45 protein-coding genes (2 of these 45 only partly in view) are annotated in these 57,671 nt (G+C 57.3%); 16 read left to right on the top strand and 29 right to left on the bottom strand.

Features of this window, described 5'->3' with window-relative positions; genetic code table 11:
- On the top strand, positions 1–672 hold the 3' portion of the coding sequence (locus QEH54_RS01075) for a CDP-alcohol phosphatidyltransferase family protein (RefSeq protein WP_309016760.1). Its footprint begins 3 nt before the window's first position; the window shows 672 of its 675 coding nt (coding positions 4–675); its start codon lies off the left edge, out of view; its stop codon occupies positions 670–672.
- Positions 673–756: 84 nt separating this feature from the next.
- Here the strand turns inward: QEH54_RS01075 and QEH54_RS01070 are convergent, their stop codons facing one another.
- Together QEH54_RS01070 and QEH54_RS01065 are read right to left on the bottom strand one after the other, a co-directional pair.
- Positions 757–1,164, bottom strand: a complete 408-nt coding sequence (locus tag QEH54_RS01070; protein ID WP_309016759.1) for an adenylyltransferase/cytidyltransferase family protein — start codon at positions 1,162–1,164, stop codon at positions 757–759.
- A 65-nt stretch (positions 1,165–1,229) separates the two neighbouring features.
- A complete protein-coding gene (locus tag QEH54_RS01065) occupies positions 1,230–2,705 on the bottom strand; it encodes a glycosyltransferase family 4 protein (protein WP_309016758.1) in 1,476 nt (491 codons plus the stop codon).
- Positions 2,706–3,079: 374 nt separating this feature from the next.
- Between QEH54_RS01065 and QEH54_RS01060 the strand changes: the two genes are divergently transcribed.
- Both QEH54_RS01060 and QEH54_RS01055 read left to right on the top strand, forming a co-directional pair.
- Positions 3,080–3,760, top strand: a complete 681-nt coding sequence (locus QEH54_RS01060; RefSeq protein ID WP_309016757.1) for an FkbM family methyltransferase — start codon at positions 3,080–3,082, stop codon at positions 3,758–3,760.
- Positions 3,732–5,198 (top strand): glycosyltransferase family A protein, encoded by a 1,467-nt coding sequence (locus tag QEH54_RS01055; RefSeq protein ID WP_309016756.1) that lies wholly within the window; start codon positions 3,732–3,734, stop codon positions 5,196–5,198. The genes QEH54_RS01060 and QEH54_RS01055 overlap by 29 nt, the downstream gene beginning before the upstream one ends.
- 50 nt (positions 5,199–5,248) lie before the next feature.
- On the opposite strand, the gene QEH54_RS01050 is transcribed toward QEH54_RS01055, so the two are convergent.
- The 11 genes from QEH54_RS01050 to QEH54_RS01000 form a co-directional block, all read right to left on the bottom strand.
- Positions 5,249–6,145 carry a class I SAM-dependent methyltransferase gene (locus QEH54_RS01050; RefSeq protein ID WP_309016755.1) on the bottom strand — a complete coding sequence of 299 codons (897 nt, stop codon included), beginning with the start codon at positions 6,143–6,145 and terminating at the stop codon, positions 5,249–5,251.
- Between the two features lie 114 nt (positions 6,146–6,259).
- Entirely contained in the window at positions 6,260–7,837 is a 1,578-nt protein-coding gene (locus QEH54_RS01045) for a hypothetical protein (RefSeq protein ID WP_309016754.1), read from the bottom strand.
- A gap of 203 nt (positions 7,838–8,040) precedes the next feature.
- Positions 8,041–10,002 carry a hypothetical protein gene (locus QEH54_RS01040; RefSeq protein WP_309016753.1) on the bottom strand — a complete coding sequence of 654 codons (1,962 nt, stop codon included), beginning with the start codon at positions 10,000–10,002 and terminating at the stop codon, positions 8,041–8,043.
- The gene (locus QEH54_RS01035) at positions 9,999–10,949 is read right to left on the bottom strand and encodes a hypothetical protein (protein WP_309016752.1); all 951 of its coding nucleotides are present in this window, start codon (positions 10,947–10,949) and stop codon (positions 9,999–10,001) included. Before QEH54_RS01035 ends, QEH54_RS01040 begins: the two co-directional genes overlap by 4 nt.
- The gene (locus tag QEH54_RS01030; protein WP_309016751.1) at positions 10,942–12,702 is read right to left on the bottom strand and encodes a glycosyltransferase family 4 protein; all 1,761 of its coding nucleotides are present in this window, start codon (positions 12,700–12,702) and stop codon (positions 10,942–10,944) included. The genes QEH54_RS01035 and QEH54_RS01030 overlap by 8 nt, the downstream gene beginning before the upstream one ends.
- Before the next feature lie 86 nt (positions 12,703–12,788).
- Entirely contained in the window at positions 12,789–14,756 is a 1,968-nt protein-coding gene (locus tag QEH54_RS01025) for a glycosyltransferase (RefSeq protein ID WP_309016750.1), read from the bottom strand.
- A gap of 107 nt (positions 14,757–14,863) precedes the next feature.
- On the bottom strand, positions 14,864–16,099 hold the full coding sequence (locus QEH54_RS01020; protein WP_309016749.1) for an asparagine synthase-related protein: 1,236 nt from the start codon (positions 16,097–16,099) through the stop codon (positions 14,864–14,866).
- Between the two features lie 86 nt (positions 16,100–16,185).
- Positions 16,186–16,782 (bottom strand): hypothetical protein, encoded by a 597-nt coding sequence (locus tag QEH54_RS01015; RefSeq protein WP_309016748.1) that lies wholly within the window; start codon positions 16,780–16,782, stop codon positions 16,186–16,188.
- Positions 16,783–18,675, bottom strand: a complete 1,893-nt coding sequence (locus tag QEH54_RS01010; protein WP_309016747.1) for a CapA family protein — start codon at positions 18,673–18,675, stop codon at positions 16,783–16,785.
- A gap of 364 nt (positions 18,676–19,039) precedes the next feature.
- Complete coding sequence (locus tag QEH54_RS01005) at positions 19,040–20,164, bottom strand: glycosyltransferase (protein ID WP_309016746.1); 1,125 nt, start codon at positions 20,162–20,164, stop codon at positions 19,040–19,042.
- Between the two features lie 107 nt (positions 20,165–20,271).
- Positions 20,272–21,324 carry an NAD-dependent epimerase/dehydratase family protein gene (locus QEH54_RS01000; RefSeq protein ID WP_309016745.1) on the bottom strand — a complete coding sequence of 351 codons (1,053 nt, stop codon included), beginning with the start codon at positions 21,322–21,324 and terminating at the stop codon, positions 20,272–20,274.
- 135 nt (positions 21,325–21,459) lie between these two features.
- On the opposite strand from QEH54_RS01000, the gene galE reads away from it, so the two are divergent.
- The 3 genes from galE to QEH54_RS00985 all read left to right on the top strand — a co-directional run bounded on the left by galE (position 21,460) and on the right by QEH54_RS00985 (position 27,813).
- Positions 21,460–22,455: a UDP-glucose 4-epimerase GalE gene (gene galE, locus QEH54_RS00995; protein WP_309016744.1), complete on the top strand. Its 996-nt coding sequence runs from the start codon at positions 21,460–21,462 to the stop codon at positions 22,453–22,455.
- Between the two features lie 213 nt (positions 22,456–22,668).
- A complete protein-coding gene (locus tag QEH54_RS00990) occupies positions 22,669–24,633 on the top strand; it encodes a PAS domain-containing protein (RefSeq protein ID WP_309016743.1) in 1,965 nt (654 codons plus the stop codon).
- Between the two features lie 273 nt (positions 24,634–24,906).
- Positions 24,907–27,813, top strand: a complete 2,907-nt coding sequence (locus QEH54_RS00985) for a chemotaxis protein CheA (RefSeq protein WP_309016742.1) — start codon at positions 24,907–24,909, stop codon at positions 27,811–27,813.
- 189 nt (positions 27,814–28,002) lie between these two features.
- On the opposite strand, the gene dusB is transcribed toward QEH54_RS00985, so the two are convergent.
- Positions 28,003–29,103, bottom strand: coding sequence for a tRNA dihydrouridine synthase DusB (gene dusB / locus QEH54_RS00980; protein WP_309016741.1), 1,101 nt, complete (start codon positions 29,101–29,103; stop codon positions 28,003–28,005).
- Between the two features lie 232 nt (positions 29,104–29,335).
- A complete protein-coding gene (locus QEH54_RS00975; protein ID WP_309016740.1) occupies positions 29,336–30,295 on the bottom strand; it encodes a TlpA disulfide reductase family protein in 960 nt (319 codons plus the stop codon).
- Positions 30,296–30,491: 196 nt separating this feature from the next.
- Between QEH54_RS00975 and recQ the strand changes: the two genes are divergently transcribed.
- Complete coding sequence (gene recQ, locus QEH54_RS00970; protein ID WP_309016739.1) at positions 30,492–32,390, top strand: DNA helicase RecQ; 1,899 nt, start codon at positions 30,492–30,494, stop codon at positions 32,388–32,390.
- A gap of 28 nt (positions 32,391–32,418) precedes the next feature.
- Complete coding sequence (locus tag QEH54_RS00965) at positions 32,419–32,706, top strand: SelT/SelW/SelH family protein (RefSeq protein WP_309016738.1); 288 nt, start codon at positions 32,419–32,421, stop codon at positions 32,704–32,706.
- Between the two features lie 106 nt (positions 32,707–32,812).
- On the opposite strand, the gene priA is transcribed toward QEH54_RS00965, so the two are convergent.
- Positions 32,813–35,062: a primosomal protein N' gene (priA, locus tag QEH54_RS00960; RefSeq protein ID WP_309016737.1), complete on the bottom strand. Its 2,250-nt coding sequence runs from the start codon at positions 35,060–35,062 to the stop codon at positions 32,813–32,815.
- A 176-nt stretch (positions 35,063–35,238) separates the two neighbouring features.
- On the opposite strand from priA, the gene QEH54_RS00955 reads away from it, so the two are divergent.
- Positions 35,239–35,652, top strand: coding sequence for a transcriptional repressor (locus QEH54_RS00955; RefSeq protein ID WP_309016736.1), 414 nt, complete (start codon positions 35,239–35,241; stop codon positions 35,650–35,652).
- A 160-nt stretch (positions 35,653–35,812) separates the two neighbouring features.
- The gene (locus QEH54_RS00950) at positions 35,813–36,727 is read left to right on the top strand and encodes a hypothetical protein (RefSeq protein ID WP_309016735.1); all 915 of its coding nucleotides are present in this window, start codon (positions 35,813–35,815) and stop codon (positions 36,725–36,727) included.
- A 195-nt stretch (positions 36,728–36,922) separates the two neighbouring features.
- On the opposite strand, the gene QEH54_RS00945 is transcribed toward QEH54_RS00950, so the two are convergent.
- A complete protein-coding gene (locus QEH54_RS00945) occupies positions 36,923–38,275 on the bottom strand; it encodes a tetratricopeptide repeat protein (RefSeq protein ID WP_309016734.1) in 1,353 nt (450 codons plus the stop codon).
- A 376-nt stretch (positions 38,276–38,651) separates the two neighbouring features.
- On the opposite strand from QEH54_RS00945, the gene QEH54_RS00940 reads away from it, so the two are divergent.
- The 4 genes from QEH54_RS00940 to QEH54_RS00925 all read left to right on the top strand — a co-directional run bounded on the left by QEH54_RS00940 (position 38,652) and on the right by QEH54_RS00925 (position 43,905).
- Complete coding sequence (locus QEH54_RS00940; RefSeq protein WP_309016733.1) at positions 38,652–40,196, top strand: hypothetical protein; 1,545 nt, start codon at positions 38,652–38,654, stop codon at positions 40,194–40,196.
- Positions 40,197–40,284: 88 nt separating this feature from the next.
- Positions 40,285–41,661 (top strand): glutamate--tRNA ligase family protein, encoded by a 1,377-nt coding sequence (locus tag QEH54_RS00935; RefSeq protein WP_309016732.1) that lies wholly within the window; start codon positions 40,285–40,287, stop codon positions 41,659–41,661.
- Between the two features lie 47 nt (positions 41,662–41,708).
- The gene (locus QEH54_RS00930) at positions 41,709–43,376 is read left to right on the top strand and encodes a glutamine--tRNA ligase/YqeY domain fusion protein (protein ID WP_309016731.1); all 1,668 of its coding nucleotides are present in this window, start codon (positions 41,709–41,711) and stop codon (positions 43,374–43,376) included.
- 109 nt (positions 43,377–43,485) lie between these two features.
- Positions 43,486–43,905, top strand: a complete 420-nt coding sequence (locus QEH54_RS00925; protein ID WP_309016730.1) for an SRPBCC family protein — start codon at positions 43,486–43,488, stop codon at positions 43,903–43,905.
- 101 nt (positions 43,906–44,006) lie between these two features.
- Here the strand turns inward: QEH54_RS00925 and QEH54_RS00920 are convergent, their stop codons facing one another.
- The 3 genes from QEH54_RS00920 to QEH54_RS00910 form a co-directional block, all read right to left on the bottom strand.
- A complete protein-coding gene (locus QEH54_RS00920; protein WP_309016729.1) occupies positions 44,007–45,128 on the bottom strand; it encodes a response regulator in 1,122 nt (373 codons plus the stop codon).
- A gap of 9 nt (positions 45,129–45,137) precedes the next feature.
- Positions 45,138–45,671 (bottom strand): chemotaxis protein CheX, encoded by a 534-nt coding sequence (locus tag QEH54_RS00915; protein ID WP_309016728.1) that lies wholly within the window; start codon positions 45,669–45,671, stop codon positions 45,138–45,140.
- 260 nt (positions 45,672–45,931) lie between these two features.
- On the bottom strand, positions 45,932–47,539 hold the full coding sequence (locus QEH54_RS00910; protein ID WP_309016727.1) for a sigma-54 dependent transcriptional regulator: 1,608 nt from the start codon (positions 47,537–47,539) through the stop codon (positions 45,932–45,934).
- Positions 47,540–47,754: 215 nt separating this feature from the next.
- On the opposite strand from QEH54_RS00910, the gene pseB reads away from it, so the two are divergent.
- Together pseB and pseI are read left to right on the top strand one after the other, a co-directional pair.
- Positions 47,755–48,753, top strand: coding sequence for a UDP-N-acetylglucosamine 4,6-dehydratase (inverting) (pseB, locus tag QEH54_RS00905; protein WP_309016726.1), 999 nt, complete (start codon positions 47,755–47,757; stop codon positions 48,751–48,753).
- A 14-nt stretch (positions 48,754–48,767) separates the two neighbouring features.
- Positions 48,768–49,811, top strand: coding sequence for a pseudaminic acid synthase (gene pseI / locus QEH54_RS00900; protein WP_309016725.1), 1,044 nt, complete (start codon positions 48,768–48,770; stop codon positions 49,809–49,811).
- On the opposite strand, the gene QEH54_RS00895 is transcribed toward pseI, so the two are convergent.
- The 9 genes from QEH54_RS00895 to QEH54_RS00855 form a co-directional block, all read right to left on the bottom strand.
- Positions 49,808–50,812, bottom strand: coding sequence for a hypothetical protein (locus QEH54_RS00895; protein WP_309016724.1), 1,005 nt, complete (start codon positions 50,810–50,812; stop codon positions 49,808–49,810). The genes pseI and QEH54_RS00895 overlap by 4 nt on opposite strands.
- Positions 50,809–51,984 carry a UDP-4-amino-4,6-dideoxy-N-acetyl-beta-L-altrosamine transaminase gene (gene pseC / locus QEH54_RS00890; protein WP_309016723.1) on the bottom strand — a complete coding sequence of 392 codons (1,176 nt, stop codon included), beginning with the start codon at positions 51,982–51,984 and terminating at the stop codon, positions 50,809–50,811. Before pseC ends, QEH54_RS00895 begins: the two co-directional genes overlap by 4 nt.
- Before the next feature lie 19 nt (positions 51,985–52,003).
- Positions 52,004–52,363 (bottom strand): hypothetical protein, encoded by a 360-nt coding sequence (locus QEH54_RS00885; RefSeq protein WP_309016722.1) that lies wholly within the window; start codon positions 52,361–52,363, stop codon positions 52,004–52,006.
- Positions 52,364–52,500: 137 nt separating this feature from the next.
- The gene (gene fliS / locus QEH54_RS00880; RefSeq protein ID WP_309016721.1) at positions 52,501–52,959 is read right to left on the bottom strand and encodes a flagellar export chaperone FliS; all 459 of its coding nucleotides are present in this window, start codon (positions 52,957–52,959) and stop codon (positions 52,501–52,503) included.
- A 67-nt stretch (positions 52,960–53,026) separates the two neighbouring features.
- Positions 53,027–53,305, bottom strand: coding sequence for a hypothetical protein (locus QEH54_RS00875; protein ID WP_309016720.1), 279 nt, complete (start codon positions 53,303–53,305; stop codon positions 53,027–53,029).
- A gap of 101 nt (positions 53,306–53,406) precedes the next feature.
- Positions 53,407–54,069 carry a hypothetical protein gene (locus tag QEH54_RS00870; RefSeq protein WP_309016719.1) on the bottom strand — a complete coding sequence of 221 codons (663 nt, stop codon included), beginning with the start codon at positions 54,067–54,069 and terminating at the stop codon, positions 53,407–53,409.
- A 71-nt stretch (positions 54,070–54,140) separates the two neighbouring features.
- On the bottom strand, positions 54,141–55,850 hold the full coding sequence (gene fliD, locus QEH54_RS00865; protein ID WP_309016718.1) for a flagellar filament capping protein FliD: 1,710 nt from the start codon (positions 55,848–55,850) through the stop codon (positions 54,141–54,143).
- Between the two features lie 233 nt (positions 55,851–56,083).
- Positions 56,084–56,686 carry an NTP transferase domain-containing protein gene (locus QEH54_RS00860; protein WP_309016717.1) on the bottom strand — a complete coding sequence of 201 codons (603 nt, stop codon included), beginning with the start codon at positions 56,684–56,686 and terminating at the stop codon, positions 56,084–56,086.
- Positions 56,683–57,671, bottom strand: partial view of a 6-hydroxymethylpterin diphosphokinase MptE-like protein gene (locus tag QEH54_RS00855; protein WP_309016716.1) — the 3' portion only. It continues 790 nt past the right edge of the window; 989 of the gene's 1,779 nt are visible here — the last part of the coding sequence; its start codon lies off the right edge, out of view; the stop codon is at positions 56,683–56,685. Before QEH54_RS00855 ends, QEH54_RS00860 begins: the two co-directional genes overlap by 4 nt.

The raw sequence follows: 57,671 nt of genomic DNA, 5'->3' as shown, positions 1-57,671 counted from the left end.
CCTTCCCAACAACTCCCCCCCACCTACACACCAAAACGAGATTCGTTCTACCTGTTCGAAGGCCTCTACACCCGTCTCGTCTGCAAGCTGCTCCCCACGATCGCTCGCACCCGCCTCACGCCCAACCAGGTCACCTTGCTCAATATCGGGAACTCCCTCCTGATCGCCTTTCTCCTCCTGAAATCCCTCTGGTTTCCAGCAAGCCTGCTAATCCAGCTCTACCTCATCCTCGATATTCTCGATGGAAATCTAGCTCGCTACACCAGGCTTTCCTCCAAGTTCGGCCAAATACTCGATCAAATAGCCGATCGCCTCTTCTACACCGGAGGCTTTCTCGTCCTTGGCTACAGCACGGGAAACAGCACCTCTTGGCTAATAGCCTACGCCTTCGTCATCAACGCCTACGCCATTCTCACCACCTTCTACATTGTGCCCCGACTTCGCAGTCTTCCAAGCGTCCAACGCTGGGGCCTAAAAAAAGCGTTCATGCAGAAAAAGATTCTCTTCGGCATGGATCTCTCGACTCAGGACGTCATCGCCAGCCTGCTGCTGCTCACCCCCTGGAAAGCTGCCATCCTTCCAGCGATCACGCTTCTCTACGCAGCCGACAGCCTCTACCGACTCTGGGAGCTCAAGCGAAACGAGTCCCTAATCGCCCCGAACCACGCCTAGCCCGTCCTGTAGGTCGGCGCGCCGAGCCGACATCCCAAACCATCCTGTAGGTCGGCGCGCTGAGCCGACATCCCACGCCTAAGCCTACCCCTTCGCCCCGTCGCCTTTACGGATCTCGATCTTGATAGAGGTGGTGGAGATGTTCTCCGTGCGCGGCAGGTAAACCACTTCGCAAAGCCCCTTCAGCTCCTCGTCGAAACGCCCCTTCCAATCATCGCCCATCACAAATACCTCGATTCCCAGGCGACGCACATCCTCCGCCTTCTGCTCCCAGCGCTCCTCCACAATGACCTCGTCCACGTACTTGATCGCCTTGACGATAGCGCAACGGTCCTCGCAGGAATAAGCGCAGCGCTTGTCCTTCACCGCATTGAAGCCATCCGACGAAACCGCGACCACCAAGTAATCGCCCAGCTCCTTAGCCCGACGCAGCAGATTCAGATGCCCCACGTGAAACAGATCGAAGGTCCCGTATGTGATTACTTTTTTCAAAGGAGATACACTGCACCGAATGCCCGCTCCGCACGCAAGCGTGCTCGATCGATTTGATCAACGTTTCAGAAGCGCCGCGACTTCTCCCTGAGCGCAATGATTCGAGGCAACTGGACTCCCGATTCACCAAACAATTTTTCGACGTAGGAAGCGATTTCTTCCGCGAAAGCGACCGAGGCCACAGCGATCGTACCCACCTTCCCATCAGCCATTCGCTCCGGATTCACGCACAGCACCCCCCTATGACGCAGCCCCCAGTTGATCGAATCCGAATCAACCCACATAGCGATACCAACCCCCTCGTCCATCAATCGATCAATCAGTTTTCTGCCGTAAACCCCGGCTCCATAAACGGCCAGGCCAGCTTTCGGACCCTCCTGAAGTCGCTGAAACATCGCCTCGACCCAGCCCGAATGTGTTTTCGACCGCCCCTCCTCCGGCACACTCGGACGAACGCCGACACAACCGGAAAAGATCTCCTCCAGCTTCCTTCGACAGGAGGTCTCGGAAAACCGTTCAGCAACGATCGACCTTGCGCAATCACTCAGTTCCTTCAGGCGATCCCGTTCCGCGTCCAAATTCTGCACCGCAGCAGCCATTCCCTCCACGTCGCCTTGGTCGACAATCACAGCAGTCTCGCCCGATACCAAGAGGTCGCTGACACCTGATTCGATCTGCATCACCACTGGGCAAACTCCCAGCGAAATCGCTTCGAGCAACGCGATGGGCGTTCCTTCGTACTCAGAGGTAAGCAGAAAAACGTCCGCAGCCAAAAACCGCGCCTCGAGCTCATCTCCCTCCAAGACGCCATAAAAACACGCCCCATCCCAACTCGATCGATCGGCGACCTCGCGAAGTTTCTCTCTTAATGCAGATTCAAAGCTCCCCTCTCCCACAATTGACAGGCGAAAACTCACCCCTTTCCTCAACAACGCCTGCACCACCCCAACCAGACGATCCACCCTTTTTTGCGTTTTCTCTAGTCGGCCGACATACAGGAGCTCGATCGGGCCATCCCCCACCAAACTCGAGTTTCCGCAGGGCTTAGAGCTAAAGCGTACCGGACAATCGAGTAAACGAATGCGCCCGCAAAAGTCAGGCAAGCGAGAGCTCAACTTCTTGACGATGCTCGGGCTCACTCCCGCCAACGCGGAGAGAGAAGAAGACCAGGCCTCTATCACTTCGTACTGACGGTCTAAATCGCTGTGACAGATGCCCACAACATGACAATTTGATCCGATACGTTCACGCACGATCGCAGCAGCCGCGTAGCAAGTCTCCCCTACGTTGGGTAAAATAAACCAAGGATCCCCGTCGTCGCATTCCATTTTCCCTATCCACGCGAGAATCGCTGCTGCCACGACTTCGGCCTCATAACTGCACTCCGGCCTTAGCCAAAGCTCATTCGGCGGTGAAAGATCAGCTCTCGTCATGTTCAAGCACACCATATAGCTGCTTGAAAACTGCCGAACGACCACTTCGCAGAAAGTCCTTACACCGCTAACGCGACGAGACTCCGAATTGAGCGATAAGACGGGCATGCACAGTTGTTTTGTGAAGAAATTTCAAACGCCGAACGGGATATTGCCCTCGGCATCGTGCGATCAGTCGGTATTCGCGCAATACTAATCCACTCGAACGTGAGCTCATTCGCCGATCACCCAGAAGTCAGGGATTTCAAACATGGGATTAACGACTTGTTCTGCTACAGCCTTTTTGTACCGTTCTACGAATGCGCCATCGGCCTTCGCTTTCTCCGAACCAAGATCTCGAAAAACGCGCCAGTCCATCGCGCAAATGCGGACGCCCGCAGAGAACCTAAATCCCAGATCACCCCAGGCTCCAGCAATTGCAATTCGCCCCCCTAAATCGATCAACAGCCAAGAGCGAGATCGAATCCCAGAGGATACCTAAAATGAACAGCCCACATCATTCTGCCGAGAACTGGCCCCCACCCTTAGATCTTTCAGTCGATAGCAAACGATTCGGAAACCACTATGGCGGATGGAATGTCTTATCGGAATACATCAACGAGCATTCGTTAATTTATTCGGCTGGCGTTGGGGAAGACGCCTCATTCGATCTCGAGCTCATAGACGAAAAGAACTGCACCATACACGCTTTCGACCCAACTCCAAGAGCCATAGACTGGGTGAAAAAAAACATAAGCTCTGACCATTTCAAAATGCATGCTTTCGGCCTCGGAGCCAGCAATCGTATCGCGACTTTCTCAGCCCCTGAAAACCCCGAGTATGTTTCTCAGACCATACTAAAAGACGTGTTTAAGAACACGAAAAAAATCGATGTGCAGCTCCACAGGCTGAAAACGATAATGGACAAGCTCGGGCATTCGCACATCGACATTCTCAAGATGGATATAGAAGGAGCGGAGTACGAGGTTATAAAAGACCTAGCCGACACAGACATTCGACCAAAACAGATCCTAGTGGAATTCCATCATCGTTTCGACCCGCTATCAGTCGAAGACTCTGTAGAGGCAGTTGCAACCTTGAGATCGATCGACTACAAGACCTTCTGGCGCTCAAAAAGCGGATACGAGATAGGCCTTGTTCATCAACCTCAAGAAGAAGCCTAGAGGCAAAAGCCAAGTAGCGTCTTCAGCTTCGCTTCAGGAAACAAGAACCTATATCCGCTTCAACAGACTAGACGGGGCAACCTTCAGAATGGTTCAAGCGTTCGCGAGTACAAATATCCGAGTCACGGCGATTGTATCGGCCTACTGTTCCGAATCGTTTATCAATGGTTGCCTACAAGCCCTCGTAAGACAAAGCCTCTTTGAAAGAAAAGAGCTCGAGGTGTTAATTGTAGACGCAAACTCGCCAGAAAACGAAGGAGCCATAGTCCAACGATATATCAGAGATCATTGCAACATACGGTACATTAGAAATGAGCAGCGCACAAGCCTCTACGAAGTCTGGAATCAAGCAGCTTCCGTTGCCAGAGGAGACTATCTCCTCATGGCCAGCGCAGATGACAGACTCTTCCCCCGCAGTTCGCAGCTTTTGGCAGATGCCCTTGACGAATCCCCAAACGCAGCTCTCGCTTATGGCGACTGGGTTCATGCAAGCCCAGATGAACTAGCCAAGTTCGATAGCCAAGGACTCATCCCAGACCGCAAGTGTCGAGCAGGCGAGTTCAAGCGAACACGGCTACTACGATGCCACTACCTAGGATCTCAGATAATGTGGCGAAAAGATGACCACGCCCGGGTGGGCGGATTCAGCCTAAACTACGACATCGCCAGCGACTTAGACTTTGCCTTTAGACTGACTAAAAAACGCGCAGCACTATATCTAGGAATAGATATCGGCATCGTAACCCGGCACGAGAAAGCTCTAAGCTCGAATCGCTCTCAAACAGAAAACGAACGCTCGAGCATTATCGAATCGCACTTTAGAGAGGTCCTTGAGAGCCAAATCGACGCTCCCGAAAGAACGATTTCCAGTTTCCTAGCGGACTGTCTCACTGAGCGCCCTCCGTGGCGTGAAGGCAAACCGGAAGTTTTCGTAGAATCCTATATGAAAGCTCTAAAACTCGCTAGGGAGCGTGGACTACTAAACAATCAACTTATCAAAACCGTTGAACAAGCGAGAAGAGCGTTGCTGGGTGAATTAGAGAAGACACCGGAAACAATCGCGCTAACCCCAGGCTCCCGTGACACTGTAATCAACACACGTCAGTTTCTTAAGGACTATTTCGGTCACCAGAAAGTGAGCGCCTTCGAAAAGAAACTCTCAGAGCACCCTGACGCTTTGGTCATGATTTGGGGAGGATCCGCGAAAGGGGGGTTAGTAAAGTCGCTAACACAACTCAACAAAAGAACCGTCCACTGCTACATCGATTCGCGCAAGAGAGGAACGTTTAACAATAGGTCCCTGCACCCTCCAGAGTTCTTAAGAAGCTTCGACCAACCGCTATTTTTGGTTGTGGCCATGAATCCAGCTTACCATTCAGAAACCGCCTCTCGCATCACTGAGCTCAACAAAGCAAACATAGCCTATTTCCACATCTAAGCGGCATAGCTATGCGGTCAAAATGGCTTCGTTACTCGAAACCCTAGGCATCATTCCTCAATATATGGGTTTCGACTCAACTCTTTTATCTCATAATCATATTCTTCAAGCGCCTTGGCCATCTCACTCGCCAAAGGAGTTTTGAAGATTCCAGCTACGAGCAAAGGCCACCGGTGGCGTAACGGATTTTTGGAAACAGCCTCGGTGCTCGATGCGATCCTATTCTTGATTCGCTGCAAGGACGCAGGATTGTCAGCTACCAACTCCTCTTCAACGCCCTGCTCGTAATCCATGCACAGACCATTGAACGCTACCACCGGGAGATTCAGCCCGAGAGCCACCTTCTCTATTTCACGTGAACTCAACTGATACTTATAGTTTCCTACCGTTTCATAGCTATCGTGAGCATATCGAATCTGGTCCTGACCATCAGAACCTTTCGACAGAATAGGATTATCGTTTGGCTCAATTAGCAAAACGCCTTTTCTGCTAACCCGAATCATTTCGTACAAAGCGATCATAGGACGCGGAAAGTGATGATACGCTTCCTTGCAGAAAACATAATCAAAACTACCATCTTCAAACGGCAATGCCTCAGCATTCGCCGCTTGATATGATTTTATAAAGCCCGCTTCATATGCTACCTTGAGCAGGGTATCGGAAATATCGCTCGCGACGACATCCGCACCTCGCTCTTGCAAGTAGTGAGCGTCCGTACCGCAACGACCATCGCCTACGGTCAACCAACGCGCGCCGCTGTCCACATCCAGTATAGGATTGGCCATGCGGTAAAACTGGGCATGTCGCCACGCATCGACCGTTCCTTCTCTCATCCACTGGGCAGGGCGCTCGATTCTGTCCGGATCCGAAAAGCAAGCATCGAAATGTTTCGAGTGCCGAATATAGCTCAACTCTCTAAAATTTTTGGGGGTGTTTGATTCTGACATATCACGAAGAGAAAGAATGAAGACCATGCCAACGGATCGCAAATCCTAGCAACAAGGCCGACCGACCCGAACGCTAGTCTTCGAAAAAAACGAATCTCATAAGCATGGGCGCAATTACGAAGTACTCAAGCGAGAGCGTCGGCCCTCCGCTGACGGGTCCTGATCCATAGCATTCTCCCACCATGTATCTGCGTCTGCGTGACGATCTGCCTGTAAAGCCAATGCGCCAACGAGCCAACGAGAATGGCTAAAACGAGTCGGTGCAAAAAATTCGCCTTGGCTCGATGGCAACGCTGCGATGTCGATTCTGGGAGTTCCTTCGACGGAGTAAGTCCGCCTCATAGCTTCGAACAGGAACAGATCGCTGCCGTCTCCTGCAGCGACGCGCTTGCCGATCTCACGACGAATCACGTCGAACCAACGGCTACGCCGAAATAGCCAGACATGAAGCGCCACGCCGGCAAGACTGGCGGGACCCAATTTCGACAACGTCACACCTAACTCCTCGTCGGTCGACACCGATTGGTCGAAATAGACCCGCCCCTGGAACTCAAGCGACTCTTTCACCTCCTTCGAACCATCGACAGGTTGGATCGTGCTCAACCCGTCCTGCCAATTTCGATAAACGATAGGGTCGAGAGATACACCCTCCTCGACAAGTGGAGCCACCGCTCGAAACGCCTGCCAAAGAAGGTTCAGTTTGTGCGAAGCGGCTCCCAATTTGTCGAAAGCATCGCTCCACTCTCTGGCCCGCCCGAGAGCGAAAGCCATGGCGACTGCCACATGAACTCCCTTGGGCTTCAAATACTGCCGGAAGGCAGTCAGCCAAGCCAACGCCTTCTCCGCAACTTGATATCTCCACCCCAGCAGATGGCCATCAAGCCACTCTCTCCAAATGAAGTCGGCCCAAGCATCCAAGCTTCCATCCATCGTTGACCCATATCGACGAAAAGCGGCTTCTAGCTCGAACGAGCACCCTCTTCTTCTCGTCGCAGATACCAGGAGTTGAAACTCCCGGCCGGCTTCCCCGTCCCAAAAACGAGGCTTCGCATTCAACTCCCGGCTTTTCAACCAAGGCCTGACAGCCATGCCAACCGATCGAATTCGCAGTTGGTCGGCAAGGGTGGGAAACGACTCAATGGTCGAGCCAGGAAGGATCCCCCGCAAGGGAGATAACGTACCGCTAACGTCTATTCCCAGACACTCATCAGACGCTGCTAAGACCAACTCCTCCGCGCTCGCTTCCGATCGGATCTCCTCCCGAGCGATATCCAAGCCTTCGCTCAGAATCACATTCAAAGAGCTTCCGAGGACAAGCGAGACCGGCTCCGAGGATTGGCGACGAGTCGCCGCCACCACTTTGGCGCCCGCCAGTTCTTGCTTGGATTTGAAAAGACGGTTCGCCCATGGAAACCAAACGTAGTACGGCTCGCATTCAGACCAAAAAGGATCGCCGCGCAGGGCAGCCAATTCACTCGGCAGAAACGGACATAACCACGAAACCCCCTCAGGCAGATCGCTAGGGAAATAGCTGGGCAACGTTGAAAGCGCTACAAACCCGTGGCGAAACGATTCCCCGAAGGATCCCGTCTCCAGGTCGCTCCAATCCGTCGCCAAAACCAGCCTTTTGTCCTCATTGAACGCTCCATTGCTCCGAAGGCGCTCCGCCAATTTCGAAAACTCAGGATCCACCGAAACCTCTCCAAAACAATAAACTCCTTCGAGCATTCTCACTCCACAGCAAAAGCTCCGAAGAATGCCGAGTCAACAAGGGACAAACAGACACTTGCCCGGTGGTCCGCTTTTGCGGCGAGGTTTCTTCCTTCGAGCGAGGTCATCGCCTCTACTTCAACACACCGGGAATGTCAGTGCGACCACGCAGCAACGATCCTAAATCAGCGACGAAAAACGGATCGCTGCAGCTCCCGATTCTGACCGATGCTCAACAATTGCTTCTGCCGAGAAACCGCGGCCGACCAGGTGTCCGCATAGACGCGAAGCTTCCCCAGGTGAACCGCATCTGCCTCCAAGGCTAACGCCGAGTTGTGCTCGGTCAGCGAACGATCTCTTGGCCACCGCGGATGCAAATAGGAGCGTAGACAGATATCTCGCATGGAGTTTACATGGTAATGACCGTCGCAGCCAAGCAACCTCGAAAGCAAGCTCTCCGACCACCAAGGACCTCGCCAATAGTAGTTAGGGAAATCGGCAGCCAAGTGCCGCCCCATGCCGGTCAAGCACCCGAAGATCACCGCACTGGCAGGTTCCACCATTCCACGATCTTTCGACTGAATGTCCGAGCCGTTAGCGATACGCTGCGGCGCTAGACTCACTGACCGATAACCGAGACGAAAATGGAGAAAAAGAGCGTGGAACGCCTCCGGCAGAACAAGGACGTCGCTACGCACCAGTATCCAAAACGCTCTGCCTTGTCGCTCCGCCCAGTCATCGAGCGCTTCCAACAAAGCCGGTATCGGCACACCCCACTCAGGTTTGTCATTCGCGTCCAGACGTACTGCCCCCCAAGGGACTAAACCCGGTTCACCAAGCCTAGCCGTTCCAAACTCGGAGCAGGGGAAAGGCAACAACTCGGAACACAATTCGATCGAACGAAGAGACTGCTCATAGCGCAGGCGAAGTTCAGGATCGGTATACAACGGAAGCGAGGTCGCCAGACAGCCATCCTCCCACCGCAATCCCGAATTGCACGATACCCTTAACGCGCCAATCAAATCGTCTTGCGACGCCTTCAGCCCTCCCAAGCTACGCCCCAACGCGAACCGGGCTTCCTGAGACTCAGGGCATGCCTCGACCCAGGATCGAGCGATCACAGGCAGCGCGACCCTACGCTTTTCCTCTTCCGTCCCTGTCCATATTGACCGGTAGCGCGTATCGAGAAAACAACGACGAGCTTCTCCAAAGGTTAGCGTTTCGCCTATTTCGAGCAGCCCGGCCACGTACCGCTGGCTCCGACGCAGAAACGCCTCGTCCTGCCCCATCGCCAATCCCTTGTTATACAAGCTAGCTGCCGAAACGGTATTCCACGCCCGCTCGTGCGTCTCATGAAAAGCCAAGCCCTCGACGTGCAAGGCCCAGCTCCGATCGCAAAACCCAATGGCCTGACCCGCTAATGCGAGATCCCACCAAGGCTCGCCTAGCACGTAATTTCCCCATCCATTTCGGTTAGAACGCCACCAGTCTACCGATACTAGGAAAATGTCGAAACCAGTCGTGTGAAGGCCTTCGATTTCACGACTCCCTTCAACTCCAAAAGCGTAATTCGTTCGCGAAAAGAAACCGATCTCAGTACCTGCGGCTGCAAAGATACGAGCCCATAGCAAACCTCGGGGGCTCAACTCGATATCGCTGTTGAAAAACAGAAAGTGTGTGCCGCCCTGCGCTTCGCAACCTTCCGCCGCCAGATCAAAAAGCTCTCGAACGAAAGGCTTGGGAGCAAGCTCCTCACTCAAGGAATCCTTTGCCGAACGCGTCAGGCCACAACAATTCGAACAGCGACTAATCTCCAGCCTTTCTCCCGGATAGCCGATGTTCAGCACCGGGACTTCCAAAGCGCCCAAGGCGCGGAGCATGCGAGATTGCCGCTCAGCAAACGCTCCCGACGCTCCCGGCACATAGTTTATGGCTGGAATCACATCGAACGCCTCGGCCTTGGCGCCTAATAAGGCGCTAGCTTCGGCGAAACGTCCCTCGCAAGCGTGAAGTTCCGCTTCGATGAACTTCGTATCCAGGTCCTCATCACAATCACCAGCCAAAAGCTTTCTCGCCCGCGAAACATCGCCTCGTCCTTTGCCGACGCTCAGCATGCCATTCAGTTCTCGAAACAAAGCAGCCTTCATACCCTGCCCATTCGAGGACCGTCGCAATACAACAGCAAGTCGGAAGCGCTCTCGCCGTGACAGCGCAGCCGCAGCCCGCAAGCCTCAAGCTTTTCCTTGAGAGCTAACGGAAACTCAAACCAACTGCGATCTCCCTTGCCCAGAGGCAACACCATCTTCGAATAGGCCGCGACGCTGCTGCCATCACTGCATTTCATTTCAAGCCACCTCCCCGGTTCTTCAGCTGAAATCCAAGTCGGAAGCTGCTCTTCCTGCCAAAACTCTCCTTTCGGCGACCAAGACCAACTCGCTCCCTTGAACCACGAAGCGACGCTTTCCGCTCGTTCCTGGCTAAACCCAGTTTCCGGAGCGAACCACAAATGCTTCACGACTTCAGGCGAGCGTCGAGACAGAGCCACTAAAAGCTTGGTATTTGGGCTGGTCAGCCAAACGCGTTCCTCATCACGGAAAGAAACGACTTCTCCCGAAACATAAGCGGGTTGCGTCTCGACCTTGCGCAGCCATTTGAGATTTCGCGTAAACAGATAGGCCTGCCAGGCTTCTTGCACCGCGGGAGAGAAGGAGTCTCCCCATAGACGCCCCAAGGCGTTCAAATTGATCACTTCCGCTTCCCACAACCGACGATGGGCCATCCCACTTGCGGCCTCGGAAAACACTCGGCACGTCCAGCCGAGCCTCTCCCATTCGCGCGTCAGCCAAGGCCAACTACCACACGCAACGAGTAGGGTTCCCGGCCCGCGCTCTCGTAGAACGTTTGGTGAAAATACGGTGCCGAAGGGCCGCTCTCCTCCTAGTTTTTCATCGCGATCGATCAACCCCTCGAAACCGATCTCCAGCGCTCTTAGCCAAGCCGCCGCCTTCTGCCCTAAGGGTCCCGCTCCATAGATGTACACAGGCCGCGGTCCCAAGCGTTCGATGCCATCCCAATACTTTTGCCAACTACACATGCTGCCACGCTTCCGGATGATGCACGTAGTCTCGCTCCCAGAGAAAGCCTGCCTCCCTTAGAAGCGGCTCCACTTCCCGATAGTACTGCGTCGTTAGCAAAATGAAATGAGAACCGAAAAGACCATGAAATTCCGTCGAACTCACAACCTCCACCTCTGGTCCAAATCGCGATCGAGCCGCCTGAGGATTCTTGTCCAGCACCACATCGACGCTTGCACCTGCGGACCCCAACGCTTCGAACGAGCGCTGGCCCAACAGACCGCCTCCCCAAAGCGCCAGCTTGCGGCCTGCTTGCGCTTCGACGGTCGTCGAAACCCAATCCTGGCCTATGATCAGCTTGCACAGCCAATCAACAGAGATTCCCCCCAAAGGCTCATCGACGCGCTTCGTCGCATCTGAAAGTCGTCTACCTATCAAATAAAACCAGGAAACATCTGCATCCAAGCGGTCTGACACCCGGGCCAACTGCGATAGCACCCGCTTCCGAATCGCTCCCTGACTCAGCAGGCAACGCAACGCTGGCTCCGCAGCTCGCCAACTTCCGCTGAATCCTCGCATGAGGGCAAATTCCAGGCACTCGGGGTAGTGCTCGCTGTACATTGCCACCATAGGCGGAACCATATCGGAAGCGGTTGCCTCCAAGGCATCGTCGGGAATCTCCTTCGTTTCTTCCGACAGATTGGACAATTCACGCCACACGCCTTCCGCCACGCCGCCATACCAGAAGAAGCTCTCCAAGGGAGACTCCAATTCGGGCGGCGTACCTTTCGGCCACAAGTGACGCTTCGGCTCACTTAGCCAGCGTTTCGCTATCCCCATAAAGCGCTCGGCCATGCGCTCGGACCCCATACTCTGCTCAACCCAAGCAGCTCCCGCGCGACCCAAGCGATCTCTCAGCTCTGCTGACCGTGCCAAGGTCTCCAGTCCTTCGACAAATTCATCCTCGTTCGAAGCTACCCATGCCGTCTCGCCGTGGCGCAGCAAACCTGTAAGTCCACCCGCGGGCAAGGCCACTACAGGCACTCCACACCACATCGCCTCCTGGACTACGAGTTCCGAGCCAGCGTAGCTATCATGTCGTAGGGGATAGGCAAATACATCGATACGGGAAAAGAAGTCCGACACATCCTCCAAGAAACCAAGCCAGCTGAAATCTTCGCTGCGATTCGCCGCCGCAACAGAGTGGCGAAGCGGAGCGTCGTTGCCAATTCCGCCCAACTCGAAATGAGCCCCATCCAATCTCGCCTCGAGAAACATTTCCGCTAGCCGCGGATGGCGCTTGATAACATCGAGGTGGCCGAGGTAGCCCACGCGCAGATTTCCTTCAGCGCTCGGACGCCACTCCTTTCGCTCGAAACGAGCAAGGTCGAAGGTATCGTAAAGCAGAAACCCGCGTCCGCGGCGCCGGGCATCCAAGAATGCCGGCAACTGCGTGTAGGTGTAATCGTTGCAGGCGAGATGAGCCATGCCGCAAGCCAGGGTTGCTTCCGTCAATCGAAACGGGGCCGCCTGGCCGCTCACGTGATGCCAAAAGACATAACGGTGTTTGCCGCGCTCCGCCCCTAGCCACTGCGTCAGATCAGGCGTGTGCCAAGCGTGGATCAAGACAAGGTCGGCCCACTCCAGCTGATCCTTGGAAAGCTTGCCGTCTTCCAGCGCCGCCCAGTCCTCCTGGGAATAGCGATCGCTGACCGGACTACGGTACTCCTTCCAGACCGCGAAACGATTCTCCACCCCAAACTGCCGATTCAAACAGTGAGCGAGATCGACTGCGCTTCTAGCCGCTCCACCCGACGACAACCATTTTATTATGTGCAACAATCGCATAGAAAATGCCGCTAGAGGCGACGCCAGTAGCTATTCGGACTCGCCGAATAGTTCGGCCCAAAAAAGTCGCAATAGTGGACGAGCACCTCGTACTCCCTAGGATGCTCCGCCATGAAGTCTCGAAGCGCGCTGTTCACTTCTTTTTCCTCGGTTTCCCTCACCCCATAAACGCTTTCATCCACAGCAAGCACATCCCCCTCTTTCAGCAGCGGATGGAAGAACGCTAGCACCGAAGCCAGACTCGCGCCCCAGTCGCCTAGCGCCAGTACCCAAGGGTGGCTGAGACTGAGATAGGCCTCCAACTCCGGCAGTCTATCGAGCGCCCTCGCGTTGCCTTGCAAAAACTTCACTCGCGTCGAATTGCCAGCATCCAACTTCCCTTCGCCTACACTCACCACTTTCGTGGGCAACCCAGCAGCAGCAGCCACATCGCCCAGCCAAAGAGCCGAGCCCGCTCCACCGGAACCGAGCTCAAATACAGCCTCAGGAACCGTGTCTTCCAACACCCGCATGAGAATCGCCATGTCGAAAGGGGTTTTGCCAAAAGCCTCGCCTCGATAGCTCGAGGTCCGGCTTGCTCGAACGATCCTTCGATGAACGCTCTCCGGCAGCCCAGATTCCCAGCCGCGTCGTTCCCGACTCATCGCATCGTCCCGAGGGGACGCGGTTTCCCACCTTTGCAACGCCTCCTCGATCTCAGGATCACTACCGTGGTACGCCAACTCCTGCTGAGCAGCCCGTTTGGCATCTTCGAATCGGCCCGATTTCGCTAGCAAGTTCGCAAACTCCCAACGCCATTTTGGCAAACAATGGCCCGAGTCCACCGCCCGTTTCACTTCAGACAATCCTTCAGACCATTGTCCCTCGGCAAACATGCGCTTGCCAAGCTCGAATCGGCGCTTCTCGGTCAGGGCCGGCACTCTTGCTATGGCTGCAGAACGGTGCCTTTCCAGAATCTCCCGCAGCTGACTCGTTCTCGCTTTAGAGCCATACTCCTTAAGGCAGCGAGCCCGGCCCGCCTCCGCGACCTTGCGGCGCAGCTCTGGACGAGAAAGGTAGAACTCGATCTTGTCCACCAGCTCCTCCTCGCTCCCGAAGACATCGATTTCCTTGCCAGGCTCAAAGAAGCGCCTCACCCCGGGCAAATCCTCCGCCAGCAGAAACCCTCCCGCGCCAGTGACCTCGAACAATCGCATATTGATCGTATCGCCGCCCGCCAAATCCACTTGTTCGCCCGAGTGGGTTAGCAGGTGATCTCCCCGATAATCCAGCACGATAGCGTGCTCCTTCCACAGCCGCTGCATTTCGAAGCCGAACTTGGCTGGTCGCAAATGCGGAAAAATCTCATCAGGCAGATCGGGCAGCTGAGCTCTCAAGTGCAAACGTAGCGGCCATTCGTAGCCCTGCTCGCCGTGCCGTTTCGCAAGCGAAGCCAACTTCGCATTGCGCCCTTGGTGCAGCCAGGGAAGCCAACTGCCCGCGAATACCACACCCGGCGTTTCTGGGACCATCTCATCTTTTAGCTCGAGCCAAGCCGGAAAAGACGGACCGAAATCCTCCGTCGCCTTCGCGCCCAAAGACCGCTCGGCGTAGCGGCGCATGGGAGTCAAACCCGAAAGGATCAGATCGTAACTGGTCCATCGAAACCCGCCTCTGGTTATCGCCCCACACCAACCGCAAACCAGATCTGGCAAGGGGACACCTCTTGAGACCAGGAAACGCTGCATGGCGGATACGAAGCTGTCGTCGTAATACACCGGATTTCCGATGAACACGACCTCTGGCTGGTACTCCGCGACCTGGCGAAACAAAACCCGATTCTCGTCGCTCGGGAATTGAGGCTCTCGCAATCCCTTTTCCGCAGCCCACGCGCCTTGAGCCGCTACCGCGTTCGGAATTAGCAACCGAGCTTCGTGCCCCGCCTCCCGCAACCCGCGATAGAACATGTGCACTGCCGAGTATCCACTATTCTCCAACACGGCCATCTGGGCGGTACTGCTCTCTCGGGCTAGAGCGCTGTTATCCCTGTAAAGCCGACGCAAGAAAACGTCATCGAAACGATGTATCTGCAAGAATCGCACGTAACTCAATGGGTAGTGAAATCTGCCATACGAGACTGCACCCAAGTCTGCAGCGGTAGCAAGGTCAAGGCGGTTCCGTAAGATTGATGAAACGCTTCGCCAGGCTCAAAGCGATACGCAGCAGCAGCGTCCATCACAGAGGCGGTTTTTCGTAAAGCCTCGATAGGATAAAGATTGCGCAGCGCTTCGAAGTCCAACCGAGGCAGCGGCAAGATCTGCTGTGCCCGTAGATTCAAGGTATTGCGAGCGCTCCCTCGCGGGGCATCGATCAAGCCCCGTCTCTCCAGCCATTCGAGCTGCCAACGCCGCTCGAGGCGACGGTCCTCAGGAAGTGCCAGCATCGCCAAAAAAAGCTCCCGTTCCGTGAAAGGGCAATAGGGTTCGTAACCGAGCGAAGCAGGTACCGCCCAAAGGTAGTTCAGCAGAACCATCTTGAGCCGTATGCGCCAAAGCGTTTGGAATCGTTCGTCAGACCAATACGCGCGATAGGCTTCAAAATACTGTTCCAGTCGCCGAGAAACACCAGCCTCGCTAGTCAATGCGGCGCTGGCATCCATCCGGTGAGACAGGCTTAGCTTGAGCAAATCACGCGGACCTTCGATCACGTCCGGAGTACGATAGGTCGCAGGAGCATCACCAATTAAACCGCTCAGCAACGGACCGGCTCGATCCCCACCCGCTAGCAAGGTTCGATAAAATTCGACGTGGTACATCCCGTGAAAGTGCGAGCTCAGCCCAAAGAGTTTCCATAGGTCAGGTAAATAGTGATGAAATCCGCCAAGAGGAACCGCTCTCCAATCCAAGCCAAGACGCTCCGCCACCCACGCTGCGCCGAGACGCTCCTTCCCAGTGGCCGGATCCTCCGTCACATCGTAGCTGCGAGCCCGCAACTCCCCGGCATCTGGGTAGAGGGCGGCGAGAATCCGTGAGTCTAGACCGCCACTGAGAGGAAGACATACCTCTCTTCCGTTCAAACCAGCTCGCCAGTCTTCCAAACGGGCGCGCAACAAATCAAAGATCGCGGACTCGCTTAGACAGGTGCTTTCCTCCGGCTGCTTCCAAAGCTCCGGCTCATGGGCTACAATCAACTTGCCAAGAGAGTCCCGTCTCAAGACCTCGTCTGGCATCAATATGCGCACTCCCTTGATCGGCGTGACTCCCCAAAACGCGTATCCGGTCCTAAGATACAGTTCGAGTCCTTCTCGGTCCCAGCTCCAAGACTCTCCTGGGGCCGGACACACTTCCCCCCAGGACTCTCCAACCTTGCCAGAAACAAGGTTGAAAAAAACAGGCTTCGTACCTAAAAAATCACTACGCCAGATAGCTTCTAGTCCTGCCATACCAATTCACAAAGCGTATCCGCTTGCTCACGCACCCGTATCCGAGGATTGGAAAGAGCAAGAGCATTCAGGTGCTGTCTGCTCGGCATCACATCATGAATCAGCGTACGACCGCTAAAGTTCATTTCCCTTAACATCAAAACAACTTCGCATCGCACGTTCCCGTCTACAAGTACGGTGTCGAAATCCCCCTTCTCCACCAACGCCCGAACCACTGACAAGTAACCCGAAAACTCCTCTGCTGTACCGTAGTCGCTACGTTGATACCAAGTTTCCCGACCCAACGCGTCGTAGGCTATCGGCTCCGGCGGAGCGAGCCTCAAATCCACGTGATCAAGCTTGAAGCGATTCAAGCAGGACTGGACTGATTCCCACCAAGCATCGCGCGTTTCCACGCTGACCATTCGTTCGACTTTGGCGGCGAAGAATACTGTCGAAAAGCCCGCACCCAGTTCGAGATATGACTTTCCGTCACCAAGGCATCTCTCGAGCATATCGATCTCGCCTGGGTGCATCTGCATCAATCCACGCGCCCGTTCGCGAAACGTGACGTAATCCTCCCCTGGTTTAAATAGCGTATCCATTTATTCCGGTTTTCTTAAATCGACGACTAGTGATGTAAACGAGACGCCATGAGTTGAGTACTCCTGGCGCAGGTTAGCGGGAGTTGTATCCACGAGCTTTGCCCAAAGATCATGGCTATACCTCAAGCGGCCCGCATAATGGTCCGAGGAACGCTCGATGCGCCCTGTTTCCCAATCGTTAGCCCACTTGGCCTTGTGGAAACCCTCGCTACTCCACCACTCCAATGGTTCGACCTGAAATCCAGCTCGGCTCGCCACTTTTATCATAAAACCGAGATCAAAAAACTGTTTGTGATCTTCCGACCCAGGATCGCTCCCTTCCGGTTTGCAAAGCTCTCGATAGAACGCCGAAGGGTGAGCCGCATCGGGTACCGCGATTCTGAATACGCCACCAGGTTTCAAGAAAATCGAAGCGCAGACTAGACACTTCGCAAGGTCCTCGTCCTCTAGGTGCTCGAGAACATGCTCCGCCAGAATACGTGAAACGCCTTCTTCTGAAAAGGAGCTCCTCCAAGAGTCAATGCTCGCGGCATCCAAAGTGTCCCGATTGGTTCGACACCAGCCTGGCACCATCCGATTCGCTCCGATCTCGACCTTGTAGGGGGCGTTTATCCACTCCCAAAGATCGTCTTTTCGCTGTATCCACAATCCCGGTATTTTCGATACGACCGAAGGTTTCTCTCGAGCCTCGCAAAGCACGATCGCGTGTTGGGAATCCTCCAGAACGTCGTCCTCTTCGAATGGAAAACTAGCCATTCGAAGCCGACCCTCGCTCTCGAACCGCCGTGCAACCTGCTCGAAAACGGAGTCACCAGAAAGCGTCTCACTGGAGTCCCTCGCGTTTCGCTCGTTCGAGTCCTTGTCGAGACTCCAGAAGTCGCCCGACTGCCGCATTGCGTACTCGAGCGGCTCCTTCGTCTCCCCCATTCGCTGAGACAATGCCTGCGCGACCATCGCCCTGTGCGCATCGCACCGAAAGTAATGCAGAAGGCGGGCGGCATGCCTCGGATCCCTAGGGAGAAAATCTCGATACCAATTTTCGAAGAGCCTAGCGGACGCTTCGCAATATCGCTCCGACAACGCGACTTGATCGGATATCAATTCATTGGATCTGAGGATTTCCGAAGCGAGCGTTTCAGGGCGAGCCAAGCCGATGTTTCCATGGTAGTCGGCATAGATGGGGAAGACGGAAAAGCTGTCTCGCCCTGGATCAAAGCTCACTGCAAGCGACGCCATGGCGAGTCGGTTCGAGACCCATCTTGGATGCGGGAAGAAAGCGTTTCCCAACGAATAGCAAATCAGCCCTCCCTCGTAATATTCGAATCCTTGAGCCACATGAGGATGGTGACCAACGACCGCTCGAGCTCCTAGTCGAATCCAGAGCCTATAGCGCTCACGCAAATACGGAGGCGGGAAAGGCAGCATCTCGCTGCCCCCATGGGCATAGACAATAACCTGACGCCCAGATTGCGCCCCCTCTCTGATCGTGTCAAAGAGCCGTAGTTCGCTTTCCGTTGTGGCAATGCCAAACCGACGATCCTCCGCCTTGCCAAACTCATGCTCGGCCACCGCCACGATCCTGCAGCTTTCGAGATCGAGCGGTCGCCAGGCTTCTTCCATGTTCGTCCCCGCCCCAAAACTACGCCCGCCATGAACCTCGATCGAAGACATCGTCGCTACCAGTCCTTCTTCTCCGCAATCGCAGCAATGGTTATTCGCAAGACCAAAAACGTTCACCCAGCGAGCGACGCTCGCAAAAGCGTCTTCCTCGAAAGAAAGAACTGGCCCCGCCTTCAAAGCGGGCGGAAACGCTTTCCCGACGACTCCTTCCAGATTTCCGACCCGCCATTGGTGAGATTCCACCAGCTCTCTCCAAGATTGCGACGCATGCATCGCTCGCATAGGGGCCAAATCTCCGAGAAAAAGCAGTTTCCCGCCCGCCTCGGCATCGGGATATGAAAAAGGAGGTCTATTCTCTCCGGGCATGGAACCAAGATTCATAGCCTCACGCAGAGCACAAACCATATTTTTGCAACTCGGGTTCGCTTCATCAGGGTCTTCGGTGCGACCTAGCGAGCATCGCGAAAAGCAACCAGTTTCTCCACAAGCCGATTCCTGATCGAGCTGATTTCAATTAGGGACTGCAAAAATCCCTCTCGAAAGCGCGTGTCCAACTTTAGAATACATTGAACATCGAAGCGCAGCTTCCGATGAATCAGGCGAACACGGTTCGAGGAGACCGATTCTAGAACCACGGTCAATGCAAGCGAGACTTCAGCAGACCATCCAATACCTTGAGGCGTTTTTCCTCGGTGTACTCACTCAAGCAGCGTTGCCGCGCGGCATGACCCATCGCTCGGGCTTCGTCAGGTCGCTCCTTATAATACAGCAGTTTCTCCCAGCATTCTTCCAGCGAGCCGTAGGTTTCGATTTCCACGCCCGGTTCAAAAAAACGACGCACTCCCTCGAGCCTTTGTGTCAGCGTGCAGCAGCCAGCGCCCGCCGCCTCAAACAAGCGGATATTGATCGTTTCCTCCAAGCCAAAATCGATACGTCTTCCATCGACTTCCAGGGCCTGTTCCGCCCGACAATCAAGAGCCACCCGACCACGGCGCAAAGCAGCCAGCATTTCGCGCCCTACCTTCACCGGCTGCAGGTAAGGAAACACCGCTTCGGGCAAGTCAGCCAGCGAACCGCTTAGATGGTAATGCATTTTCAGCGGAAAGCCTTCAGCTCGATTCCGCTCGCCTAGCTCCGCTAAAAACCGAGTTCGACTCGCATGGATCCCTGGATAAGCCGAGCCCGCGAATACTACGTCCGCCACGATTTCCTCATCTGGCACCGCGTCGTACAACCAGTCCTGGACCATTGGAGCATGGAAAACAGCCGCATCTTTGGCGCCCACTTCCCTAGCAAGCTCAACCAGACGCGAGAAGCCAGACAGTATTAGATCGAAAGCTGACCAATCCAACTTGCCCCACATCGGCGCCGCCCGCCACCCTACCACGAGTGCGGGTCGAAAGGACCAACTCTTGACCACCTCCGAAGAAACGAAACAGGCATTGTTGAAAAACAATACATCCGGCTTGATAGCTTCTACTTGACGACCGAGAAGCTTGATCGATTCTGCCTGATTAGACGGCAGGTCCCAGCTACGCTCCTCCGCCCACTTTCGCTGGGATGAGACGCAGTTTGGCATGAGCAAATACGACTCATAGCCAAAATCTCGCAACCCATGATAAAAGAGGTGGCTGCTCATGTAGCCTCCACGATAAAACGCTTCCATCTGGCTTTCATGGGGCAGCTCGGACAAGCCCGGATTCGAACGATAGCAATGTTGCAGGTGCAACTCGTAAGGATCGCAAATCTGAAGAAACCGCATCTGACGCTTCACATCGCGATCAAGCCGCTCTCAAAATAATAAGGCCAGCTAAATGAGCGTGCCGCTTCGCCGTTCCGAAGCGAGCACAACACTCCTCGTCTCCAAGTCTATTCGGAACGCTCCTTCCACGCCCGCGCCAACTCCTCGACCATTTCCTGCAAGGTGACCGAAACGTCCCAATTCGGATAGTCCGTACGCATCCGCCTCAGGTCGCTGTAATAGCAGATGTGGTCGCCCTCGCGGTTTTTGTCGTCGTACTTCCAGCGCATACTCTTGCCTGTGATCGATTCCACCATTTGGAAGGCTTCCAGGATCGAGCAACTATTCGCCTTGCCTCCCCCAATGTTGTAGACCGCGGCCGAGCGTGGCGTGGAGATGAACGCAGAGACGAAGCGGGCCACATCTCGCGAGTGGATATTATCCCGGACCTGCTTTCCCTTGTAACCAAAAACCGTATACTCGCGTTCTTCCAAGTTGCAGCGAACGAGATAGCTCAAAAAGCCGTGCAGTTCGACTCCGCTATGATTCGGACCGGTCAAGCAGCCACCACGCAAGCAACAGGTCGGCATGCCGAAGTAGCGCCCGTATTCCTGAACCATAATATCGGCCGCAACTTTGGAAGCGCCGAATAAAGAATGCTTGCACTGGTCGATCCCCAAGTTCTCCGGAATCCCTTCGTCGAACCGTGTATCCGCTATTTCCCAACGCGTCTCAGTCTCTCTTAGCGCTAGGCGATTGGGAGCGTCTCCATAGACCTTGTTGGTCGACATGAAGACGAAGGGGCTCTCCGGGCAAAACCGGCGAGCCGCTTCCAGCAGATTCATCGTCCCGACCGCATTGGTATCGAAGTCATCGAAGGGCAATCGAGCCGCCAGATCATGAGAAGGCTGGGCGGCAGCGTGAACGATGGCGTCAGGCTTTACCGATTTCACGAGCTCCTGCACTCCGCTGCGATCGCGAATATCGAGCTCGTGGTGCTCGAAATCGGAGAGCTCTCTGCCAAGTCTGTCCTGGTTCCAACGCGTATCCCCAGCCTTTCCGAAGAAGACGGCTCGCTGATTGTTATCAACGCCGTGTATCCGAAATCCGACTTCATGCAGGTGTTCGCACACCTCGGAGCCGATCAGTCCGGAAGAGCCTGTCACCAAAACGTTCTTCATTCCATTTCTTCGAAAAGCAGCGTAGAGCTGAAGTGGCTTGTATCACTACGAGGCGAAAACAGGGCAATTCTTTTTCCAACAGTCACTTTCAAAAAAAACTGGTGTCCTCAATGAGCACCTCCATCATCCGGCAGCATGAACGTACTCGTCGTCGGAGGAGCAGGATACATCGGAAGCCACTGCGTGCGCCAGTTGCAGGCCGCTGGTCATAAGGCAGTCGTAATGGACAGCCTGGTTTATGGACATCGCAAAGCGGTCTCTCCCGAGACTCCTTTCTATGATTGCGACATGGCGGACCGGCCAGCCCTACTCGAAATCCTGAAAAAAGAGCAAATCGAGCTGGTGATGCACTTCGCCGCCTTCGCTTACGTGGGCGAGTCCATGTCCGATCCTCTGAAATACTACGACAACAACGTGGCGAAGCCGCTCTCACTCTTGCAGACCATGCGCGAAGCGGGTGTCACCAAGTTCGTCTTCTCCTCCTCCTGCACTGTGCTGGGCGAGGAAGCGGAGCCACCTTTTACCGAAGCCATGCCGCTGCGGCCTATCAGCGCCTACGGCCAGACCAAGGCCGACGTCGAGGTCATCCTCGAATACTGCGCCAAGGCCTACGGCATGAGCGCCGCCATCTTCCGCTACTTCAACGCATCCGGGGCCAACGAAGCGGGAGATATCGGCGAGGATCATGATCCCGAGACCCACCTCATCCCCATCGCCATCCAGTGCGCCCTGGGCCAGCGCAAGCAGATGTACGTCTTCGGAGACGACTATCCCACTCCCGACGGGACCTGCCTGCGAGACTACGTGCATGTGGACGACCTTTCCCGAGCCCACATCGCCGCTTTCCCAAAGCTGGAGGAAGAGGGAGTGTTGCTGAAATACAATCTCGGTACCGGCACTCCGGCCAGCGTTTTGGAAATCATCAAAACCGTGGAAGACGTGTCCGGCCTGCCCGTCCCCTACGAGCTCGGCCCCCGTCGCAGCGGCGACGTGCCAGCGGCCTACGCCGATAGCAAGAAGGCGAAGGAGGAGCTCGGCTGGGAGCCGCAGTATCCGACCATCCGATCCATCATCGAAACCGCTTGGAAGTGGCACAAGGCCCACCCAAAGGGCTACGACGATCGAGACTGATCCACCGCGAACGTAGTTAGGACGCAACTACGCGTTTACGTTTACCAAGACGCCGGGTTGACCTGGCGTCTTCCCGTTTTCATGGTCCGAGACGTTCTTCACCGGCGTCGTTAGGTAAAATCGCCTGCTAGTGAACTATTGCATTCAGCTGCTCCGCTCCGCAGGCTTTGCCGTACCTTCCGAAACTTTCCCGTCTCCTTTCGCAACCATTCCATGATTCCGCCCGAAGCGTCCCTCAATCAGAACAACGAGGAACAACAAAAGGCCCAGACACTTGCAGACTCTCTGCTGGAATTCTCCAGTGAAGGGATCATCGTGGTCGACCGCACGGGACGGGTGGAGAGGGCCAACAAAAACGCTCTTCAGATCCTCGGCGTGGATCAGGACATGGCTCGAGGCCTGCATATCAGCGAGCTGTTTCGAGCCATGGATCCCCACTCCGACGAGCCTATCGACCTGGCCGACGAGCGCTACCGCAATCCCCAGCTGGCCCACGCCCAAGCTACGCTCCACACTCCTAGCGGCGGCATCGTGCCCGTCAGCTTCCATCTCAAGCCCAACATCAACTCGGCTCGCCCCGATCTTTCCGGAGCCTTGCTCTTCTTCAAGGACCTCAGCCAAAGCGTCACCACCGAGACCCAGATCCGCCTCATCGCCACCGCACTGAAGAGCATCGGCGAGGGAGTGCTCATCACCGACGACAACTGGGAAGGCGGCCACGCCCGCATCCTCTACTCCAACGATGGGTTCTCCCAGATCACCGGCTACAGCGACCTCGACGCCATCGGCAAGCCCATCTCCATCCTCAACGGCCCCAACACCGACCCTTCGGTCATCAATGAAATGGTCAAAGACATCCGCTCCGGGCAACCGGCTGCGGGCGAAACGGTCGGCTACAAGAAGGACGGCAGCGAGTTCATCATTTCCTGGAAAGCCTTTCCGGTGCACGGAAAGAACGGACTCGTCAGCAACTACGTGGTCATACAGCGGGACGTTTCACAGCTTCGCCGCCTCGAGCAGGACCTTTTCCAATCCCAGAAAATGGAGGCCGTGGGTCGTCTGGCAGGTGGCGTTGCCCACGATTTCAACAACATTCTAGCGGTCATCCTGTCCTTCTCCGATCTGGTCATCGACAAGATTGACGATAACGATCCGAACCGGAAGTTCATCACCGAGATCCGCAAGGCAGCGGAACGCGCCGCCGACCTCACCCAGCAGCTGCTCTCCTTCAGTCGGCGAAATAAAAACCTCAAGCCCGAGGTGCTCGACGCCATCAAGGTCACCACCGACATGCAGAAGATCCTGCGTCGCCTGGTACCGGAAAACATCCAGTTCAACCTCCGCTTTTCCGACCTCCCTGTCTACGTCAACATCAACCGCACCGCCCTCGAGCAGATCCTCATCAACTTCACCACCAACGCCCGCGACGCCATGCCCGACGGCGGCCAGATGGAACTCTCCATCATACAGTGCGACGCTGAGCAATCCGAGCAGCTGCTGCCGGACTACATGGAAGCCAAATCCTACATGATGCTCAGCTTCCAGGACAACGGCATGGGCATCGACCCGGAAACCCAGAAACGCATCTTCGAGCCGTTTTTCACCACCAAGGAGCAAGGCAAGGGCACCGGGCTGGGCCTCGCCACCGTCTACGGTATCGTCAAACAGGCCAACGGCCACATCGAAGTCGCATCCGAGCAGGGAAAAGGCACCCGCTTCCGCATCTTCCTCCCCGTCATCGCCTCCAAGCTGCCCGAAGACGACGGCAAGGACGAGACCCTCAGCGAGGACCTGGTCTCCACCGAGCGCGAAACCATCCTGGTGGTGGAGGACGACGAAACCATGTGCGACTGCATTTCCGGCCTTCTCGGTCTTTACAACTACCAGGTCTACTCCACCAACCAGGCGGAAGACGCCCTGGATTTCTTCGAAGGCTCGCACGAGGACATCAAGCTGCTGGTCACCGATCTCATCCTGCCCAAAATGCGCGGCTCCGAGCTAGCGGAGCGCTTGCTGAAGAAGAACCCCGACATGAAGGTCATCGTCATGACCGGCTACTCCGAGGAGCTGCTGCCCCAATTCGACATCCCGAAAGAAGCCATCCTGCTCAAAAAGCCCTTCTCGCTCAAAGCCATGCTATCGTCGGTGCAAAGCCTTCTCAACGGCGCCAAGACCTGAGTCCTTGCTAGCCCGTCGTCAAAGGTGGAGCGACGAGGCCTCCGGGCTCGCTTACCACAAGCCTTACGCCTATCGCCGCGCCCCAGCCCTTCGGGTATTCACCAATCGTAAATTCCCTGCGAAATAGCCGCTGCGGTCTAGGCTGGTGAGTAGTTTGGACTAAAGCTCCTCGCGCCATTCCGCTTTTCTACTCAAGACCGAGACCGCTGGGACGATGAAATGCGATACGGCTCTCAAACCCGAAACTCTCTATCCCACAACTGCTCACAAATCATGGCGTGGTCACCAGACGAAATCACTAAATTCGAGGATATCGCTTCGAAGCTCACCTCCGAATCGCACCTTGCCAAGCCCGAGACAGACAACGGGCTCATCCCCATTTTCAGCCTCGTCAACGAGATTACCTGGTCCTTGCCGCAGGACGAGCACCTCACCGAAGCCGTGGTCGCCATCCAGGAAATGCTGCAGCCAATGCTCGACGAAGCCACCCTCTTCGACGCGGCTACGATCGAAGCCATGCAGAGCTTCGCCAAGTGGTGCTGCGATAGTGTGGACAAGCTGAGAAACGAGCAGCCGCTCACCTCCTATCTCGCCACCGACGACGAGACGCCCGCCGTCGCGGAGCCCATCGAGCAGGAAACCGCCGAAGCGGAAGCGGCCCCTACCAAACTGCCTGGCTTCGGCGATATCGATTTTTCAACCGCTTTGGAACAGGAGCCAGCCAAACCTGCCTTCAGCTGCGACGACGACTTTTCCGACATCGATTTCGAAAAGCCGGAGGAGACGCCAGCGCCTACCGGCGAGGCAGATTCCATCGAGCTCACTCCCGTCAGTGAAGAGGCTGGCCTGGACGATATCCAGCTCACCCCGCTGGAAAAAAATCCCGGAGCCGAAGAGCAGGTTTCAGCGCCCGAAGCCGTGGAGCTCACACCTGTCGCGGACGAACCGACGAACGACAGTTTCGTTCTCAACGAGCTCAACGACAACTGGCCGCTCCACCTGGTGGAGAGTTTTTCCAAGATCGCCCAACAGTTTTCCGCCGAGCTGCTGCTAGCCAGCAAGGACAGCGACGAGGGCATGCTCCCGGTCTACTCGCTTCTCAAGGACCTCGATTCCGAATTCGACTCCAAAGAGATCGTGCAGGAAGCCGTCACGCCCGTGCTGGACAAGATGGACACCCTGCTCGACACCGCCTCGGCCTACGACGAGTACGCCATCCAGATCCTCACCGAATTCAATGTCTGGCTGGAAACCGCTCTGGCGGAGATCAACGCCGGTCGCGATCCCCAGCCATTCACCCCATCTCCGGAAGCCGATCCCCTTCCGGAAACCGCAGACTCCACCTCCGACGACCTTCCGGAAGACGACGGCCTGCTGGCCGAGTTCGCCCAGTACGACATCGTCATGGACCTCAATATGGAGGAAAACGAGGAGCTGCTGCAGGAATTTCATACCGAAGCCGTCGATCACCTCGGCCAGATCGAGTCCGCCGTCCTGGAGCTCGAGCAAGACGTCACCTCCCGCGACGCCATCAACTCGATGTTCCGTTCCTTCCACACCATCAAAGGCGTCGCCGGCTTCCTCAACCTGGTCCCCGTCAACCGCCTCGCTCACGAAGTCGAGTCGTTGATGGACCTGGTGCGCAACGACAAGCTGGACGTCTTCACCGGCATCATCGACCTCGTCCTGGCCGCCAAGGACACCATCACTCAGCTGATCGACCAGATCACCCAGGCCCTCGCCAATGGCACCCTGCCGAGCCAGGTCATTCCCGTGAGCGAACTCATGGCCCGCGCCCGCTGGGCAATGGAAGGCCCCGAGCACTACGTGAAGATGACCGGCGACAGCAACGCCGCGTCGAGCAACGCTGCCGCCAAGGAAGACGCGTCCCCTGCTAAATCCGCTATCGCTGCCGACGAATCAGCCGAGGACTCCTCTCCTGAGGAAGCTTCGCAAGCCGAAGCTCCGGCCCAAGATTCCAAGATCGCATCCGCCGCCAAGCGCAAGGCCGCCGAAAACGCCACTATCCGCGTCAACACTTGGAAGCTGGACAACCTAATGGACATGGTGGGCGAGCTAGTCATCGTGCAAAGCCAGCTCTTGGAAAGCTCCCGCGGCGAAAACGCCTCCGACGGGAACTCCGTTTTCCAACGCAACATGTCGCAGTTGACGCGCATCACCAAGGAACTGCAGCACACCTCCATGGCGCTGCGCATGATTCCGGTGAAACAGACCTTCCAAAAGATGGGCCGCATCGTGCGCGACATCGGCGCCAAGTGTGGCAAGAAGGTTCGCTTCGAAACCTTCGGCGAGGACACCGAACTGGACCGCAACGTGGTCGAGGAAATCGGCGATCCGCTGGTTCACATGGTCCGAAACGCTCTGGACCACGGCCTCGAAGCCACCTCCGACGATCGCGTGGCCGCCGGCAAGGACGAGACCGGTACCATCTCCCTCAAGGCCTATCACCAAGGCTCGAACATCGTGATCGAGCTCACCGACGACGGACGCGGTATCGACCCGGAAAAGGTGCTCAAGAAGGCTATTGCCAATGGCATCGTCGACGAAGGCGACCAGCTCCCGAAGGAGGAGATCTACAAACTCATTTTCGCCCCAGGCTTCTCCACTGCGGAGAAGATCACCGACATCTCCGGACGCGGCGTGGGCATGGACGTGGTTCGCAAGAACATCGAGAAGCTGCGCGGCAAGGTCGAAATCGAGTCCGAACTGGGCAAAGGTTCCACCTTCCGCATCCTGCTCCCGCTCACCATGGCTATCGTCGACGGCCTAGTGGTCAAAGTGGGCGAAGACCGCTTCATTCTGCCGACCACCTCCGTCAAGGTCGCCCTCCGCCCGGACGAAACCGTGCTGGCGAAAATCCAAGGCAACCAGGAGATTCTCAACATCCGCGGCAAGGTCATTCCCCTGTTCCGCTTGCACCAGCACTTCGCCATCCCCGGCGCCATCTCCAATCCGAAGGATGCGACGGTCGTAGTGGTGGAAACCGGTGGTAAGCCCTGCGGCCTGCTGGTGGACGACATGGTCTCCAAACAGGAAGTGGTCATCAAGTCGCTCGGTGGCATGATGCAAGGCATTCCGGGAGTCTCTGGCGGCGCCATCCTGGGCGACGGCACCATTGCCCTCATCCTCGATCCCGCGTCGCTGATCAACGTAGCGTAACGAGTTCCCAAGGATACGAAATTTATAACCGAAAGTCCGAGCCTTCCCCGCGAAGCTCGGACTTTCTCGTGGTGGAACGCGACGTCCTCGGCGCGTTCTCCCCTGGTAGCGACCAAGAAAGTAGCCGCCTTCCTGCGGAAGGCGCCCGCAGCCAATCCGACGTCGCCCGCCAAGCACCGTCACCTAGCCCTACCAATTCGACACCGGACCCTTAGGGACCTTGATGGCGTCGCTGACTTCCGGGGCGCCGTCGGTGATCGACGAGTACTGGGCCGCGGGTTTGTAGCGGTCCTGCAGCTCCCCATTCTCATCGCAAAAACGCAGGCGCCACTCGCGGTAGCCTTCGAGAATCTCCTCGAAATGCTCCATGCTTTCCACCCGGACCACGCGATCCTTGAAGTACTTGGACGGCCCAAATCGCTTGGCATACCAGACCGCCACCTTGCGAAATTGGATGCAGCCTTTCACCTCACCATAAAACTCGATCATGCGCTCGAGGTGCAAACGCATCAAATCCACCCGCTCCTCGAAGCTCGGGTCAGCCAGCAGCTCGCCGGTCTCCAGATAGTGCTTGGTCTGCTTGAAAATCCACGGGTTGTAGAACGCTCCACGGCCAATGCTCACGCCATCGCAACCGGTGCGCTCCAACATCACGCGAGCCGCTTCCGCCGTGGTCACATCGCCATTGCCAATCACCGGGATACTCTTCACCGCCTCCTTCACTTTGCGAATGCCCTCCAGGTCCACCCCGCCAGAAAAGCCCTGAGCACGCGTGCGCCCGTGGATGAAAATAGCCGAAACGCCGATGTCCTCCAACGACTTCGCCAGATCGGGCGCCGTGATGTTTTCCGCGTCCCAACCGAGTCGCATTTTGGCGGTCACCGGGATTTTGATTGCTTCAATCATCCCGCGCACCAATTCCCGCGTTTTATCCTGATCGCGCATCAGCGACGAGCCGCTGCCAGTTTTCACCACTTTCTTCACCGGACAGCCCATGTTGATGTCCACCGACTTAGCCCCATGCTCTTCGGCAATCACCGCCGCGTCGCGCATTTCCTCCGGCACCCCGCCAAATAGCTGCACCGCCATGGGTTGCTCGCGAGCGTCGGTCGCTATCATCTTGTACGCCACCGGACGTCCCTCCAGCAGGGAGCGAGCGTTGACCAGATCGGTCGTCACCAGCCCCAGTCCCCCCAGCGTCTTCGCGGTTAGGCGAAACGGCAGATTGGTATATCCCGCCAAGGGCGACAGGCAAAGGTTCGACTCGAGCTCAAGATTTCCGATTTTCATGAAAAATGGCAAAGCAGGCAGCGAAGGCCTTTTCCCCTATCGAGCAAGCCTACAATCGAATTCTGGACGCAACCGATCCCTACTTCTCAGCCAAGCCGCGCAGCCGCCTTGTCTTCGAGTGTCGTCGCATTCGCTCCTCGGTACTGCGAAAGGCGCTCAAACCAATCGACACCTCACAGCCACCCCGCGTAGCCGCCTTCCCGCGGAAGGCGCCCCCGTCGAGCCCGCCCGCCTAGTGCTCTTCCGGCAAGCTTACGTCCAGTTTGGCCAAAGCGTCGCCCAGCTTCGGATCGGAAGGATGCCCGTTGTACAAAACCCGACCTTCCGGATCGACCAGCACCATGCGCGGGATGGAGTCGATCATCAGCATCATGCTCAGGTCGCCTCCGTTGCGATCCAGCAGCCAGGGAACCGACTCCATCTGACGCTGCTCGCGAACCTTAGTCGCTTTCTCCAGCTGCTCCGACTCGTCCGTATTCACGCCCGCCACGAAAATACCCTGCTCGGATAGAGCCGCCGACTTTTCGCGAAGGCTCGGCATCAAGCGAATGCAAGGGCCGCACCAGCTCGCCCAAAAATCCAGCAGCAGCGCCTTGTCGTCACCAACCCACTCCGCCAAGGTCTTGCTCTCGCCCTCCACATTCGCCAACACCATGTCCATCGGGATGCGAAAATCCGCCATCGCTTCCTCGCGGGCCTGCTGGTGGCGATACTGACTCAGGAGATTGCCGATACCGAAGGCCTGATTGAAGCCCGGCGCCTTGCGAAACGATTCCACCGCAAAGCGCTCGAATCGCTCCATGTCCTCCTCGCGATACGCCACCACGCAGCGAAGCGTGTCCGCGAATCCGGAAAGCTGCTGCGCTGAAATGAACTCGCGTCCGACCCCGTAGCGAAAGTCGTCGCCCACCGCGTCAAGCCGAGGCAATAGCCCGAGGATTCCCTCCACGTCACCGGTGGAAAGGGCTCGCACGATGTCCGCCTCCAACAGCCAGCTAGACGACATGCCCGCCTCGCGAGCCTCCTCCACCGCGCTTGCGTAGTCCGCGCTTTCGTCGCGGGCCGTAGCGATCAGAGCATCGTGCTGCTCTTTAAGACTGGCTTCCGACTGACCCCACGAAACGCAGGGCACCAAGGCGGTGAGCGTGAAAAGAAAAACGAGTGTGGCTCGTCGAGCTTTGGAGTGCTTCATAGTCTGACCTACGACCCAACCATTCAATCGCCTGCATCGCCAATCCTTTTCACACCCCATTTTTAAATAACCCTCTCCCTCTCGCCCCGCTCCGGCATGCAACCTATTTTTGCAACGTGGCAAAAATGCGTTGCGCTCAGCTCAAATCGCCCGCGGGCGCATTCGCCCTTGCCCCGAGCTATCCGAGCCATACCCAATGGTGGCTTCCCTATCTCCCATTCCCTCAAGCGCCATCGATAGAGTGACCACCGATACCAGAAACGCCGCCCTCGACGCCCTGAAACGCTACTTCGGGCACGATTCCTTCCGTCCCTTACAAGAAGCCATCATCTCCGACGCCTTGGCGGGACGCGACGTTTTCGCCCTGCTTCCCACCGGGGGCGGCAAGTCCCTCTGCTACCAGCTTCCCGCGGTTCTCTCCGACGGGCTCACCGTAGTCATTTCACCGCTCATCGCCTTGATGAAGGATCAAGTCGACGGCTTGACCGAAAACGGGGTGGCCGCCACTTTCCTGAATTCATCGCTGGCCAGGGACGAAGCTCGCAAACGCTACGCCAAACTCTTCGCCGGCGACTACAAGGTGCTCTACGTCGCCCCTGAGCGCCTGATGCTCTCCGGATTTCTCGACGATCTGAGACAGTGGAACACCTGCCGATTCGCGGTCGATGAGGCCCATTGCATTTCCGAATGGGGCCATGACTTTCGTCCGGAGTACCGACAGCTCGCGGAGCTGCGTCGCCGTTTTCCGGATACACCCTTCATGGCCCTCACCGCCACCGCCACCGAGCGCGTGCGCAGCGACATCGTCAAACAGCTAAACCTTCGCGACCCGACCGACTACGTCGCCTCCTTCAATCGCCCCAACCTCGCATACCGCGTCGAGCCTAAACAGGCGGTGTTCCGGCAAATCCAAAAGTTCGTAAACGCTCGTCCCTACGAGTCCGGCATCATCTATTGCTACTCGCGAAAATCCGCTGAACAAACCGCGGACCGCCTCCGTCAGGAAGGCGTGGAAGCGCTTCCATACCACGCGGGCATGACGCCTCTCCAGCGTTCCAAAAACCAGGAAGCCTTCATCCGCGACGAGGTTAAGGTCATCTGCGCCACCATCGCTTTCGGCATGGGGATCGACAAGCCGAACGTGCGCTACGTCATCCATCAGGACATTCCAAAAAACATCGAAGGCTACTACCAGGAAACGGGACGGGCAGGTCGCGATGGTCTGCCATCGGAGTGCGTGCTCTACTTTTCGCCAGGCGATGTGGCGAAACAGCTGCAGTTCATCGCCGACAAATCGGATCCTCAGGAACGCGAAGTAGCCAACGATCAACTACGCAAAATGGTGCACTACGCGGAATCTTCCCACTGTCGCCGCGAAGTGCTGCTCGACTACTTTTCCGAAAAATGGCCCGAAGACAATTGCGGCAATTGCGACAACTGCAACCAGCCCAAGGAAACCTTCGACGGCACCGTGGCCGCTCAGAAATTCATGTCCTGCATCTTCCGTGTGCAGAAAGCGTCCGGCTTCGGGGTCGGCATCAACCACATCGTAGATGTCCTGCTCGGTTCGCGAAACGAAAAAGTGCTCAAATGGGGGCACGACCGGCTCTCCACCTACGACATCGGCGGCGAGCACAAACGGGCGGAGTGGCAGTACTTCGGGCGGGAGCTCATCCGCCGCGACTTCGTGTTTCAGGACTCCGAAGCGTACGGCGCCCTTTCCCTGACCGCTAAAGGCGTAGCCGCCCTGCGCGACCGAACGCCCATCACGCTCACCAAGCTTCCGGTATCCGACAACGCCCTACAACGCGATCGCCAGCGCTCCTCGGGCGGCATCGAGTGCGACGAGGACCTCTTCGCTATCCTGCGCTCGCTGCGCAAGGAGCTAGCCGACGAGCAAGGCGTGCCGCCCTACATCGTTTTCTCCGACGTCTCGCTGCGCGAAATGGCCCGCTACTTCCCCACCAACGAAGAGAAGTTCAGCGAGATCTCCGGAGTCGGCTACAAGAAACTAGAAGCCTATGGCGACGCCTTCATCGAAGCCATCACCGAGTACATCATCGCCAATCCCGACGCCCGCGACGAGTGGAGCTAACTAAGATTCACCCTTTGTTATTCTCATCATGTCCGATCATAGAAAACCTCGTGTATCCATTCTCTACTGCAGCCAGTGCAACTGGATGCTGAGAGCAGCCTGGCTCGCCCAAGAGCTGCTCAATACCTTCGGCCAAGACCTCGGCGAAGTCGCCCTGCAGCCGGGCACCGGCGGCATCATGGAAATCCGACTCGACGACGAACTGATCTTCTCGCGCAAGGAAATGGGCCGCTTCCCCGAATCCAAGGAACTCAAGCAACTCGTGCGCGACCGCATCGATCCCAACCGCCCGCTCGGACATAGCGATCGTAAGTAGGTCGCACACCTCGATCTCCAGTTCAGCGATGCCCCACTGTAGGGCGGGGGGCCAACCCGCCATTCCGAGTCGCCTCAGCGCGGCGAACTACAATGCCATTTCCTATTTAGCTGACCGACATGGGGTCGACGTCGAAGATGTAGATCACATCTTTTGGCACCGGGACTTCCGCCTCGATCGCCTTCAGCTCCCGCATCAAGCCGCTTACGTTCTGGGTAAAGTACCAGATGTGATAGCGGTAGTGGTCTTTCATCTTCTCGATGGAACAGGGCGTCGGGCCGCGTAGCTCCACCTTTCCGGCCATTCGCGCCTCAACCTTGCGAGCGAATTGCTCAGCGAAGAACATGGCCTTATCCGCGTTCCGGCTGCGGAAGACCTGTCGCACCAGGTGCCGAAAGGGCGGATATTGAAACTGCTCGCGCGACTCGAATTCGATATCGAGAAACGTATCCACTTCGCCGCGACGCGCGAATTGTATCGGCTCCGCATGCGGCGTGTAGGTTTGCACTACCACTTCGCCCGCCAAGTCCCCTCTTCCTGCTCGTCCAGACACTTGTACCAAAAGCTGAAAGGTTCGCTCGTTGGCCCGAAAGTCCGGCACATGCAGAGAAAGGTCCGCGTCCACCATGCCGACCAAAGTCACATTGGGAAAATCCAAGCCCTTGGCGATCATCTGCGTGCCAACCAGCACATCGATTTTGCCTTTTCGAAAGCCTCCTAGGATCTCGCGAAAGAGATGTTTCCGCCCCATGGTGTCCGTATCGATTCTTACGATACGCGCTTTGGGCAGAACCTTTTGCACCACGTCCTCGATGCGCTGCGTTCCGCTTCCCTTGCCGCGAAACTGTTCGCTATTGCAGGAGGGACAACGCCATGGCACATCCGCTTCGTGACCACAGAGGTGGCACTTGAGGGTGTTGTCGCTTCGGTGAAAGGTCATAGGCACGCTACAGTGCTTGCACTCTTCCACGTGACCGCATTCCGGACAGAGCATGGTGGAATTGTAGCCGCGACGATTGATAAAGAGGATGCTCTGTTCCCCCTTTTCCCAACGGTCGCGAAGCTTTTCAGCAAGCAGCGACGAGAGCGTAGTCGGTTTTCGAGTACGCATCATCTCGGTCCGCATGTCCACCACATGCATCATGGGGAGTTGCCGATCGTCGATACGTTTGGTGAGTCGGTCGACCTTGTACTTGCCGCGTTTCACGTTTCGGTAGGTTTCCAAGGAGGGGGTCGCGCTCCCGAGCACGCAAACCACGTTTTCCAAAAACGCTCGATAGACCGCCACGTCGCGACCGTGGTAGCGCGGCGTTTCATCCTGCTTGAAGGCAGGTTCATGCTCTTCGTCAACGATGACGAGGCCCAAATTTGGCATGGGAGCGAAGACCGCCGATCGTGCGCCAACCACCACCTTGGCCGAGCCATCCGCCAGAGCCATCCACGCATCAAGCCGCTCCCCGTCGGATAGGCTGCTATGCCAGACCACCGCGTGAACGTCGTCCTGGTCGGAAAAACGCGAACGTAAACGGCCCACAGTCTGCGGTGTCAACGCGACTTCCGGTACTAGAAACAGCACGCTTCTCCCTGCCTTGAGCGCCTTTTCCATCGCGGCGATGTAGACCTCTGTCTTACCAGAACCAGTCACTCCGAAGAGCAAATGAGTCACAAAGCTCCCCGTATCCAAACTTTGGGCAACGCTCTCGTAAGCCGTCTGTTGCTCGTCGTTGAGCACGATCTCCTGTTTCGACGCGTACTCCACATTTCCGAGCTCGTCATCGTAAGCCACGCGCTCCACCTCGCGCTGTTCCTCCTTTATCAGCCCTTTGTCGAGTAGGGCTTTGTACGCAGCGGGCGAGGAGCCGAGGCGATTAAGAACCAGGCTTTTCTTTTGAGGACGAAACTGCTGGGCGATGAACTCGTAGAGCTCCGCCTGCTTAGGAGCGCGTTTACGCAGAGAGGCAAGGCCTTCCGCATCCAGTTTTTCCGCCGCGGAGACCCATTTTTCCATCTTGGCCCGCATCCCTTGACGGACTGGGCCTGGTATCATCGTTTCCAATACATTCTGAATGCTGGCTCCGTAGTACTGCCGCAACCAGGCGGCCAAACGCAGCAAAGGTGGCGTCATGATCGGGGTCGGAAAAACCAGATCCATCACCAGTTTTAGGTTCATCAGCGGCAGATCCGGCTCGCAACCCGCCTCTACGATCAGTCCGATGCTCTGGCGGCGCCCCAAGGGCACGCGCGCTAACACGCCTGGCTTAGCCATCTCCCTCATCGAGGCTGGCACGCGATAGTGCAGCGGCTTGTCGAACCCCGCCACCAGCCAGACGCACACCACTGTGTCGTCCAGATTCATAAAAATAGAGGCGTACCGGTGGCCCGATCGAATCCGGCGAAATTCTTAAGGGACACGACGGAGAACGGCTTCCTTCGCGGTTGACAGTTATTGAGATTGTATTGAGATTGGCCCACGTGACGATCGACGACTGCAGAGAAAAGTTCAAAAGCTTCTTGGTAAAGCACAACCTTCGAATGACCGGGCAACGCATTGCCATTTTCGAGGCAGTCTTCAAGGAGACCTCTCATTTCACCGCGGAGGAGCTACTGGATAAGGCCCGTGAGATCGACCGCACCGTGTCTCGAGCCACGGTCTACCGCTCCTTGCCCATACTCGTCGAGAGCAATCTAGTGCGCGAGGTCGATATCGGCTCGAGCACCATGTATTACATGCCGAATACGGAAGAGGACCCGCACAAGGCTCAAGTCATCTGCAACGACTGCCAGAAGATCTTCGAGATCAGCGCCCCCTTTCTGCAATGGTACGGCAACAGCGTTTCCTCGAAGCTCGGGCTGACCCCCATCAGCCAACGCCTGCAAGTCACGGCCTCCTGCGAAGAGCTCAAGACGAGCGGCGTCTGCACCAAAGGGAACGAAATCCCTAGCTGACGACTGCGCATTGCGACCTAGCGCTGCAAAACGCTTCGGTCCAGCGCTCTTTTTCGCCCGCTTCTACGCTTCATTGGGCGCAGCAGGGAACCCTGCCCCTCGATTGGCGCTCTAGCTGCGTATGATCGGCGTGCGTTTCCCTTCTCAAAGTTTCCCAAACATGCCAAAGCCGAGGCGCTTCCTCTCGATCGTCCTCTGCTGCGGCGCGACATCGTGCCTCGCCTGGCAGAGCCTAGCCGAGGACTGGCCCGAAGAGAAAAAGATCGGCTACCGCTTCCTCGACACCGTTTCCAAGGCTCCGCTTCCCTTCACAGGGAAAGACTCCGACTTCAGCATCGACATCAACCCAAAGCTGGGCGACGTCGCGCACGAGCGCTACATCAGGCTACCAGTCGAGCTGGAGTACAGCTTCACCAACAAGCGGGAGGGCAAGATCGGAATCATCCCATACTTTTCGAACCCCTTGGACGACGACCCAGTGAGCAGCGACGGCTACCTGACCCTTGGTCTGAAGCAACGAGTGGACAACATGCTGGAGGGTCGTTTTTTCCTGGCGGCCGGGCTGGACGTCCAGATACCGCTCGAGGAAATCCCCTCGCCGCTATTGCGAAGCAGCTACGACCAATACATGGCCTACCTCACTGGGGCGTACAAACTGGACGAGGAGGATCGTTGGCTTGCGTATTCAACAATCCAATACCAATGGGTGGGTGAGGACCGTCGGGATAACAAGACCCCCGTGGATACGCCAAACTCCCTAGCGATCTTCCAGCCAGGCGTCATCTACCAGCCGCACGGAGAATTTCGATACGGTTTGAGCTTGGAGTACAAGACGGATCGTTTGGACGGCGGAAACGATGACGGAGTGAAAATCATCCCCAACATCACCTGGTTTCCTCCTGAAGACACCCCGTTCTTTCGTCGACTCGCCGGCCACTTCGAACTGTCGCTCGATCTGGAATACGCCTTGTCCGAGATCGATGAGGAGGAATACGGCAGCGATTTCGGAATCAACCTGAACGTTCGCTGGCGTTTCTTCAAAACCAAGCCCGAACCGGAAGAGAGCGTGCTGTAGGGGCAGGGCTCGCAGCCCTCAGCGGAGGCTCGATTCCAGCGATTCGGAAGCGGGGGGGGCTCGAGCGAGCGCTCGACCAATCGAAACCCAACAAAGCAAAAAAAAGGGAGCCGGCTCCCACATGCCGACTCCCTCTTCATTTTGTTAGAGGTCCCTGAAACGGACGCTGACTCACGACGTCCATCAGGAAAAAGTCTACCAATCCGTCTTCAGCTTGATGAGACGCTTCTGGGATTCGCTGTGGCCCTGGCGAGCCGCTTCGCGATACCAAGTGATGGCGAGGCCCTTGTCGCGATCGACTCCGCTACCGCGTTCCAGCATGGCGCCGAGGCTGTACTGAGCTGAGGCATCTCCGTTCTGGGCGGCCTTGCGGTACCAGTTTGCGGCGATGCCGAGGTCGTCCTTGCCATCACCGTTATCGAAGTGAAAGTCAGCGATTTCGCGCATGGCCTTGGCATGGCCAGCGTCCGCCGCCTTGGTGAGCCATTCCAGTCCGTATTCACGACTGAATACGACTCCCTTGCCTTTCATGAAGGCGCGACCAACCTTGTATTGGGATTCCACATCATCGCGCTCCGCTGCGCGAGAATACCAATCGAAGGCCTTGCGATCGCTCGCTTCCACGCCGATGCCTTTTTCGAAGACCCGACCAAGGTTACGGTAAGCTGGCACGTATCCGAGCTCCGCGGAGCTACGGTACCAAAGCAGGGCCTTGCTGATGTCCTGATCCAAGCCCCAGCCATTTTCGTAGCATTCGGCGAGGGCGTTCTGTGAAAACGGATTTCCAATCTCCGCGGCCTTGGAGAACCACTGGGCAGCGGCGGCGTAATCGCTATCGCCCCCGAGAGCGTCGCGCGTCATGGTGCCGATCACCGGCATGGAAGCGTCGAAGCCCAGCTCCGCGGCACGGCTGAAGTGCTTGCGAGCGATTTCGAAGTCGCGCAGCTCCTCAGGTCCGTAGAAGCGGAGCTTGGCGAGGTTGTGCAGCGCCACCGGGTAGTCCGGACGCAGCTCGATGGCCTTTTCGTATTGGAGAATGGCGCTGGCCGGTTTTCCGTCCACCTCGAGGGCGCGGCCCAGCTGGGCGTAGAATCGGCTTTCCTTGGGGAATTCGGCGATGGCGTCGCGGCAAGCCTTGATGGTGGCCGGGGCGTCGAGGTTCGCGTTGATCACGGCGTCGACGACCGCGAATTTGTCGTCCGGGATGGCTCCGAGGTGATCCGCCTCGTGCTCTGGGGCAAACTGCTTTACCAAAGCCTTCATGCCTACCGCCACGTCTTTCGAATCGAAGACGGCGCTGAAGGCCCCTTCGCCGATTTCGATCACTTCGCCATTCCCGATTTCGACGAGCTTGCCGTCGACTTCGTTGAACGCGACCACCGGCTCGCCGACCACGACCACGTCCGCCGGATCGATGCTGATAGTGAGAGCCCCTGTCTCGATGTTGGACTCAACGATTTCCCCTTCCACGTCCGCGAAGGTCGTTTGCAGGGAAGCGGCAGACAAGACCGCCAAAAGAGTAGATGCTGTGCTTACGGCTTTTTTCATAATAGGTTATCTAGGATGGAATCGGATGCATAAACGCCATGCGGCACGCCGCGACGCTTTGGGTATGAGTTATACCCATTCTTAATCGGCGGCTAGGCCCCTAGCATTTCACCCTCATTGGCGAAAAAACGAGAATTTCTAAGGCATTCAGGCATCAGCCGCCACGGGGCGCTGAGCGATTCCCGCAGGCCGATAGGCGAAAGCCCTCCCCCCGTAGAGCCCTCGCGAAAACGGCTTCACTAGACTTCGCCTAGGGCCCCCTAACGCTCAATCAGCATCCAGTCGAACCCGCTCGGCTAGAAGCGTTTCGAGACTCAAAACGCTCGCCAAGCTCATGCGAATCGGCAGGATTGGACTCGCCCCCTTTTCTCCCCTTATGAAACCCAGCTCTCCTCTCGTACTGCTGCTCGGCTTGAGCGTCCTCCTGCTCGGTGTCTCCACCCAAGGACGCGCAGCTCCCAAATGGCTCGTCGGCCAAAGCGACGGATTCGTGGTCTACAGCAACGATTCCGCCCGAGCCACGCGAGGGGTCGTCGAGGAACTGCGCGACGCTCGCAGCCTCTTCGAGAAACTGTTTCCGAGCTTCGGAGCCCGTCGCTCCATTCCGATACGCGTGGTGGTGTGCTCCGGAAGCAGCACCATCAAAACCTTTTCCCGCCTCTACGAAGACAAGCCGACCACCTTCGGCGGCCTTTTCTTCAACGATTTCGAGGGACCGACCATTATCATCAATACCAGCGGCGACTGGGAGTTCACTCGGCAGACCGTTTACCACGAGTACATCCACTACCTGACAAGCCATACCAATCGCTACCTGCCCCCGTGGCTCAGCGAGGGACTAGCAGAGCTGTTTTCCACCATCGAACCCAGAACAGACGGACGAATCGAGGTCGGAAACCCCGTACCCTACGGAGCCCAGACCTACCAGGAAAACAAACCCATCCCCTTCGAACGCTTCTTCACCGTCACTCGCTACTCGCCGGAATACAACTCCCGCAAGCACGGCCGCGGACAGTTCTACGCCCAGTCCTGGCTGCTGCTCCACTACCTGAAGTTCGGTGAGACGGATCTGCCGGAAACCGCCCTCGGGGCCCTGGTCAAACGGGCGTTGCTCGACGGAATCGTGACCGAGACAACCCTGCAGGAAACGCTTGGCATGGACTACGACCAGCTGGGCCGCGAGCTCGATCGCTACAGCCGACGCGGCACCTTTCTGCGAAGAATCTACGAACTCAGCCAGGAGGAGCGCCACTTCGAGCTCGACCTGCGCCGAGCTTCCGAGGGCGAGGTGAATCTGCTCATCGGCTCTCTGCTCCTCTACAACCGCGGCCCGAGCGAGGCCTACAGCAAGCTCGCCTATGCCGCTCAGCAGCTGCCTGACTCGCCGCTGGCCCATGCCTACCAAGGCTACCACGCTCTGCGACAGGATCAGCCGGAGTACGCCCTGGAAAGCTTCGGCAAAGCCGTGGAGCTAGGCAGCGAGTCGCCCCACACGCTAGTCGCCTACGTGCGCTCCTGGATAAAGGTCCACGACCCGAGCGGAAGCATCTCGCGCAATCTCATCACCAAGGAAGACACCTCGATCCTCCTCGGCCACCTTTTCAAAGCCCGCCAGATCGCCGGAGCCTTCGACAAAGGCCTCTACCAGCAGATCGGAGCGGTTTGGCTACGCTCGAAAGTCGAGCCCAACGACAAGCACATGGGAGCGCTGTCCGAAGGGCTCTCCGTCTTCCCCGAAGACGATCTGACCGCCTACTACCTCGCCCTCTACTTCGAGCGCGCGGAACGCTACCCAGAAGCCAAGGCGATGGTGGACCGCTACTATCCGCATAGCGTCTCGGGAGAAGCCTTGCAGGCCTACCGAAAGCTGGACCAACGCCTTGTCACGCGGCTCGCCGCGAAAGACGGAAGCGGATCCTGACGCCTCGCCGCCCGCTTCCCATTCTCGGGCGCGCCTCGCAACCAGAGCTTGATTAGCCAGCGCTTTCTGCCAACTGTACCGCCCTCTTATGTCCAAGGTACGCGTCAGATTCGCTCCCAGCCCCACCGGCTCCACTCATATCGGCACCGCCCGCACCGCGCTCTTCAATTGGCTCTACGCCCGCAAGACCGGCGGCGCCTTCGTGCTGCGCATCGAAGACACCGACAAGGAACGCAATACCCAGGCAGCGCTCGATGAGCTGCTAAGCGGCCTAAAATGGCTCGGAATGAACTGGGACGAAGGTCCGGAGGTCGGCGGCGACTACGGCCCCTACTTCCAGAGCCAGCGGGGAGATTTCTACAAGGAGTACCTGCAAAAGCTGCTCGACGCGGGCCGGGCCTACGAACAGGACGGGGCCATCTTCTTCAAGCTGGAGGGCGAACGCTACACCGAATACGACGACTATCACAAAGCCGAGATCGAAAAAGTGCGCGCCGAGCCGGTCGTGATCGACGATCTGATCCGCGGCAAGGTGACCCGTCGCGAAGAGCGCGACTTCGTCATCGTGCGCTCCAACGGCGACCCATCCTTCCACTTCGTGAACGTGGTGGACGACATCGCTATGGAAATCACCCATGTGCTGCGAGGCGAGGATCACCTTTCCAACACTTCCAAGCACGTGGAGCTCTTCAAGGCCTTCGGCGTGAAGCCGCCCGTCTACGCCCATATGCCCATGATCCTCAAGGATCCCAAGCTCGGCAAAGGAAAGATGTCCAAGCGCGACCGCGGAGCCCTCATCGAGGAATACCAGCAACGCGACTTCCTCCCCGAAGCAGTGGTCAACTTCATCGCGCTGCTCGGCTGGTCCCCCAAGGACGACCAGGAAGTGCTCAGCATCGAGGAGCTGATCGAGCGCTTCGAGGTGAGCGACCTGCAGAAAGCAGGCGCCCGCTTCGACGAGAAGAAGATGTCCCACATCAACTTCGAGCACATGAAGCGCCTGCCCATCGAGCGCTACCTCGCCCCAGCCAAAAGCGCCCTGAGCAAAGCCGGTCTGATCGACGACGCGACCGACGATGCCTACCTGACTCAAGTTCTCACGCTCTGTCAGGAGAAGATAAACAGCTTCGAAGACTTGCCCGCGTTTTCCGCCTACTTCTTCACCGAAGCCTATTCAGTCGACGAGAAGACCGACAAGAAGATGCGCAAGCGAGCAGACGCCGGCGAGCGCCTGGGAGAAGCGATCCCAGCTCTGGAGGCTCTGCCAGAGTGGCGAGCCGACTCCATCGAAAGCGCCCTCCAAGGCCTAGCCGATGAAAAGGAGCTCAAGGTCTTCGCTTGGTTTCCGCTCCTTCGCTTCGGCGTCAGCGGAGTCGGCGGCGGCCCCGACCTGCTCCCTATGCTGGAAACGCTGGGACAGAAGAAAGTGGTCGCCCGTTTGAAGAAATTCCAAGCCTCGCTATAACCACCTCGCCCCACCCACCTCAGCCTTTAGACTTCAGCCTCCCAGCCATGAGCGACGAAAAGCCATCGAACTTCATTCGCGATATCATCGACGAAGAGCTTGCCGCAGGTAAACACAGCCAAATCGTTACTCGGTTTCCGCCCGAGCCCAACGGCTACCTGCACATCGGTCACGCCTTCGCTATCGGCGTCTCCTACGGAATCGCTCGCGACTACCAAGGGAAGTTTCACCTCCGCTTCGACGACACCAATCCTGAAAAGGAAGACACCGAATACGTCGAATCCATCAAGGAGGACGTGCGCTGGCTGGGCGCCGACTGGGGAGAGAACCTCTTCTTCGCCTCCGACTACTTCGACCAGCTCTTCGAATGGGCCAAAGGTCTGGTCAGGGACGGAAAAGCCTACGTGGACGACCTCACTCCCGATCAGATGCGCGAGTACCGAGGCAGCTTGACCGAGCCGGGAAAGAACTCCCCCTATCGCGAACGCTCGCCGGAAGAAAACCTCGACCTGCTCGAACGCATGGCCGCGGGAGAGTTCGAAGAGGGGAAAAAGGTGCTGCGTGCCAAGATCGACATGGCGCACCCCAACATGAACATGCGCGATCCGGTGCTCTACCGCATCCTCAAAGCCCACCACCACCGCACCGGCGACAAATGGAAGATCTACCCGTCCTACGACTTCACCCACGGGCAGAGCGACGCCATCGAAGGCATCACCCACTCCCTCTGTTCGCTGGAGTTCGAATACCACCGTCCGCTCTACAACTGGTTCATCGAAAACCTGCCCGTGCCCAGCAATCCGCGCCAGATCGAGTTCGCGCGCTTGAATGTTGAATACATCATCACCAGCAAGCGAAAGCTGCTGCAGCTGGTGAACGAAAAGCATGTGCGCGGCTGGGACGATCCGCGCATGCCGACCATCGCCGGCCTGCGGAGGCGCGGCTACACGCCGGAGGCACTGATCGAGTTCTGCAACCGAGCCGGCGTGGCGAAGCGCGAACGCGTAAACGAGTATTCACTTCTCGAATACTGCCTCCGTCAAGACCTCGAAGACAAGGCGCTGCGCCGCATGGCGGTGCTCGATCCGGTGAAGGTGGTGATCGAAAACTTCCCCGATGAAACCGAATGGTACGAAGGGCCTAACCATCCTGCGGACGAATCCCGCGGCGCCCGCAAGGTCCCCTTGACCAAAGAAATCTACATCGACCGCGACGACTTCATGGAGGACCCGCCCAAGAAGTTCTTCCGTCTCGGACCAGGTCGCGAAGTGCGTCTGCGCTACGCCTGCTACATCACTTGCACCGATTTCAGCACGGACGAAGCAGGCAACGTCACGGAAATCCGGGCCACCTTCGACCCCGAGTCGCGCGGAGGTTCCACGCCGGACGGTCGCCGGGTCAAGGGCACCATCCACTGGGTGAGCGCCACAGAGAACACGCCGATCGAAGTCCGCCACTACGAGCAGCTCTTCATCAAGCCCGACCCCAACGAGGTCGAGGAAGGGCAGACCTTCATCGACAACCTGAATCCGGATTCCGAAGCGGTGCTGCAGGCCTTCGGCGAGCTCGAACTGAAGAACGCTCGTCCCGCAGAGCCGATCCAGTTCGAACGAAAAGGCTACTACGCGCTCGACGCGGACAGCGACGAACACCGGCTGGTCTTCAATCGCTCCGTTGGCCTGCGCGACAGCTGGAGCAAGAAACAAGGCAAGTAGCCCGGCACTCCCCGAACCGCCTTCCAGAAGCCGCCGACCATCGCCTTGGCGGCTTCGTTCCTTCAAGACGTTTGCCAAATCCCGGTCGCGCTGCCACGATCCCTTCACTGTGAAAATCCGCGAGCGCATCGAGATCAATGCTCCTGAGGACGTGGTTTGGTCTCACGTTTCCAAGCCAGAGCTTTGGCCAGGCTTCGTTTCCAAGATGCAAACCGTGCAGCGTCTCGAGGACGGCTTCTACCGAATCGAGATCGGAGGCAAGGAGGTCATCGGAAAGTTCGAGCTCGTCCAACCACGCACCCGACTGCGCTTCGCAGGCCAACTGACGAGCCAGCCCAAGGTCTCCGAGTTCGTCATCGAATACCGAATCGAGAACGCGCCCAAACGGGTAGTCGTTTCTGAAATACAGGAGTTCCACGTGCCGTTTCCCTTCAATCTGCTCGTCGCCTTTCTCTCGCGCTTCGGAAAGCCGCAAGGCGAAACGAACCTGGAGATCCTGAAGGAGCTGTGCGAGAGCGGGTCCTCCTAACCGATCGCATCAGCGATTTGGATACAAGAAACCCGCTACCGAGTAAATGGGCAGCGGGTTTCAAGTGAAAGAAAACTAGATCTCTACCTAGTTATGGAGAATTACAGAGAGGCTCTGGCGCTCTCGACCGTGTCGCAGAACTTCCAGTCCTTGGACTCTTCGAACTTCTTGCTTTCTTCGCGAACGACCTCGTTGCCGGCGAGAGCGTAGTTGAGGCTCAAGTCGCGACAGGTCTTCATGGAGTGAAGCAGGAGCTTGATCACGTCCATGTTCAGGGCGGAAACCTTCTGAGCGTCGAAGATGATCTTGGAGATGCCGGCGTCGACGGCCTGGCTGGTCTTGTCCTTGAGATAGGTGCTGACCTCGTTGACCACGGCTGCGTTGCATGCCTTCGGCAGGCGAACCGTCATGTAGTCTTCGTCGATGACAAAGTACTTTCCGGAGGTGTCGAGATTGACCGCCTTGCCGATTTTGGCCTCGAGCTCCTCGAAGTCGATCGGTTTGTGAATGATGGTGCTGAAGCCGGCCTGCTGAGCTCGGGCTTGCTCTTCGGAAGCTGTTTTCACCGAGAGACCAAAGAGCGGCACGTACTTAGTCTTGGCGTTCGAGCGCACGATTCGGAAGAGCGTAATGGCCGCGTCGTCCGGGAGGGAAAGGCTGATGATGATGCAGTCTGGCAGCTTCTTCTGGCAGAAGTCGATGGCCTCGCCGGTGGAAGCCACGCCATTGATGACCCAAGGCGTATGGGCAAATCCCTTCTTGATCTGCTCGATGATGGCGGGCTTGTCTTCGACTATCAGGATGTCGATCGGATCGTCGATCTTCTTCTGCTTGGGCTCGGCTTCGCCTGCAGGGCGTAGATCCACCACGCGGCTCACCTTGTCGACCAGCACCTCTTCCTTGAACGGCTTCACGATGTAGTCGCGCACCCCGATCTTCGCGATCTTCATCACGTTTTCACGGCCCGCTTCCGCAGTGAGCATGATGACAGGGATGTGCTTAAGCGAGGGGTCCGACTTGAGCTTGGTCAGCATTTCCACGCCGTCCATTACGGGCATGGTGATGTCCAAGAGAATGATGTCGGGGGTGGTCTTGGCAGCCATGGCCAGACCCTCGACACCGTTTTGAGCTTCGAAGATTTCGCAATCGAAGGACTTGAATGACTTCTTTACGATGATGCGAACCGTCTTCGAGTCGTCTACTGTTAGGATTTTCAAACGCATGGTGGGAGATTAGTTTTCTTCTTTCATGAGGACATCGATGACGAAGGAGCGACCCCCGCAATCGAATTTGTAAATACGCCTTAAGGCAACTTCCGCGGGTTCGATGGAAAAGTTCGAACCGCGCAAAATGGATGGGATGGTCATTCGGCACTCGAAGCCCTTGTTGCTAAGGTCGTTCTTGAAAGTGCCTACGATCATGTTGGTCAGCTCGCCGATGGCGTCGTTCACCAGCTCATGATCCTCGGCTCCGATGTCGTCTTCATCGAGGTCCAAAAGCTTGCAGGTGGCTTCCATGGCCAGCGGGAGCTCCATGAAAATATACATGATCCCAGTCAGGTTTCCGATGAAGCCCACGGTGCCCGCGATCATCGGAGCTGAAGCGTCCACAGGGAGCTGAATACCCTCTACGCAGGTCTGCTCATCCACTTTGATCACCTTCTTAATCACCGCCGTCTTATCCAGCATGGTGTTGAAGACACTGTTGATCGCGTTCGAAGAAAGAGCTTCGAGCTCCTGGTCAGAGATTGGAAATGTCTGTTGCATGAGTTTAGGGTACGTTCGTGGCGCTCCCTATATATCGTTCCTCGACCTGAAAGGTTTAGGAGGAAATTGGGGACGGACTCGTCAAAAAAGAGGTAATCCTACAGAGCCTACTACGCAGAGCGACTAGGCTGCGCTCGCGCCGAAGGTCGAGTACCCTTCCCGACCGGGATGGACACTCCTCCGACCGGGTCCACACTTCTGAAGCGACACCCCTCTAGCAGGGCTCAGTCGAGCCTACTGCGCCAATGCGGCGGGCCTGTTCAATCGTCGCCGCCCGGAATGTATTCCCCGTCCTTCCGGTAGGCGGAGATCTTGTTGCGAAGGGTCCGGATGCTGATGCCGAGAATCTTGGCCGCCTTGGTGCGATTTCCTTCCGTGGTCTCCAAGGTGCTCAGAATGTGCCGCTTTTCGATCTCTTCCAAAGGCAACGGGGCTTCTTCCACCTGACGGCCTCGTTCCTCATCGACGTTCGACTGCGAAGGAGCTGGTTCCTCCCGTTTCGGGGGGGCGTCTGGCATCCCACGCGAAGGAGGCGAATGCGGAGCGAAGCCACCTTGAGGGTGATCATAGAATCCGCCACCAGGGGCGTGGGCGTGTCCCGCCATGCTTCCGGGAGCGTAGCCGCCGCCCGCATACGCTGGCATGGGATGCTCCATCGGCTGGCCGTACACAGGCGCGGTCAAGGGAGCCGAAACATTGGTCGGCATGGCGAATAGGCCGAGGGACGCGGAGGAAATCATCTGCGCCGATTCCGTCAGGATCACCGCCCGCTCGATCGTATTCTGCAATTCGCGCACGTTTCCCGGCCAAGGATGCTGATCCAAGGAGGCCAAGGCGCTTTCCTCGAAGCCTTTGATTTTCTTGCCGTGCTTGCGGGCGAACTTCTGAGCGAAATTTTTCGCCAGCAAGGCCACGTCTCCATGACGATCTCTCAGCGGCGGAACCTGAATAGGAAAAACGTTGAGGCGGTAGTACAAGTCCTGGCGAAACAGGCCCCGTTCCACGCTCTGAGCCAGATTGCGGTTGGTGGTGGCGATGACCCGCACATCGACCTTGATGGTCTTGTTTCCACCCACGCGCTCGAACTCTCGCTCCTGCAAGACGCGCAGCAGCTTAGCCTGCACCTTAGGAGAAATCTCGCTGATCTCGTCGAGGAGAATGGTGCCACCGTCCGCGAGTTCGAACCGCCCCTCGCGACGCTGCGTCGCTCCGGTGTAGGCCCCTTTCTCGTGACCGAAGAACTCGCTCTCGATCAGCGACTCCGAAATCGCGGCGCAATTGACCCGAATAAACGGAGCGTTCCGACGGGCGCTGCAACGATACAACTCGTTTGCCACCAGCTCCTTACCAGTCCCATTTTCGCCGCAAATCAGCACCGTCGCCTCGGTCGGAGCGACCTTTCGAATCACGTCGCGCAGCTGATTGATAAAGTTGCTCTTGCCGATCAACTCGGCGCCTTCGCTGTTCTCGCTGGCCAGAAACTGGTTCACCTTTACCAGCTGACGGTAGTCCTGAGCCTTCTTCACCAGCACGTCGATCTGCGAGGACGAGAAGGGTTTGATGATGTAGTCGAAGGCCCCCGACTGCATGCATTTCACCGCGGACTCCACGGTGCCGTAGCCCGTCATGATGACGACCAAGGGTGGATTCTGCATCCCCGCAACTCTCTCCAGCAGCTCGGTGCCGTTGCCGTCCGGCAGGTGGACATCCACGAAAAGCAGGTCGAATTCGTCTTTGGACAGGTGCTCGTCCGCCTCTTTGAGAGTCCCCACGCTGCAAACCGAAAACCGCTTTCGGCGAAGTTGTTCCTCCAAGGCTTTGCGAATCACTAGCTCATCATCGAGGATGAGAATTCTTTCCAAAGTCATAGTCTAGGGGAGCGCGTTTTGGTTGCAGTTCAAACAAGATAATGCCGGCGGACTCTGCTTAGCCCACTTTAACAAGATACTTATTTAGAAGAGGATTGAAACAAATACGAAAGCATAAATTGTAAAACACGGCTCAAAGATCAGCTCACCCCCGACTTTTGTTGTGGTCCGTGGCGATTCCCGCAGAGGAGCCTCACACCTCCCTACCCAATCATATGCTCGAAGGTAAAACGATCCTCATAACCGGTGGCACCGGTTCGTTCGGCAAACGCTGCTGCTTGGAGCTTCTCCGGCATCACAATCTCGGAAAAATCATCATCTTCTCTCGCGACGAGCTGAAGCAATCGGAGATGGCCGCCTCCCCGAACTTCAGCAGCAAAAAAATCCGCTACTTCATCGGCGACGTGCGCGACAAGGACCGACTGGTTCGCGCCATGACGGACGTGGACTTCGTCATCCACGCCGCCGCTCTCAAGCAGGTTCCCGCAGCGGAATACAATCCGCACGAGTTCATCAAGACCAACATCAACGGCGCCATGAACGTGGTGGACGCGGCGATCGCCGCCAAGGTCAAGAAGGTCATCGCCTTAAGCACCGACAAAGCGGTCAACCCCATCAACCTCTACGGCGCCACCAAGCTCTGTTCCGACAAGGTCTTCACCTCCGCCAACAACTACTCCGGCCGCGACGGCACGCGTTTCTCCATCGTGCGCTACGGCAACGTCATCGGAAGTCGCGGCTCGGTGGTCCCCCTTTTCATCAAACAGCGTGAAAACGGAACGCTGACCCTCACCAAGCCCGAGATGACGCGCTTCGTCATCATGATCGGAGATGGGGTGAACTTCGCCCTTCGCTCGCTAAACGACATGGTGGGCGGCGAGGTCTTCATCCCGAAGCTGCCAAGCTGCTCTCTGGAGAACTTGGCCAAAGCCATCGCGCCCGAGGCGAAGATAAAGGAGATCGGCCTCAGACCGGGCGAAAAGCTGCACGAGGCCCTCTTGCCGGAGGACGAATCAAACAAGTCCATCGAGCAGGCGGACCGCTACATCATCCACCCTAGCCTGCCCTACTGGAACTACACCGGACAAAAGGTTCACCGCGGAAAGCCCTGCCCGACTGGCTTCAGCTACTCCAGCGAAACCAATCCCGAGCAGCTCAGCGTGGAGCAGATCCGCGAGCTGATCGACCGCTATCAGCTCAACACGCTGGACTAAGGAAATCCGACCGCATGTCCCTTATCGATCGCGTCCTCGATCCCACCCAAGCTCCGGTCATCGTCGCCGAACTCTCCGGAAACCACAACCAGAGCATCGATACGGCGCGTCGCATCATCAAAGCCGCCGCGGACGCCGGAGCCGACGCCGTAAAGCTGCAGACCTACACGCCTGACAGCATCACCCTAGATAGCGATCGTCCGGAATTCGTCGTTCAGGGCGGACTATGGCATGGACGCCGGCTGCACGAACTCTACGCGCAGGCCTGTACGCCCTACGAGTGGCACGCGGAGCTCGCCTCCTACGCCCACTCCCTTGGCATCGCTCTCTTCAGCACCCCGTTCGACGAAGCGGCCGTAACGTTTCTCGAGGACGCGATCGCGCCGGAACTCTATAAGATCTCTTCCTTCGAACTGACCCACATCCCTCTGCTCAAAGCAGTCGCCGCCACCGGCAAGCCCGTCGTACTGAGCACCGGAATGGGCACTGAAAACGAAATCGACGAGGCCGTGTCGACACTCCGCCGCAACGGCGCCTCGACCGTCACCCTTCTCAAATGCGTTTCCGCCTATCCGAGCAAACCTGAGGGCTTCAATCTTCGCTCAATGCTCACCATGGCTGAGCGCTTCGCCTGTCCAGTAGGACTTTCCGACCATACCTTGAGCAACGAAGTAGCCATCGCCGCCGTGGCGCTGGGAGCGCGGCTCATCGAAAAGCACGTCACCGACGATCGAAACGCCGGCGGCATCGACGCAGGCTTCTCGCTGGAGCCGGAGCAGCTGGCGCAACTGGTGGAACAAACGCGAAACGCCCACGCCTCCCTCGGCTCCGATCTCATGCAGGCTAGCGAGCAGGATCGGAAGCAAATCCATTTTCGCCGCTCCATCTACGCAGCCGCCGACATCGAACCGGGAGAGCTCTTCACCGAAGGCAACCTGCGCATCGTGCGCCCCTCGCTCGGACTGGCACCGAAACACTGGGAGAGCATCCTGGGGCAGCCCGCCAAACGAGCGATCAAAGCCGGCCGCCCCTTGCTCGAGAGCGATTTGCCAACCTAAGAAGCAAGCAGCTCTTCGATCTTTCGACGGACTCGATCAGCGCCTTCCGTATCCACATTCGAATACGGAACGCGGCCACGTTCCAACAGGAGGTCCAATTCGTAGCTAATGTTCAACGGCAAGTGGTGCATCCCTTCCCTAAACACAACGGGCTGCTCCCATATGTCAGCGACCTTCCGCGCGAACGCGGTTTGATTGTCGACGAGGCTTATGCCGAGAAACGGCAGATTCGCCGCAGCGAGCTCGTACAAGGTAGAGCCGCAGGCTACGACGGCGAAGGAGCAAAACGCCATCCATCCCGCTAGTTGAGAGGCGTCGATCCTCTCCAAAAATCGGCTCCTGCGAAACCGTCCAATCGTATTCATAACTCGTATACGATTTTCAGAACTAGCTCCGTACACCACGATCGGCACCACTTCGTCCCCTCGCCAGTCAAACAAGGAATTGAGAGCTCGATCGGTATAGCGGTAAGCGTCAGTGCCTCCGATCATCACCAAAACCGGTATGGATCCTCGAGGCAGCTCCCAGTCGTTCACCGGCTCCGGCTCACCAATGCCCTTTCTCAAAAGCGCGAACCGTTCGCCTAGGAGCGCATGCTTGGATCGGTAAACCGCGCTCTCCAAACCAAGCTCGCAATTGATGGCTAGATCGAACGAGCCCATGCTGCGTTGCTGCATATCGTCGATACCGATGAAGAGCCGAGCCGACGATGAGACGCTTTCCCAGTCCTGCCGCAGCCAATCGAACTCGGAGTCCTTGGTGTACATCTCGTCCACGAGCAAGACCTCGGCCTCCCTCGGCATCGTTTTCGTCACCTCATCAAACTCCTTCGCGGCGAAATCCGGCAGTGGCTCGTCCGCGTTCTCGCTCCAGAGAGTCGTCTTCCAACCGCTTTCCCGAAAGGCCGCAGCCAAAGCGGAGCACCGAACGATATGGCCCCAACCCTGGCGCCCCCCGTAGAGGCATTTGAATGCGATTTCCCTTTGTCCCACTTGTCTCATCTCTGCAAAAACGACTTGAGCGTCGAGATCACCCGGTCCTGGTCCGCGTCAGTGAGCTGCGGATACATCGGCAAACTCAAGCAAGCGGCGTAAAACGCTTCCGCGCCGGGGAGGGAAACGTGACCTCCCGCAAAATTCCTGTAATATGAATGCTGATACACTGGAAAATAATGAACCTGCACGCCGATCTGATGTTCCCGAAAATAGTGGTAGGCCGCCTCCCTTTCGATCGCGTTGGCAAAGCGAATCACGAAAAGATGCCACGCGGACTCCAAGGGGCGATGCGCCATGGCGACGCGTCCCGCGAACGGCTGGCGCTCCAAAGCGGCTTGATAACGCTGCGCGATCGCTCGGCGGCGCTCGAGAAAGCGGTCCAGTTTCCCCAATTGGCTCAGTCCCAGAGCTGCCTGCAACTCGGTCATTCGGTAGTGGCTGCCCAGTTCGACCTGATCGTAGAGCCAGTTCCGTCCCCTTTCCACGCCATGCGATCGCAGCCGACGAATCCTTCGAGCAAGCGTTTGGTCATTGGTCAATACCGCTCCACCCTCGCCAGCGCAGAGGTGCTTGACGGGATGAAAACTCAGTATCGCCGCATCGCTGTGGGAGCAAGAGCCGCTACGGCAGGTCGATCCGGCGCCATCCGGGTAGGTGGCCCCGATACTGTGAGCGGCATCTTCCACCACAAAGGCCCCCCTCTCTCGAGCAGCCGCTGCGATTCGAGGCAGATCCGGCGGCAATCCCGAATAGGAAACGGGTAGCCAAACCTGCTTTTCACTCTGCTCGGCCAGCCCGTCGGCCGCCGCCAGGAACTGCTCGGCGCTGGCCAGTCCGGAGCGATCGTCCACATCGACGAAAGCCACCTCCGCTCCTACGTAGCGCAGGGCGTTGGCGGTGGCCGCGAAGGTGATGGCCGGCACCAGTCCGACATCTCCCGCTTGGATGCCAAGCCCTTGGCAGCTCAGGTGCAAGGCGGCCGTGCCGCTGGAAACCGCGACCGCATACCGGGCGCCGGTGTATTCCGCCAACGACGCCTCGAAGCGTTCGATCTGGGGGCCTTGAGTAACGAAGTCCGACTTCAGCACATCCACCACCGCCTGAATGTCATCGTCCTCGATGCACTGGCGGGCGTATGGGATAAAAGAAGGCTCATCGCCTCGTCGCGACGCGGTCATTGAGAGAATGAGCGAGCGCTCAAGCCTTTCCCTTGAGCGTTCCGCGGGCAGCCGTGGAATCGGCGGACCGAGCGTATACGCGCTTGAACTTGTTGGCGGACACGGCGTTTTGACCGAGCTTGCGGTATTCGCTCCGGTTTTCCGCCAAGCGCTCGGAGAGCAGACGAGCGTTTTCGGATTCCTGCTCCAACACCTTGCGCAAGCGGGCGTTGAATTCGGACTTTTCCTGCTGGTCGGGCGCCGGCAAGGTTTCGGAGCTGAGACTCCGCAGCAGCTTGGCCTTCTTGTCCTGAGCTCGCTTGAGCTCCTCCAAGTTTCCCTCCTTCAAGGAAATGCTCTCCCGACGCGTCGCGACTTCGTAAGAAGCCAAGAGGGTCATTCGTCTGGAAGGAGCGTTTTCCGGCATGTGGGAAAATGTGTACAGCGGGACCACGCAGCGCAAAGCGAAAACGAAGAAGCCCGGCGACTTTAGCCGGGCTTTGAAGCATGACGTCGAGACGCCCCATCGGGTCGTCTTTATGCTCTGAGCGAAAGGCCTCCGCCCACGCTGGTCGATCCGTAAGCAGCTGGGGCCGGCGCGGGCCTCGCTTTGGGCGCTTGCTTGGTGAGCATCTCCGCCCACGCGTCGCGAACGTCGGTCACGAGCTTGATCACGATCTGGATCGGCTCCTTCTTCTTGTTGAAATTCGCTTCGTTGAGCTTCTGGTTATAAAAGTCGTACAGGGCGTACATTCTCTCCGCGAACTCTCCCCCTTTATCCATGCGAAGCGATCCCTGCAGCTCCACGAATATGTTCTGAGCCTTGATCAGGTTGTTGCTGATGATCTCGTTGCGCTTCTTGAAATCCGAAATCTGAAATCCTTCTAGGGAGCGACGCATGGCGTCCAAAGCGCCGTCAAAAAGCATCAAAATGAGACGTTCCGGGCTGGCAGAGAGAATGGCTGCTCGTTTGTACGACGCTGCGTTCGATTTCATTTAGTCGGTCAACAAATAGATTACGGTGTGATGGATATCGGACTCTAGGCCCGATGCGGTCAGTTACCTATTCATCATCGGCGAAGGGCACGATGAGTTTAGCCAAGTCGTTCATCATTTCCTTCGATGGAAAGTTCGGGTCGTTGAGCAGTTCCTTGCCCTTGGCCACCATTTCCGGACGCACTTCCGGGATCTGACGCAGCTTATCCAGAGCGTTGAGCTCGAGCTTGTCGCCCGCGGCGGCCTGATCCGGCTTGCTGGCCTGCTGGGCCTGGCCTGCAGCGTTCTGCTTGGCCAAGTTCTGAGCGTAGAGGTGGCTGGCGGTGTTTCGTGGATCTATGTTCATGATAGTCAGGTGTATTGGTAGTCTCTTCGGACGTTTGTTAATCTTTTGTTAAGTTAATAAACGGCTCTCTCCCGAAGATCTTTAAAACTTTTTAAACAAATTTAGCGAGGTGGTTGAATCGTGCTGAAGATCGCGTCCGCCACGTATTTGGAGAAGCGAGTGGGACTGTGCAGCACGGACTGAGTGTGATGCAATGGATATTGGTTGACCGATTGGGTCTGGAAATACTTGCGAGCGGCATTGGAGACAGCGGGATTGGCGGCATCGAAGACCTCGTCCGCGGCCCAAACGATCTCGCCGGTGTGGCCATCGAGCAGTTTGGCTCGCACGCCGATGCCCACTGGCTGGTACGGATTGTAGTAGCTGATGTCGATCAGCATCACCCCATCGATGGCGTAGACGGTATGGAGCTTGGAGAGAAGCGTGGTCGGAAGCAGCTCCACCGAGGCGAACTCCTCGGAGCCGAACATCTCCTCCATCCTTTCGGGTTCGATCGCCACCACCTCGAAAAGGTTTCGCTTCCCGATCTCCTGCACGAAATTGTCTCGGATGCTGCCCATCTCGATGTGGTCGTATCGGCCACGGGCCAAAGGCAGCAGAGCCACCCGCCGCAGGTGTTCCGGCAGCTCCGTTCCGCGATGCACGTTCTGCACCTTGTCCTTCTTTCCCAGAGTGGTGTCGTGACGGCTGTTGTAGGAGTGGACCGATTTGCAGCCGGAGAGGACCACCGCGCAAAGGGCGGCGACCGCTCCAATCTTGTACATTGGATTAGCCAGTGGTTTCATGCCTGTGGGAGAGTAAAATCATCGCGATCAGCGTTAGCAGCCTAGAGCATCTAAGTCCCAAGCTGCAGCGACGCAAGGGCCGCCGACTGGTTGCTGAGTTTTGATTGCGCCTCTTCCATGGCAATGAAGCTGGCTTCCAAAGCCGAGCGTTGTAACTCCAAACGTCGCTCCATCTCCTCGATCTGAGTGTCGATGGCCTTGTTTCGTTCGGTGTATTTCGACGTGATCGTATCCATGATCCCGTCGTTTTCCAAATAGCCTTCGGCGAATTCGTCGAGGCGAGATGTGAAACTGTTTTCCGCGCTGACGAAGAACTTCTCCATCGTGGAGAGATCGTTGGCGAGGGCGTCGTCCAGCTTGTCCGAATCCTTGATTTCGAGCTTGGAGGTGCCGCTGATGAAATCGATGCCGAAATGCTCCAGACGGAACAGGCCTTCCGATTCCAGCTCTTCCACCGCGTCAAACGCCATGCGGCGCAGCTTGGAGTCGAGCGAGTAGATTTCTCGGTTTCCGGACAGGACAGCCGCGGTCACGTCATTTTTTTCGACCGAGATCTTGGTCTTTTCCTGGATGTAGTCCTGTACGTCGTTGAAGGCGGAAATAAAGTCGTTGATCTTGGAGCGAACGCCTTCGGAGTCGCTGTTGATGGTCACGGTTTGCGTGCCTATCTCCGCCGCGGTGATGGTCACCCCGGTCAATCCATGATCCTGATCGGTGATCACGTTGCTGCGGCTGGTCTGGTTCGCTCCGCCATCGATGGAAAAGGTCAGGTCATCGCCGATGTCGGCGGCCCCGGTCAGGCCCATCGAAGCGAGCAAACCGTTTCCGCTGTCGATGACGTTCATGGCATAGGCCCCGGTCTCATTGTTCACGATGCGAAACTGGTCGTTCGCGGAATCGTAGGTCATGGTCACGTTGGCCGCGGAAGCGTTCACCCGCTCCATCAGAGCGCTCACGCTTTCGTTGTCAGCGTCGAAATCGATGGCCACGCCGTTGATGAAAAACGTGTCCGAGCCCGTGAGGGAACCAGTCAAGCCGCTGTTGGAAATGCTGTCGCCCAGGTCGACTACCCCCAGAGCGCGTCGGCTGGTCACTTTGGAGGAACCGCCTCCGCCATCCACGACCTCCAGCTGCTCCAATCGCATGGCTGCGAGAAAATTGCTGGTGTCGTCATCGCCACCTAGCTCGAGCTCGCCCGAAGCGCTGGTCAAAGAAATCTTGTCAGTGCCGGCGTCATAGCTGGCGGATACCACCCCGCTGGTCGCGGTGGAGATGGCATCGAAAACGTCCTGCAGAGTGTCGGTGGAACTAACCGTGATCTCCTGCCCGTTGACGCTGAACGTGCCTTCCGAAATGGCGGTAGAGAGCCGAAGATCGCTCACCAAGGTGTTTTCATCACCCATGGCTCCGCCGACATCCGCCGTGCCGACCCGCTTGGTGGCGGTGGCCAAAGTGGAGACATCGATCTTGAAATTGCCCTTGTTGGCGCTGGTGGCGGCCTTGGCGGTGATGTTCAGCGAATCGTCGCCCAAGGCGGCGCTCTTGGCGTTGAAAAGCGCGGAGCTGTTCAGCGCGCCCACCTTGCCTTGCAGCTTCTCGATCTTGCCTTTGAGCGTGTTCAAGGCATCCACCTTGTCGGTGTTGGCGCCTTGCTCCGTACGCAGGCGCCGCTGTGGAATCCTTTCGACCGCCATCAGTTGGTCTACCATTGAATTCCAGTCAAAGCCACTCGCTAAGCCTGCTACGTTGAAGTTGTCCATAGGTTAGTTTCTCGCGACTCGGCAGATGTCGCTCTCGAGGTTATCGGTCGATTGCGGAATACCTTTAGAAAATCCGCCGGGAATGGGCACATTTCTTCATCAGCCAAAGACAATCCTCTATCCAAAAACGGCCACCAACGTAAGTATAGCGGGCTTTTTACACTCCCTTGGGCCCCGAGGCTGGCCATTCTTAAAAAAAGCGTTTAGCCGGGTCGCCTTAAGGACAGAATCCCTCAGCTCCCACCGAGCTTGCGCCGCGCTTCCGCTAGGGATTCGGGATCATTCACGCTGGCCAGATCCATCGGTCTTCCGCTCTCCACCAGCTCCACTGGATTCTCCCTCAGAAAGCGACGCAAACTCGAGTTCCCGTCTCGAGCCCAGGCTTCCAGGCGAAAAAGGGCCGCGGGCTCGTAGATCGCGCAAAACGGTTCCGGCCCGCCATCCGGACCTGCAAAAGCGGTCGCCAACTTGCTTGCATCACGCCGGTTCAGCAGCTGGACGAGGTGCGAGAGCTCGAGAAAAGGCATATCGCAGGCTAGGGCCAGGACTGGCCACCCCTTGTGGTGGCGCAGCGAAGCGACTACCCCAGCCATGGGCCCGCCAATCTCTGGGACGTCCTGCACGATCTCCACCGAGTCCGCAAGCTTGCCGCCGAAACGAGCGGAGCTTTCGTCCGCCGCCACGCTCACCGCCAGCCGGCGACAGAAGGGACGCAGCAGCTGCAGGGCGTATTCGAGTTGCGTGATGCCAGGACGCGCCTCGAGCAGGGCCTTGTCCTCGCCCATGCGACGACTCGCTCCCCCGCACATCACCAGGCCCAGAATGTCCCGCTTCATTGAGCGGCTAGGCTGTCTTGGCGACTCATCTCGATCGACGACGCCAAGTGGAACGCCCCCTCCGCGACAGCCCAAAAGTAGGATCCGAGCTGCTCGAGCTCCGAGCCCGCCCCTAGACGGGTCATCAGCGCTTTCGCCCGTTCGTGGATATGCAGCTCCCTTTTCAGCTGCCCTTCCATGAGGATTTTCAGGAAATCCTCTCGAGCCGTCGTAGCTTCCTCCAGCGAGCGCTTTCGCTGCTTGGCAGTCTCCAGGTCGATCTTTTCCAGCTCGATGGCCATAGCCGCCTCCAAGCTCAGCTCCAGCGTTCGAGAAACATAGTCCTGCAGCTCGCTCAAGGTCCGACCGATCTTGCCCCATCCGACCCGATGGCGCAGCAGTATGGCTTCCACCTGCTTCCATGCCTTCTCCGACCCTCCGGCCGGAAAGCGCTGCATGACTTCGGACGCTTCCCGCAAACTCAGATAGGGCATGCCTTCCACCTTCGCTCCCAGTCGGGAGATGTTGTACAAGGTCAGGCCTTTGCCATCGTTCAACTTGAGCTCCTTCGAGTAGGCGCGAGCTAGCTCCACGAAGGTTTTCAAATAGACGAACAGCTTCGCTTCCACCGGCACCTTCTCCAAGGTGTTCCCAGGAAGCCAGCGACAGCCTTCCAAGGTCGTTCGGTCCGATCCCTGATCCGCGTAGAAGGAATCGCTGGCATGCATCTGCCCATCCGAACGGGCCGCCAGATCCTGGCCAGCGAAAAATACGGTTCGACACCCGAGGATGACCGCCAGATCGAAAGCGCAGGCGGAAACGGTGCCCTGCTCAGTCACGAAGGCTTCGCGATCACGCCCGCTTTGCTTGCGCAGATAGGAGGCGACCGGATTCCCAAACGACCAGGCCGAGATGCGATCCCCAAAACGCTTGGGCACCTCCGGATACACCATGAACGGGCACAGCAGCAGACTGCGGCCAATCTCCGCCCCGTGAAACCCGAGGT

This window comes from Pelagicoccus sp. SDUM812003 (genome assembly GCF_031127815.1).
In the GTDB taxonomy this organism is placed as follows: domain Bacteria; phylum Verrucomicrobiota; class Verrucomicrobiia; order Opitutales; family Opitutaceae; genus Pelagicoccus.
Note: the sequence above shows the minus strand (reverse complement) of the source record. Positions and strands in the feature narration are given on the sequence as shown.

Bases quoted from the DNA above. Each gene is read 5' to 3' on its own strand.
- QEH54_RS00950 (WP_309016735.1), top strand. From the start codon at position 35,813: ATGCCAAAGCCGAGGCGCTTCCTCTCGATCGTCCTCTGCTGCGGCGCG.
- priA (WP_309016737.1), bottom strand. From the start codon at position 35,062: ATGAATCTGGACGACACAGTGGTGTGCGTCTGGCTGGTGGCGGGGTTC.
- QEH54_RS00990 (WP_309016743.1), top strand. From the start codon at position 22,669: ATGATTCCGCCCGAAGCGTCCCTCAATCAGAACAACGAGGAACAACAA.
- QEH54_RS01010 (WP_309016747.1), bottom strand. From the start codon at position 18,675: ATGCATGCGTCGCAATCTTGGAGAGAGCTGGTGGAATCTCACCAATGG.
- QEH54_RS01000 (WP_309016745.1), bottom strand. From the start codon at position 21,324: ATGAAGAACGTTTTGGTGACAGGCTCTTCCGGACTGATCGGCTCCGAG.
- recQ (WP_309016739.1), top strand. From the start codon at position 30,492: ATGGTGGCTTCCCTATCTCCCATTCCCTCAAGCGCCATCGATAGAGTG.
- QEH54_RS01015 (WP_309016748.1), bottom strand. From the start codon at position 16,782: ATGGATACGCTATTTAAACCAGGGGAGGATTACGTCACGTTTCGCGAA.
- QEH54_RS00910 (WP_309016727.1), bottom strand. From the start codon at position 47,539: ATGACTTTGGAAAGAATTCTCATCCTCGATGATGAGCTAGTGATTCGC.
- QEH54_RS00870 (WP_309016719.1), bottom strand. From the start codon at position 54,069: ATGTACAAGATTGGAGCGGTCGCCGCCCTTTGCGCGGTGGTCCTCTCC.
- QEH54_RS00935 (WP_309016732.1), top strand. From the start codon at position 40,285: ATGTCCAAGGTACGCGTCAGATTCGCTCCCAGCCCCACCGGCTCCACT.
- QEH54_RS00860 (WP_309016717.1), bottom strand. From the start codon at position 56,686: ATGAAGCGGGACATTCTGGGCCTGGTGATGTGCGGGGGAGCGAGTCGT.
- QEH54_RS00915 (WP_309016728.1), bottom strand. From the start codon at position 45,671: ATGCAACAGACATTTCCAATCTCTGACCAGGAGCTCGAAGCTCTTTCT.
- QEH54_RS00930 (WP_309016731.1), top strand. From the start codon at position 41,709: ATGAGCGACGAAAAGCCATCGAACTTCATTCGCGATATCATCGACGAA.
- QEH54_RS01035 (WP_309016752.1), bottom strand. From the start codon at position 10,949: ATGTGTAGTTGGCAAAAGTATTGGGATGGCATCGAACGCTTGGGACCG.
- QEH54_RS01065 (WP_309016758.1), bottom strand. From the start codon at position 2,705: ATGCCCGTCTTATCGCTCAATTCGGAGTCTCGTCGCGTTAGCGGTGTA.
- QEH54_RS00920 (WP_309016729.1), bottom strand. From the start codon at position 45,128: ATGCGTTTGAAAATCCTAACAGTAGACGACTCGAAGACGGTTCGCATC.
- pseC (WP_309016723.1), bottom strand. From the start codon at position 51,984: ATGACCGCGTCGCGACGAGGCGATGAGCCTTCTTTTATCCCATACGCC.
- fliD (WP_309016718.1), bottom strand. From the start codon at position 55,850: ATGGACAACTTCAACGTAGCAGGCTTAGCGAGTGGCTTTGACTGGAAT.
- pseI (WP_309016725.1), top strand. From the start codon at position 48,768: ATGTCCCTTATCGATCGCGTCCTCGATCCCACCCAAGCTCCGGTCATC.
- fliS (WP_309016721.1), bottom strand. From the start codon at position 52,959: ATGAAATCGAACGCAGCGTCGTACAAACGAGCAGCCATTCTCTCTGCC.
- QEH54_RS00975 (WP_309016740.1), bottom strand. From the start codon at position 30,295: ATGAAGCACTCCAAAGCTCGACGAGCCACACTCGTTTTTCTTTTCACG.
- QEH54_RS00875 (WP_309016720.1), bottom strand. From the start codon at position 53,305: ATGAACATAGATCCACGAAACACCGCCAGCCACCTCTACGCTCAGAAC.
- QEH54_RS01040 (WP_309016753.1), bottom strand. From the start codon at position 10,002: ATGAAGGCTGCTTTGTTTCGAGAACTGAATGGCATGCTGAGCGTCGGC.
- QEH54_RS01005 (WP_309016746.1), bottom strand. From the start codon at position 20,164: ATGCGGTTTCTTCAGATTTGCGATCCTTACGAGTTGCACCTGCAACAT.
- QEH54_RS00965 (WP_309016738.1), top strand. From the start codon at position 32,419: ATGTCCGATCATAGAAAACCTCGTGTATCCATTCTCTACTGCAGCCAG.
- pseB (WP_309016726.1), top strand. From the start codon at position 47,755: ATGCTCGAAGGTAAAACGATCCTCATAACCGGTGGCACCGGTTCGTTC.
- QEH54_RS00885 (WP_309016722.1), bottom strand. From the start codon at position 52,363: ATGACCCTCTTGGCTTCTTACGAAGTCGCGACGCGTCGGGAGAGCATT.
- QEH54_RS00940 (WP_309016733.1), top strand. From the start codon at position 38,652: ATGAAACCCAGCTCTCCTCTCGTACTGCTGCTCGGCTTGAGCGTCCTC.
- QEH54_RS01060 (WP_309016757.1), top strand. From the start codon at position 3,080: ATGAACAGCCCACATCATTCTGCCGAGAACTGGCCCCCACCCTTAGAT.
- QEH54_RS00945 (WP_309016734.1), bottom strand. From the start codon at position 38,275: ATGAAAAAAGCCGTAAGCACAGCATCTACTCTTTTGGCGGTCTTGTCT.
- dusB (WP_309016741.1), bottom strand. From the start codon at position 29,103: ATGAAAATCGGAAATCTTGAGCTCGAGTCGAACCTTTGCCTGTCGCCC.
- QEH54_RS00955 (WP_309016736.1), top strand. From the start codon at position 35,239: ATGACCGGGCAACGCATTGCCATTTTCGAGGCAGTCTTCAAGGAGACC.
- QEH54_RS00895 (WP_309016724.1), bottom strand. From the start codon at position 50,812: ATGAGACAAGTGGGACAAAGGGAAATCGCATTCAAATGCCTCTACGGG.
- galE (WP_309016744.1), top strand. From the start codon at position 21,460: ATGAACGTACTCGTCGTCGGAGGAGCAGGATACATCGGAAGCCACTGC.
- QEH54_RS01050 (WP_309016755.1), bottom strand. From the start codon at position 6,145: ATGTCAGAATCAAACACCCCCAAAAATTTTAGAGAGTTGAGCTATATT.
- QEH54_RS00985 (WP_309016742.1), top strand. From the start codon at position 24,907: ATGGCGTGGTCACCAGACGAAATCACTAAATTCGAGGATATCGCTTCG.